50 protein-coding genes (2 of these 50 cut by a window edge) are annotated in these 57671 nt (G+C 60.5%); 35 read left to right on the forward strand and 15 right to left on the reverse strand.

Annotated features, from left to right (window positions below; all coding sequences use genetic code 11):
* Positions 1–341, forward strand: partial view of a hypothetical protein gene (locus V6S97_RS18705; RefSeq protein ID WP_334427622.1) — the 3' portion only. The gene continues 307 nt to the left of window position 1, outside the view; only the last 341 of its 648 coding nucleotides appear in the window; the start codon falls outside the window, past its left edge; the stop codon is at positions 339–341.
* Positions 342–799: 458 nt separating this feature from the next.
* Here V6S97_RS18705 and V6S97_RS18710 read toward each other — a convergent pair whose 3' ends face one another.
* A complete protein-coding gene (locus V6S97_RS18710) occupies positions 800–2863 on the reverse strand; it encodes an ATP-dependent helicase (protein WP_334427623.1) in 2064 nt (687 codons plus the stop codon).
* A 424-nt stretch (positions 2864–3287) separates the two neighbouring features.
* Between V6S97_RS18710 and V6S97_RS18715 the strand changes: the two genes are divergently transcribed.
* The 7 genes from V6S97_RS18715 (at position 3288) to V6S97_RS18745 (ending at position 11069) form a co-directional block, all read left to right on the forward strand.
* Complete coding sequence (locus V6S97_RS18715; RefSeq protein WP_107676827.1) at positions 3288–4025, forward strand: PHB depolymerase family esterase; 738 nt, start codon at positions 3288–3290, stop codon at positions 4023–4025.
* A gap of 200 nt (positions 4026–4225) precedes the next feature.
* Entirely contained in the window at positions 4226–5296 is a 1071-nt protein-coding gene (locus V6S97_RS18720; protein ID WP_174070977.1) for a LacI family DNA-binding transcriptional regulator, read from the forward strand.
* 5 nt (positions 5297–5301) lie between these two features.
* Entirely contained in the window at positions 5302–6903 is a 1602-nt protein-coding gene (locus V6S97_RS18725) for an FAD-dependent oxidoreductase (protein WP_112950964.1), read from the forward strand.
* Positions 6904–6952: 49 nt separating this feature from the next.
* Positions 6953–8224 carry an ABC transporter substrate-binding protein gene (locus V6S97_RS18730; RefSeq protein ID WP_111781573.1) on the forward strand — a complete coding sequence of 424 codons (1272 nt, stop codon included), beginning with the start codon at positions 6953–6955 and terminating at the stop codon, positions 8222–8224.
* Between the two features lie 10 nt (positions 8225–8234).
* On the forward strand, positions 8235–9167 hold the full coding sequence (locus tag V6S97_RS18735; protein WP_112950965.1) for a carbohydrate ABC transporter permease: 933 nt from the start codon (positions 8235–8237) through the stop codon (positions 9165–9167).
* The gene (locus V6S97_RS18740) at positions 9157–9999 is read left to right on the forward strand and encodes a carbohydrate ABC transporter permease (protein ID WP_087746935.1); all 843 of its coding nucleotides are present in this window, start codon (positions 9157–9159) and stop codon (positions 9997–9999) included. Before V6S97_RS18735 ends, V6S97_RS18740 begins: the two co-directional genes overlap by 11 nt.
* Before the next feature lie 17 nt (positions 10000–10016).
* On the forward strand, positions 10017–11069 hold the full coding sequence (locus V6S97_RS18745; RefSeq protein WP_111793338.1) for an ABC transporter ATP-binding protein: 1053 nt from the start codon (positions 10017–10019) through the stop codon (positions 11067–11069).
* A gap of 101 nt (positions 11070–11170) precedes the next feature.
* On the opposite strand, the gene V6S97_RS18750 is transcribed toward V6S97_RS18745, so the two are convergent.
* From V6S97_RS18750 to V6S97_RS18765, 4 genes are read right to left on the reverse strand one after another with little or no spacing between them, the layout of a single operon-like run.
* Complete coding sequence (locus V6S97_RS18750; RefSeq protein WP_112950966.1) at positions 11171–11908, reverse strand: ABC transporter ATP-binding protein; 738 nt, start codon at positions 11906–11908, stop codon at positions 11171–11173.
* On the reverse strand, positions 11905–12750 hold the full coding sequence (locus V6S97_RS18755; RefSeq protein ID WP_003505590.1) for an ABC transporter ATP-binding protein: 846 nt from the start codon (positions 12748–12750) through the stop codon (positions 11905–11907). The genes V6S97_RS18750 and V6S97_RS18755 overlap by 4 nt, the downstream gene beginning before the upstream one ends.
* Positions 12737–13636 (reverse strand): ABC transporter permease, encoded by a 900-nt coding sequence (locus V6S97_RS18760; protein WP_334427624.1) that lies wholly within the window; start codon positions 13634–13636, stop codon positions 12737–12739. Before V6S97_RS18760 ends, V6S97_RS18755 begins: the two co-directional genes overlap by 14 nt.
* Positions 13633–14661, reverse strand: coding sequence for an ABC transporter permease (locus V6S97_RS18765; protein ID WP_003505592.1), 1029 nt, complete (start codon positions 14659–14661; stop codon positions 13633–13635). The genes V6S97_RS18760 and V6S97_RS18765 overlap by 4 nt, the downstream gene beginning before the upstream one ends.
* Positions 14662–14867: 206 nt before the next feature.
* Between V6S97_RS18765 and V6S97_RS18770 the strand changes: the two genes are divergently transcribed.
* From V6S97_RS18770 to ligD, 9 genes are all read left to right on the forward strand, one after another.
* Entirely contained in the window at positions 14868–15584 is a 717-nt protein-coding gene (locus V6S97_RS18770; RefSeq protein WP_334427625.1) for a FadR/GntR family transcriptional regulator, read from the forward strand.
* 67 nt (positions 15585–15651) lie between these two features.
* Positions 15652–16632, forward strand: a complete 981-nt coding sequence (locus V6S97_RS18775; RefSeq protein WP_060725552.1) for a mannonate dehydratase — start codon at positions 15652–15654, stop codon at positions 16630–16632.
* Positions 16633–16709: 77 nt separating this feature from the next.
* Complete coding sequence (locus V6S97_RS18780; RefSeq protein WP_003505595.1) at positions 16710–18296, forward strand: ABC transporter substrate-binding protein; 1587 nt, start codon at positions 16710–16712, stop codon at positions 18294–18296.
* A gap of 230 nt (positions 18297–18526) precedes the next feature.
* Positions 18527–19630, forward strand: coding sequence for a hypothetical protein (locus tag V6S97_RS18785; protein WP_111791462.1), 1104 nt, complete (start codon positions 18527–18529; stop codon positions 19628–19630).
* A gap of 189 nt (positions 19631–19819) precedes the next feature.
* Complete coding sequence (locus V6S97_RS18790) at positions 19820–22159, forward strand: bifunctional diguanylate cyclase/phosphodiesterase (protein ID WP_003505597.1); 2340 nt, start codon at positions 19820–19822, stop codon at positions 22157–22159.
* Positions 22160–22363: 204 nt separating this feature from the next.
* A complete protein-coding gene (locus tag V6S97_RS18795) occupies positions 22364–23257 on the forward strand; it encodes an SDR family oxidoreductase (RefSeq protein WP_003505598.1) in 894 nt (297 codons plus the stop codon).
* Between the two features lie 43 nt (positions 23258–23300).
* Entirely contained in the window at positions 23301–23588 is a 288-nt protein-coding gene (locus V6S97_RS18800; RefSeq protein WP_080864459.1) for a hypothetical protein, read from the forward strand.
* Positions 23585–24418 carry a non-homologous end joining protein Ku gene (gene ku / locus V6S97_RS18805; RefSeq protein ID WP_111791814.1) on the forward strand — a complete coding sequence of 278 codons (834 nt, stop codon included), beginning with the start codon at positions 23585–23587 and terminating at the stop codon, positions 24416–24418. The genes V6S97_RS18800 and ku (V6S97_RS18805) overlap by 4 nt, the downstream gene beginning before the upstream one ends.
* A gap of 3 nt (positions 24419–24421) precedes the next feature.
* Entirely contained in the window at positions 24422–26914 is a 2493-nt protein-coding gene (gene ligD, locus V6S97_RS18810; protein ID WP_334427626.1) for a DNA ligase D, read from the forward strand.
* 12 nt (positions 26915–26926) lie between these two features.
* On the opposite strand, the gene ku (V6S97_RS18815) is transcribed toward ligD, so the two are convergent.
* The 3 genes from ku (V6S97_RS18815) to V6S97_RS18825 form a co-directional block, all read right to left on the reverse strand.
* A complete protein-coding gene (gene ku, locus V6S97_RS18815; protein WP_165000624.1) occupies positions 26927–27718 on the reverse strand; it encodes a non-homologous end joining protein Ku in 792 nt (263 codons plus the stop codon).
* Positions 27719–27808: 90 nt separating this feature from the next.
* Positions 27809–28810: an inorganic phosphate transporter gene (locus V6S97_RS18820; RefSeq protein ID WP_003505604.1), complete on the reverse strand. Its 1002-nt coding sequence runs from the start codon at positions 28808–28810 to the stop codon at positions 27809–27811.
* Complete coding sequence (locus V6S97_RS18825; protein WP_111791817.1) at positions 28810–29454, reverse strand: DUF47 domain-containing protein; 645 nt, start codon at positions 29452–29454, stop codon at positions 28810–28812. The genes V6S97_RS18820 and V6S97_RS18825 overlap by 1 nt, the downstream gene beginning before the upstream one ends.
* A 113-nt stretch (positions 29455–29567) precedes the next feature.
* On the opposite strand from V6S97_RS18825, the gene V6S97_RS18830 reads away from it, so the two are divergent.
* Entirely contained in the window at positions 29568–30110 is a 543-nt protein-coding gene (locus V6S97_RS18830) for an NUDIX hydrolase (protein WP_111833947.1), read from the forward strand.
* A gap of 288 nt (positions 30111–30398) precedes the next feature.
* On the opposite strand, the gene V6S97_RS18835 is transcribed toward V6S97_RS18830, so the two are convergent.
* Positions 30399–33551, reverse strand: coding sequence for an efflux RND transporter permease subunit (locus tag V6S97_RS18835; RefSeq protein ID WP_334427627.1), 3153 nt, complete (start codon positions 33549–33551; stop codon positions 30399–30401).
* 1 nt (position 33552) lies between these two features.
* The gene (locus tag V6S97_RS18840; protein ID WP_080864452.1) at positions 33553–34713 is read right to left on the reverse strand and encodes an efflux RND transporter periplasmic adaptor subunit; all 1161 of its coding nucleotides are present in this window, start codon (positions 34711–34713) and stop codon (positions 33553–33555) included.
* A gap of 278 nt (positions 34714–34991) precedes the next feature.
* Between V6S97_RS18840 and V6S97_RS18845 the strand changes: the two genes are divergently transcribed.
* The 3 genes from V6S97_RS18845 to V6S97_RS18855 all read left to right on the forward strand — a co-directional run bounded on the left by V6S97_RS18845 (position 34992) and on the right by V6S97_RS18855 (position 37987).
* Positions 34992–35666, forward strand: a complete 675-nt coding sequence (locus tag V6S97_RS18845; RefSeq protein WP_020009793.1) for a response regulator transcription factor — start codon at positions 34992–34994, stop codon at positions 35664–35666.
* Positions 35663–36997 carry a sensor histidine kinase gene (locus V6S97_RS18850; protein WP_111796947.1) on the forward strand — a complete coding sequence of 445 codons (1335 nt, stop codon included), beginning with the start codon at positions 35663–35665 and terminating at the stop codon, positions 36995–36997. Before V6S97_RS18845 ends, V6S97_RS18850 begins: the two co-directional genes overlap by 4 nt.
* A gap of 108 nt (positions 36998–37105) precedes the next feature.
* Positions 37106–37987: a DUF3313 domain-containing protein gene (locus V6S97_RS18855; protein WP_334427628.1), complete on the forward strand. Its 882-nt coding sequence runs from the start codon at positions 37106–37108 to the stop codon at positions 37985–37987.
* A 62-nt stretch (positions 37988–38049) separates the two neighbouring features.
* Here the strand turns inward: V6S97_RS18855 and V6S97_RS18860 are convergent, their stop codons facing one another.
* Positions 38050–38958: a hydrogen peroxide-inducible genes activator gene (locus V6S97_RS18860; RefSeq protein ID WP_003505612.1), complete on the reverse strand. Its 909-nt coding sequence runs from the start codon at positions 38956–38958 to the stop codon at positions 38050–38052.
* Positions 38959–39168: 210 nt separating this feature from the next.
* Here V6S97_RS18860 and katG point away from each other — a divergent pair, with 210 nt between their 5' ends.
* Positions 39169–41340 (forward strand): catalase/peroxidase HPI, encoded by a 2172-nt coding sequence (gene katG / locus V6S97_RS18865; protein ID WP_149622176.1) that lies wholly within the window; start codon positions 39169–39171, stop codon positions 41338–41340.
* Positions 41341–41496: 156 nt separating this feature from the next.
* Here katG and V6S97_RS18870 read toward each other — a convergent pair whose 3' ends face one another.
* Positions 41497–41673, reverse strand: coding sequence for a hypothetical protein (locus tag V6S97_RS18870; RefSeq protein ID WP_077998798.1), 177 nt, complete (start codon positions 41671–41673; stop codon positions 41497–41499).
* Positions 41674–41888: 215 nt separating this feature from the next.
* Between V6S97_RS18870 and V6S97_RS18875 the strand changes: the two genes are divergently transcribed.
* Positions 41889–42782, forward strand: a complete 894-nt coding sequence (locus V6S97_RS18875; RefSeq protein ID WP_202907379.1) for a helix-turn-helix domain-containing protein — start codon at positions 41889–41891, stop codon at positions 42780–42782.
* Between the two features lie 81 nt (positions 42783–42863).
* Here V6S97_RS18875 and V6S97_RS18880 read toward each other — a convergent pair whose 3' ends face one another.
* On the reverse strand, positions 42864–44987 hold the full coding sequence (locus V6S97_RS18880; protein WP_149622175.1) for a TonB-dependent siderophore receptor: 2124 nt from the start codon (positions 44985–44987) through the stop codon (positions 42864–42866).
* Between the two features lie 221 nt (positions 44988–45208).
* On the opposite strand from V6S97_RS18880, the gene V6S97_RS18885 reads away from it, so the two are divergent.
* The 6 genes from V6S97_RS18885 to V6S97_RS18910 are packed head-to-tail and all read left to right on the forward strand — an operon-like array spanning position 45209 to position 49788.
* Positions 45209–46219, forward strand: a complete 1011-nt coding sequence (locus V6S97_RS18885) for an iron-siderophore ABC transporter substrate-binding protein (protein ID WP_334427629.1) — start codon at positions 45209–45211, stop codon at positions 46217–46219.
* On the forward strand, positions 46216–47259 hold the full coding sequence (locus tag V6S97_RS18890) for a FecCD family ABC transporter permease (RefSeq protein ID WP_111833954.1): 1044 nt from the start codon (positions 46216–46218) through the stop codon (positions 47257–47259). Before V6S97_RS18885 ends, V6S97_RS18890 begins: the two co-directional genes overlap by 4 nt.
* A 2-nt stretch (positions 47260–47261) precedes the next feature.
* Entirely contained in the window at positions 47262–48296 is a 1035-nt protein-coding gene (locus V6S97_RS18895; RefSeq protein WP_334427658.1) for a FecCD family ABC transporter permease, read from the forward strand.
* Positions 48293–49099 (forward strand): ABC transporter ATP-binding protein, encoded by an 807-nt coding sequence (locus V6S97_RS18900; RefSeq protein WP_111833956.1) that lies wholly within the window; start codon positions 48293–48295, stop codon positions 49097–49099. Before V6S97_RS18895 ends, V6S97_RS18900 begins: the two co-directional genes overlap by 4 nt.
* A gap of 52 nt (positions 49100–49151) precedes the next feature.
* Entirely contained in the window at positions 49152–49433 is a 282-nt protein-coding gene (locus V6S97_RS18905; RefSeq protein WP_334427630.1) for a type II toxin-antitoxin system RelE/ParE family toxin, read from the forward strand.
* 55 nt (positions 49434–49488) lie between these two features.
* Complete coding sequence (locus V6S97_RS18910) at positions 49489–49788, forward strand: HigA family addiction module antitoxin (RefSeq protein ID WP_111833958.1); 300 nt, start codon at positions 49489–49491, stop codon at positions 49786–49788.
* A gap of 19 nt (positions 49789–49807) precedes the next feature.
* On the opposite strand, the gene V6S97_RS18915 is transcribed toward V6S97_RS18910, so the two are convergent.
* The gene (locus tag V6S97_RS18915; RefSeq protein WP_334427631.1) at positions 49808–50680 is read right to left on the reverse strand and encodes a helix-turn-helix transcriptional regulator; all 873 of its coding nucleotides are present in this window, start codon (positions 50678–50680) and stop codon (positions 49808–49810) included.
* Between the two features lie 135 nt (positions 50681–50815).
* On the opposite strand from V6S97_RS18915, the gene V6S97_RS18920 reads away from it, so the two are divergent.
* From V6S97_RS18920 to V6S97_RS18945, 6 genes are all read left to right on the forward strand, one after another.
* Positions 50816–52030, forward strand: coding sequence for an amino acid ABC transporter substrate-binding protein (locus V6S97_RS18920; protein ID WP_020009809.1), 1215 nt, complete (start codon positions 50816–50818; stop codon positions 52028–52030).
* Positions 52031–52100: 70 nt separating this feature from the next.
* Complete coding sequence (locus tag V6S97_RS18925) at positions 52101–52973, forward strand: branched-chain amino acid ABC transporter permease (protein WP_020811628.1); 873 nt, start codon at positions 52101–52103, stop codon at positions 52971–52973.
* Positions 52970–53878 (forward strand): branched-chain amino acid ABC transporter permease, encoded by a 909-nt coding sequence (locus tag V6S97_RS18930; RefSeq protein WP_020009811.1) that lies wholly within the window; start codon positions 52970–52972, stop codon positions 53876–53878. Before V6S97_RS18925 ends, V6S97_RS18930 begins: the two co-directional genes overlap by 4 nt.
* Positions 53875–54603, forward strand: a complete 729-nt coding sequence (locus V6S97_RS18935) for an ABC transporter ATP-binding protein (RefSeq protein ID WP_080864439.1) — start codon at positions 53875–53877, stop codon at positions 54601–54603. Before V6S97_RS18930 ends, V6S97_RS18935 begins: the two co-directional genes overlap by 4 nt.
* Entirely contained in the window at positions 54596–55318 is a 723-nt protein-coding gene (locus V6S97_RS18940) for an ABC transporter ATP-binding protein (protein ID WP_112356703.1), read from the forward strand. The genes V6S97_RS18935 and V6S97_RS18940 overlap by 8 nt, the downstream gene beginning before the upstream one ends.
* A gap of 16 nt (positions 55319–55334) precedes the next feature.
* Positions 55335–56786: an aldehyde dehydrogenase gene (locus tag V6S97_RS18945; protein WP_334427632.1), complete on the forward strand. Its 1452-nt coding sequence runs from the start codon at positions 55335–55337 to the stop codon at positions 56784–56786.
* A gap of 30 nt (positions 56787–56816) precedes the next feature.
* Here V6S97_RS18945 and V6S97_RS18950 read toward each other — a convergent pair whose 3' ends face one another.
* Positions 56817–57671, reverse strand: the 3' portion of a protein-coding gene (locus V6S97_RS18950) for a choline sulfate utilization transcriptional regulator (protein ID WP_112356705.1). The gene runs 42 nt beyond the window's last position; 855 of the gene's 897 nt are visible here — the last part of the coding sequence; the start codon falls outside the window, past its right edge — the gene reads right to left on this strand; it ends in the stop codon at positions 56817–56819.

The following is a 57671-nucleotide window of genomic DNA, read 5'->3' on the forward strand; positions in this document are numbered from 1 at the left end:
GTCAGGAGGAAATTGATCGGATATACGGCGACGCTCCTGAGAATCAAACCATTAGAGCTCAGGCACTAACTGCCCTTCGCGAGCGGGAGGAGGCTTGGGATCGTTTGGATGAGGCTTGGGGTTACAGTCGCGCTCAGAAGGCCGAGATACGGTCTGACCGCCTTGAAATGGAGCTGGCGAAAGCATTGTGGGCTGAGCCTGCGATATCGATTGCCGGAGCTATTGCAAAACTGCATTCCATTCTCCTCACCGGAGAGCAGCAGGGCCTGCCGGATGAATTCCCATGGTTGGAACTCCGTATGGTTCTTGATAACCTGTCAAAAAATGCGTTGTCTGAGTGAAGGTGGCTAGCCTGCCTGAGTTTCTATTACCATGCCTCTCGGCACGTAGATTTAGAAAAGCCGTAGGTGCTTCCCTAAACAAAGTCGGGCTTGACCTACGGACAACAAGTGAAAACAAGATCGACGGTCAGGTCATTTATATTTTTGATTGGGGCCTCGGCGTTATAGCTTATGCGGATGAGCTTTGCAGGTACTTCTTTCAAAGTCATGCCATCGCTGCGGGTATCTCAGTCCATTCGCAAGCGCGCCGCTGCAAAACGAGAAGCGACTCGCCAAGAGGCTGCTGCGGTCACTGAGGCGTTCTCGATATACGAACTTATTTTGTGCCGAAGCAAGTCGTGCAGACGTTCAGACCGAACGCATAAAAATATTCGTCAGTCCTGAATGTCACTGGCCACTCGTTGCGCTTAAGGTCTGCCGTCGAAGTCTTTGACGCATAGGGCTCTATGCATCACTAACTATTTCCACATCGCCCGCATCCGTGCACCGACATCGATGCGGATTTGCTGCGCGCTACGCTCCGAAGCTGCGGCTGAAACCTGTGGCCAGGTCATCGTTTCGAAGAATTGCAGCAGGGTTGCCGGTATGAAGCGGGTTCTTGCGGCGTAAACATGCCGGTCACCCTGCTGGTTCTGCCCGCCGGTGAAGAAGCGTTGTGGCGTGATCAGTGACAGGCTGTCCTTTGCGCGCGTCATGGCGACATAAAGCAGCCGGCGTTCCTCCTCCAGTTCCTGGGTGGTGCCGACCCCGAGGTCGGAGGGAATGCAGCCATCGACCACATTCAGGATGAAGACGGAACGCCATTCCTGGCCTTTTGCCGAATGGATGGTCGACAGGCTGAGATAGTCCTCGTCGAGCAGCGGCATGCCGGCCTGATCGCTGGTGGCGTCGGGTGGATCGAGTGTCAGCTCGGTCAGAAAACGTTCGCGTGAGGGGTAGCCGCCGGCAATCTGCTCGAGTTGCAGCAGATCTGCCTTGCGGGTGTCGGCGTCCTCATGGATGCGTTCGAGATGGGGTTCGTACCACAGCCGTGCCTGCCCGATTTCGCCCGGCCAGCCATTCGGGACCTGCCGCAGGCCCACCAGCATCTGCGTGAAGGTCGTCCAGTCATCGCCGGTCTTCGGCGGCGGAATTTCGGCAAGGGCAAGCAGCGGCTCGGGGTCTGTCGCGATCGCATCGAGAATATTGCCGGCCTTCTTTGGTCCGATGCCGGGCAGCATCTGCAGCAGCCGGAAACCGGCGACGCGGTCGCGCGGGTTCTGCGCGAAGCGCAGCACGGCCAGCATGTCCTTCACATGGGCGCTGTCGAGGAATTTCAGGCCGCCAAATTTGACGAAGGGGATGTTGCGGCGGGTCAGTTCCACCTCGAGCGGCCCGCTATGGCTGGAGGTGCGAAACAGCACGGCCTGCTGTTTCAGCGTCATGCCGGTTTCGCGGTTGGCGAGAATCTGGTCGATGATGAAGTTTGCCTGTTCGGTTTCGTCCTTCACCGTCACGAGCTTCGGGCGCTCCAGTGACTCCCGCTCGGTCCAGAGGTTCTTGGTGAACCGCTCCCGCGCCAGATCGATCACGCCGTTGGCGGCCGCAAGGATCGGCTGCGTCGAGCGATAGTTGCGATCGAGCGTGATGATGTCGGCCGCCGGGCTGAAGGAAGCCGGAAAATCAAGGATGTTTCGCACTGTCGCCGCCCGGAACGAATAGATCGACTGCGCGTCGTCGCCCACCACGGTCAAACCGCGGCCGCCGGGTTTGAGCGCCATCAGCACCGAAGCCTGCAGCCGGTTGGTATCCTGATATTCGTCGACCATGACATGGTCGAAGCGGTTGCCGATATCATCAGCCAGAATGGGGTCGCTGACCATCTGGGCCCAATAGAGCAGAAGATCGTCGTAATCGAGCACGTTCTGGACCTGTTTTGCCTCCACATAGGCTGCAAACAGTGCCTTAAGTTCGCTCTCCCAATTGGCGACCCAGGGATAATGCTGGCGCAATATCTCCTTGAGCGGCGTCTGGGAATTCACCGCACGCGAATAGATGGCAAGACACGTGCCTTTTGTCGGAAAGCGGCTTTCGGTCTTGGAAAAACCCAGCTCGTGCCGGGCGAGGTTCATCAGGTCGGCGCTGTCTTCGCGGTCGTGGATGGTGAAATCGATGTTGAGCCCGATTTGCTCGGCATAGATGCGCAACAGGCGGGCGCCGATGCCGTGAAAGGTGCCTGACCACGCGAGCGCGTCGGTGAGAGCCCCCGAATTGCCGCCGAGGACGTGTTTGCAGATACGCTCCACGCGGCGCGACATTTCCGTGGCGGCACGCCGCGAAAACGTCATCAGCAGAATACGGCGGGGATCGGCGCCATTCACGATCAGATGTGCGACACGGTGGGCCAGCGTGTTGGTCTTGCCCGAACCGGCCCCGGCGATGATCAGCAGAGGCCCGGCCGTGTGGCCGTCTGTCAGCCCAACGCCATGCTCCACTGCCTTGCGCTGCTGTTCGTTGAGCTTTTCCAGATAGGCAACCGCCATGCGAACAATCCTTGATACCTGCCTGTCCCCATGGTGAGGACATCTTCAGAGATGGCAGTCGTCGGAATCGCCGGCCATTGTCTGCCCTGTTGTCGCAATGATTAGCAAAGACTCAAACACCAATCCAGAACAAATGCTGAACGCGTTTTTCCCGTCGTTTAAACACGGTCGGTGGTGAGATTTATCGTTCCGAAAGGTCGCTTGCAGTTCGTCGGTGGCTGCTGGTTGCCGGGCGTGCCCGATCCCGCAATCGCAAATCAGATTACGCATGAGGAAATAACGGTATTATTATGAAATATATGAATATTCTCAATTTGTTTCAGTGCATTTTCGCATTCTGCAGCGAAACCTTTGAACCAACCCGGTGATCCGCGAGTTCAATGATCGCGCCTCGGGAGGAGGCGCGTTTTGGGAGGGCCAGACCATGAAGCATCTGAAACTTTGCCTGATCGCTGTCGCCGCAATCGCTGCCTCGACTTTTGCCCAGGCCGAACAGAAGGCGATGAAATCCGATGTCACCATCGCCTCTGATATCAACTATCTGCTCTACACGCCCAAGGACTACGCCAGTTCGGATAAGACCTATCCTCTTGTCGTCTGGCTGCATGGCGGCGATCAGGGCGGCGGCGACATCGAAAAGCTGCGCCGCAGCGGCCTGCCGAAACTGATTGAAGAAGGCCGCGATTTTCCTTTTCTGGTGTTCTCGCCGCAAAATCCGAGTGAGGAATTGCTCTATCCGATCGAGCGCGTGGCGAGTGTTCTTCAGGCGGTGGTGGCCGATCATCGGGTGGATCGCGAGCGCATCTATCTGATTGGTTATAGCCGGGGAGGGTTCGGTGCATGGTCGATGGCCGCGCAGTTTCCTGAAACTTTTGCCGCGGTTGTTCCGATCGCCGGCGGCGGTATCCGGCATTACCTCAATCGAACGAATGAAAGGGTAGCCTTCTGGGCCTTTCATGGCGCAAATGACGCTGTGATTCCGCTGTCCGACACGGTGCTCCTTGTGCAACGCCTTCAGGAACTGAAACGAAATGTCCGGCTCACCGTATTCGAAGATACGGACCATGAAGCGGTCGAAGGGAAAGTGCTGAAGGACGAGGCGATGTGGACCTGGTTGCTTGAACAGAAGCTCACCGGTGAGAAAGCACCTGCGGGTCCGTGAATCCGGGCTGATCGCTATTTTACGGCTGTTATAGCCGATTCCACCAGTGCCGCCGCCGCGGGGCGGGCTTTTTGTCACAACCCCGTGGCCTCCCTCAGCAAGTGCATCTTTATCGCTTGACTCGGTGCCCACAAATCGTGCTAATGCGCATTAGCAGCTAATACGTATTAGCAACGATCGGATGTCGGGGAGGGCATCGCGTGACCAATCATAAACGTCTCACGCAAAACGACATCGCCAAGCTTGCCGGCGTCAGTCAGGCAACGGTATCGCTTGTTCTGAATGGCGCACCGGCCGCGATTGCGCGCATCCCGGCTGAAACCCGCGAACGGGTACAGGCGGTCATTCGCCAGACAGGTTATGTCGCCGACCCGATCGCACGGCGAATGGCCAAGGGGCTGAACCGCATCCTCGGCGTTTTCACCTACGAGCCGGCTTTCCCGAGCGCGCAGGCCGACTTCTTCACGCCGTTCCTGCTGGGTATCGAGGAAGAGGCGCAGCAGCAGGCCTATGATCTTCTGCTGCTGACCAGCGCCGGCGTCGGCAATAACCGCAAGATTTTTTCGGAAGGCAACAGGCTCAGGATCGCCGATGGCTGTCTGGTTCTCGGTCGCGAATTCGACCGTAAGGAACTCGCCCGGCTGGTCTCGGAAGACTATCCTTTCGTGGCCATTGGCCGACGGGAAGATGCTGGTGGGCCGGTTCCTTATGTGGGCGGCGACTATGCCGCGGGAACACGGCAGCTCGTCGAGGACGCCAGAGCGCTGGGGCACTCGACGCTCGCTTATATCGGCCCCGATGGCCCGGCGGAATCGATCGCTGACCGCTGGCGTGGTTTCAGTGCGGCGCTCGGTGATGCAGCCACGCTTGCCCTTCATATCAAGGCCGTCAACCGGCCGGCCGACAAGATCCTCGATGCCATCCTTGAAAGCGGGGCGACGGCAGCCTTCTTCATAGAGCTGGCCGATGCCGTGCGTGTCGAAACCCTGGCAAGGGCGCGCGGGCTTGCCGTGCCCGAGGCTTTTTCGATGATCGTGCTTGGCAGCCATATCAGGGCCGCACGCAGCCCGGTGCGCTTCACCTCCTATGAAATTCCCCGAGAGGAAATGGGCCGGCAGGCGACTGCCATGCTGGTCAACCGCATCGAGACCGGCAGTCCGGGTAGCCAGATCCTTCTCAAATGTGAACCCGTCAGAGGGGAAACATTGGGCCCGGCCCCGGCAGCCTCCGCAAACAAGTCCCCAGTCAACAAAACGGATGTGACGACGTGAAAGACATGCAAGCAGATATTCTCGTGGTTGGTGGCGGCGTTGGCGGCGTGGCGGCGGCACTGGCTGCCGCACGGGTCGGAAAGCGCGTTATCATGACCGAGGAATATGACTGGATCGGCGGGCAATTGACCAGTCAGGCCGTTCCGTCGGACGAGCATACATGGGTCGAGCAATTCGGCATCACCCGCTCTTACCGGGCGTTGCGCAACGGTGTGCGGCAATATTATCGTGACCATTATCCGCTGACGGATGGCGCACGGGCCTGGGGCGATCTCAATCCGGGTGGCGGATGGGTGAGCCGCATCTGCGCCGAGCCGCGCGTCAGCCTCGCCGTCATGGAAAGCATGCTGATGCCCTATATCGGCGCCGGCCACCTGACGGTGCTCAAGCCCTGGCGCCCGGTCGCGGCCGATGTGGAGGGCGACAGGGTTCGCTCAGTAACCGTCCGTCATCGCGACAGCGGCGCTGAAATCGTCATTTCCGCCGATTACATCCTCGACGCCACCGAACTCGGCGATCTGTTGCCGATGACGGGCACGGAATACGCCAAGGGTTTCGAGGCGCAGTCGGACACGGGTGAACCCAGCGCGCCGGCCGAAGCCCAGCCGGACAATGTGCAGGCCGTATCGATCTGCTTTGCCATCGATCATGTCGACGGTGACCAGACGATCGACAAGCCTGACAATTACGATTACTGGCGCTCGTACCAGCCGCATTTCTGGGGCGGGCCGCTCCTCGGTTTCACCGCGCCGCATCCGCGCACGCTTGAGCACACCACCCGATCCTTCACGCCAAATCCCGATGACGATCCCCTGCTGGTCGATGCCGACCAGCGCAAGGGCGGCGGCGATGAAAACCTCTGGATTTTCCGCCGCATTGCGGCGCGGAAGAACTTTACGCCCGGTTTCTACAAGTCCGACATCTGCCTCGTGAACTGGCCGATGATCGACTATATGGACGGCACGATTATCGATGTGTCGGAAGAGGAAAAGGCGCGGCATCTGAAGGCGGCGGCGGACCTTTCCTATTCGGTCTTCTACTGGCTGCAGACGGAAGCGCCGCGTCTTGATGGCGGGCAGGGTTTCCGCGGGCTGCGGCTGAGAGGCGATATCACCGGCACCGAACATGGCCTCGCCATGGCGCCCTATATTCGTGAAAGCCGCCGCATCAAGCCGGTCACGCGCATCGTCGAGCAGGACCTTTCCCACACGGTTCGCGGTGACAAAGGCGCGGTGCGATATCGCGACAGCATCGGTATCGGCATGTATCGCATCGATCTGCATCCATCGACCGGCGGCGACAATTACATTGACGTGCCTTCCTGCCCCTTCGAGATTCCGCTCGGCGCGCTGATCCCTGAACGCGTGAAGAACCTCATTCCAGCTGGCAAGAATATTGGCACGACGCATATCACCAACGGTTGCTACCGGCTGCATCCGGTCGAATGGAATATCGGCGAAGTGGCTGGAATGCTTGCGGCCCACTGCCTGGAAAAAGGTCTCACACCGCATCAGGTGCAGGAAGACGATGACCATCTTCATGCCTTCCAGACGGCGCTGATCCGCGAAGGCATCGAAATACGCTGGCCGGACATAGCGGCCTATTAGGACGGCGGACTGCCGTTCGATCGAACCCATCTTTGGAGGAGGACTGGGAATGAACAATCATTGGAAAATGCAATCCACCGCCTGCGCGCTGGCCCTCATCGGCTCGTTTGCGCTCGCAGGAGCCGCAGCGGCGCAGGATGCGATCAAGCTGCGCATGACAATCTGGAGCGCCAACGAGGCGCATCTGAAGCTGTTCAACGACATCGCGGTGGGCTTCAAGAAGGATCATCCAAACGTCAGCGTGACCTATGAGTCCCTGCCTTTCGACACCTATACGACTGCGCTCACGACCCAGATTGCGGGCGGCAATGCGCCTGACATGGCCTGGATTTTCGAGACCTCGGCCTATGATTTCGTCAAATCCGGTGCGCTCTACCCGCTCACCGATACGCTGAAGGCCGCGCCGGGCTATAATCTCGAGGAAGTCAGCGCCGGCGCCACGGAACGCTGGTCGCAGGATGGCAAGCTCTTTGCCTATCCGTTCTCGACCTCACCCTTTGCCGTCTTCGTCAATAATGATCTCATCAAGGCCGCAGGCGCCAAGACGCCGGCGGACATGATCGCTGCCGGCGAATGGACATGGGAGAACGCCATCGCCACGGCCTCTGCCGTCGCAAAAGCCGGCAAGGGCGGGCTTGTCGTCCGTGATTTCAATTACCAGAGCTGGCAATATCTCACCTCGGTGTGGAACGGCTGGGGTGCTTCCCCCTGGAGCGCTGACGGTGCAACCTGCACCATGGCGGAAAAGCCGATGGCGGATGCCGTCTCGTTCATCCACGACGCCATCTTCGAGAAGAAGGCCATGCCCGGTCCGGGCGAGACGGTCGATTTCTTTGCCGGTAATGCGGCCATGACCATAACCCAGATCAGCCGTGCCTCGCTTCTGCCGAAGGACAAGCCTTTCGGCTGGGACCTCGTGCCGCTGCCCAAGGGGCCGGCTGGCGAATATGCCTTGATCGGCCAGGCGGGCATCGGCGTCATGCAGTCCGGCAAGAATGCCGAGACTGCAGCCGAGTTCGTCGCCTACATGACCAATCCGGAAAATTCCGCCAAGCTCAGCCAGTTCTTTCCCTCGGCGCGCAAGTCGCTGCTGAATGCGGAGGTGTTGAAAAAGACCAATCCGTTGCTCAGTCAGGAGCAGATCGAAAAGGTCGTCATATCAGGCATCGCCACCGGCAAGGTCATGCCCGGCCATACCGGCTTTGCCCAGATCCAGCAGATCGTGCGCTCGAACCTCGACGCCGTCTGGCGGCCGGAGGCCGATGTCGCGGGCGCGCTTCAAAAAATCTGCGGCCAGATAGGGCCGCTCCTGAAGCGCTGAGGAGAAAGCCATGGCTGTCGCGCAGGAAGTTACCCGTCGTCCAGATCGCCCGGTATCGGCGTTCTGGACCATCGCGCGGCGCGACAGCCTCGCTGGCTTTCTGTTCATCGCCCCGCAACTGATCGGGATCGTCATCTTCGTGCTGATCCCGCTCGGGCTGGTGTTCTGGTATTCGCTGCATGAGTGGAATGTGCTCGCCAATACCTTCACCTATACCGGTACGCAGAACTACCGGATGTTGATGGAGGACGGCAATCTTCGTGAGGTGCTGGGCGCGACCGCGATCTTCTCCGCCGGACTTGTCGTGTTCAACCTGTCGCTGGCGCTGCTGCTTGCCGTACTGCTCAACCAGAAACTTGCCGGTATTGCGATCTTCAGAACCCTGTTTTTCTCGCCGGTGGTCGTTTCGCTGGTAGCCTGGACGATTGTCTGGGGCTTCCTCTTGCAGAAAAATGGCGGCATCAACGGCATGTTGCTGATGATCGGCATCGAGGGGCCCAACTGGCTGCGCGAGGAGACGGCAGCGATGATTTCTGTCATCGTCGTGCAGGTCTTCAAGAATGTCGGGCTCAACATGATCCTGTTTCTGGCGGCGCTCCAGGGCGTGCCGAAGGAACTCTACGAGGCGGCCCGCATCGACGGTGCGCCCGCCTTCAAGCAGTTTCGTCGCATCACCCTGCCGCTGATCAGCCCGACGATCCTGTTGACCTCGATCATCACCATCGTCGGCTCGCTGCAGGTGTTTGCGCAGATTGCGGTTCTCACCCAGGGCGGGCCGGGTCTCTCGACCACGGTGCTGGTTTATTACCTCTATCAGCAGGCCTTCCAGTTCCATTTCTTCGGTTATGGCTCGACGCTTTCCATCCTGCTGTTCCTGATCGTCGCAGTATTGACCTTCGCCCAGTGGCAGATGCGCAAGAGGATCGTCTTTTATGAAAGCTGACCTTTCCCCCCGCATGCAGGTGGCGCTTTACGGGCTGTTGTGTGTGCTGCTGATCCCGTTCGTTTTCCCGACCTGGTGGATGGTGACATCATCGATCAAGCCGATCAGCGACATCTTCGCCTTCCCGCCGCAGTTCTTTCCCCAAAACCAGGATTGGACGACCTACTCGAAGGTATTCGAGTTGCAGCCCTTCGTGCGGCAATACTGGAACTCCGCCTATATTGCTGCTGTCGTGACGATTGGCACGATGATTGTCTCCTCCATGGCAGGATATGCCTTCGCACGGATCCGGTTTCCGGGTGCCAATCTGATCTTCATGATCGTGCTGCTTGGCCTGCTCATCCCCTCGGAAGTGACGATCGTGCCGCTGTTCCAGATGTTCCTGAAGGCCGGCATGGTCAACACCCACTGGCCGTTGATCCTTGTTCCGATCTTCGGCGCGCCAAGTGTCTTCGCCACCTTCGTCATGCGGCAGTTTTTTGTCACACTGCCGGGCGAGCTTGAGGAAGCGGCGCGTGTCGACGGCCTCGGGCGTTTCAAGATTTTCCGCAAGATTGCGCTGCCGCTGGCAAAACCGGCGCTGGCGTCGGTCGCGATCTTCACCTTCCTGCATTCGTGGAACCTGTTCCTCGAACCGATCGTCTTTCTTTCCAGCGCCGAGATGTTCACGCTGCCGCAGGCGCTGACCCAATATACCGACGCCTATGGCGGGCCGATGTGGAACATCCAGCTTGCCGCAGCGACGCTCACCGCGCTGCCCGTGCTCATCGTCTTCGTGATTGCCCAGAAGCAGTTCGTCGAAGGCCTCGCCCATACCGGCCTCAAGGGCTGAAGAACCGGAATCGATCGATGGCTAACGTTACCCTGTCCGACATCCGCAAAAGCTATGGCGCGGTGAAAACCATTCACGGCGTCGATCTCGACATCAGGGATGGCGAGTTTGTCGTCCTTGTCGGTCCCTCCGGCTGCGGCAAGTCCACATTGCTGCGGATGATAGCCGGTCTTGAAACGATTACCGGCGGCGAACTCAGGATCGGCGAGCGGATCGTCAACGATCTCGACCCGAAGGACCGCGATATCGCCATGGTGTTCCAGTCCTATGCGCTTTATCCGCATATGACGGTCGCCAGCAACATGGGCTTTTCGCTGGAGCATCGTGGTTCAAGCAAGCAGGAAATCGCTGAAAAGGTGAACTGGGCAGCGGATATTCTCGGCCTCACACAGCTGCTCGACCGTTATCCGCGCCAGCTTTCCGGCGGCCAGCGCCAGCGTGTTGCGATGGGCCGGGCCATTGTTCGCAACCCGCAGGTGTTCCTGTTCGACGAACCCCTTTCCAATCTCGATGCGAAATTGCGCGTCGTCATGCGCGGCGAGATCAAGGCGCTGCACCAGAAGCTCAAGACCACCACGATCTATGTGACGCATGACCAGGTGGAGGCGATGACGATGGCGGACAGGGTCGTGGTCCTGAATGGCGGCAGGGTCGAGCAGGTCGGCACGCCGCTTGAACTTTACGACCGTCCGGCAAATCAGTTCGTCGCCGGCTTTATCGGATCGCCATCGATGAATTTTCTGTCCGGGACGATATCGGCAGGCGGTTTTGAAACCGGGGGGGTGGTCTTGTCACTGCCGGCTGCTGCGGCCGGTCTGGCGGGAAGAGGGGCCGTCTATGGCATCCGCCCGGAGCACTTCTCACTCGATGCGTCCGGCGTACCGGCAGAGATAATGCTCGTCGAACCGCTGGGATCGGAAACGCAGGTCACCATGAAACTCGGCGGCTCTAGGGTGCTCGGCGTCTTTCGTGAACGCATAGGGCAGGTCGTCGGCGACGAGATAAGGGTCTCGCCAGCGCTCGACTGCATCCATCTGTTTTCGGATGAAAACGGAGATCGGCTGAACTGATTGTCGCGTCCGCGGCTGGCGCGAGCCGCAGACCCTATGTCCATCCGGAGGAAGCTCCGTCGCGGTTCAGGCTATTGCCGACCATGTCGCGACGGAGGATTTCAGAGAAAACTGCTTTCGAACAGCTCGCCTGAATAGGCCGAATGGGTAACGCCCGCTTCAAGATCGGCCTTGGTCAACTCATCGACAAAAACGCCGTTCTGCATGACCAGCACGCGGTCGCACATATGGGCGATGACCGCGAGGTCGTGGCTGACGAGAACAAAGGTCAGGCCGCGTTCTTCGCGCTGGTCGGCAAGCAGGTTCAGGATTTCGGCCTGGATTGAGACGTCGAGTGCGGATGTCGGCTCATCGAGCAGCAGGATCGGCGGCTCGAGGATCAGCGCGCGGGCAATTGCCACGCGCTGACGCTGGCCGCCGGAAAGTTCGTGCGGGAAGCGCTCGGCGAAATGTGCGGGCAGGCCCACCTGCTGCAGGGCGGCGGGAACCTTCGACCAGCCATCGCCAAGGCCCATCGCGCGGATCGGTTCGGCGAGCGCCCGGCCGATGCGGTGGCGTGGATGCAGCGAACCATAGGGGTCCTGAAATACCATCTGCGCCAGCTTCAGTTCGTCGGGGCTGCGGGTCTTGCCAACCGGTTTGCCGTTAAAGCTGATCGAGCCGGTCCAGCCGGCTTCCAGCCCCGCCAGCGACCGCAGCAAGGTCGACTTGCCGCAACCGCTCTCGCCGACGATACCAAGGGTCTCGCCTTTGTTGACCGTGAGGCTGACGCCGCGCACGACGTGATTGCGGTTTTCCTTGGCGCCGTAGACGACGTTGAGCTTGTCCACCGTGATCATCGCATCACCTCCGCATCGATTGCCTGACGGTCCAGCACCTTGAGACGCCGCACCGGATTGCGGGGATCGGGCATCGCCGCAATCAGGCCGCGCGTATAGGGATGCTGCGCATCCTCCAGCTTCGTCAGCGTTTCCACGACGCGCCCGCCATACATGACCAGCACGCGTTCGCAGAAGGCCGCGACCATGCGGATGTCATGGCTGATGAGGATCAGGCCGGAATTATTCTCGCGCACCATCTCGTCCAGAAGCAAAAGCACATCCTTGCGCACGCTGACATCGAGGGCCGAGGTCGGCTCATCGGCAATGACCAGCTTCGGCTTGGCGAGCAGCATCATGGCGATCATCACGCGCTGGCCCATGCCGCCCGATATCTGGTGCGGATAAAGCGCCATCACGCGGTCGGGATCGTTGATGCGCACGCGCAGCAACATGTCGCGGGCAGCACCTCTCGCCGCCTTTCCGGTCAGCGCCAGATGCAGTTCGGCGGCCTCCGCCACCTGCTTTCCGATCGGCAGCACCGGGTTCAGCGAATAACGCGGATCCTGCATGATCAGCGCCATCTCGCTGCCGCGGATCGCGCCCATCTGCCGTTCGGATTTCTCGAGCAGCGGTTCGGAGAGAAAATCCATCCGTTCCGCCGTCACCGTGGCGCTTTTCGGCAGGAGCCGCATGGCGGCGCGGCCGGTGGTGGATTTTCCGGAGCCGGACTCACCGACGATACCGACCCTTTCGCGCCCGACGTCGAAATTGACGTTGGACACGGCCGGAATGGTGTTGCGGCCGAAACGGACATTGAGGTCGCGGACCGAAAGGATGGGGGAGCTATCAGGAACGGGCATGACGCGGATCCAGGAGGTCGCGCAGCGTATCGCCGGCGATGTTGAAGGCAAGGCTCGTCAGCAGGATGGCGATGCCGGGCATGACGGCGACCCACCAGTAATCGAGCATGAACTTGCGGCCGCTGGAGATCATCGCGCCCCATTCCGGCAGCGGCGGCTGAGCCCCGAGACCAAGGAAGCCGAGTGAAGCGGCGGTCAGGATGATGCCGGCCATATTCAATGTCAGGCGAACGATGACCGAGGGAATGCACATCGGCGCAATGTATAAAAACAGGATGCGCATCGGCGAGGCGCCATAGAGACGGGCGGCGGCGACGTAATCGGTATTGCGCACCACAAGGGCTTCCGCACGGGCAAGACGCGCAATCGGCGGCCATGCGGTCAGCGAGATTGCGATGATCGCCGTGCCGAGACCGGCGCCCATGGCGGCCGCAAAGGCAAGCGCCAGCACGAGCGACGGGAAGGACAGGACGATATCGGTCGCGCGCATCAGGATCGCGTCGGTTCGTCCGCCGAAGAAGCCGGCCACCACGCCAATGGCAAGGCCGATCGGACCGACGATGATCGAGACTGACAAAACCGTCTGGATGGTGATGCGGGTGCCGTAGACAAGCCTGCTGAAAATGTCGCGGCCGAATTCGTCGGTTCCGGCCAGATGCGCCCAGCTGGGAGGCTGGAGCGCGTTTTCGAGCGCCTGACGGGCAGGATCGTAAGGCGCGATGAGCGGGGCGAAAATGGCGACCACGACCAGAATGGCCAGAATGGCGAAGCCGAACATGCCAAGCGGTTCGTCAGCAAGCTTTCGAAGCGTCCGCATGGTGGTGGTCGACAGGCGCGACAGGGCGCTGGGTCGATCAACAGTATTGTTGTGCGCGATATCGGTCATCGGGCGGCCTCCCGTGTACGGGGATCAAGCGTGGTATAGGCCAGATCGGCGAAGAAGTTGAGCAACATGAAAATGAAGCCGATGACGATTGTGGCGGCCAGAATCGCATTCATGTCGCCGATAAGCAGCGCATTCGTCATGTATTGGCCGATGCCAGGCCAGGAGAAGACGATCTCCGTGACCACGGCGCCTTCCAGCAGGTTTCCATATGAAATCGCCAGAACGGTGATGAGCTGCACGGCGATGTTGGGCAGCACATGACGGGTTATGGTGCGTGCGGGGCTGACGCCCTTGGCCCGTGCCGCGATGACATAATCCTGGCTGAGCTGTTCGAGGGTGAAGGCCCTCGTCATGCGGGTGATGTAGGCCATGGCCATATAGGCGAGGATGATGGCGGGCAGGATGATGTGTCCAAGCGCGTTCCAGAAGATTTCCGTCTCACCCGCAAGGAGGGTGTCGATGAGCATCAATCCCGTCTTCGGCTCCACGAGGCCTTCGTAAAAGACGTCGACCCGGCCGGGGCCTGCGACAAGGTTGAGGTTCGCGTAGAAAATCACCAGCCCGACGATGCCGAACCAGAAGACCGGTATCGAATGCCCGACAAGCGCAAAAACGCGCGCGAACTTGTCGATGAAGGTATCGCGGAAGAGGGCGGCGGCAAGACCGAGTGGGACACCGACGACCGTCGAGATGATGATCGCCAGCGTGGCGAGTTCGAAGGTCGCGGGAAACGCCTGCGCCAGATCGCGGGTCACCGGGTTGCCGGTCAGGATCGCAATGCCGAAATCACCATGCAGCAGGCCGCGCAGGTAGATGAAGAACTGCTGGTAAAGCGGCAGATCGAGCCCCAGCCGTGCTCGCATGGCCTCATAGGCTTTGGGATCGGCAAGTTCGCCGACGATTGCCCCGACCGGATCGGTCGGCATGACCCGGCCGATGATGAAGGTGATGCAGAGCAGGATGAAGAGGCTGACGATCAGTTGCAGAAAACGATGTCCAAGCCCGCGCAGTGAGATCTCCGTCATTGCTGGCCGTACTTCCCTGTGAGAACGCTGTCAGCGGTGGAGCCTTTGCACGCTGCTCGCCGCAGACGCGCAATTCTCCATTGCAAAAACTCTTGATGGTACTTCATCCCAACTCCTCCCTGAGTTAACATGAAAACATATGACGTGCTGTCATGTCATCATATGAGTAGCGAAGGGATTCGTATTCTGCAAGAGGGAAGAGTGGCATGATGGGCGACAGGGTGAGGCCGCGGGAGAGGCGGGCACAACAGATCATCGATAATCTCAGCGCAGAAATTCGCAGTGGAAAACAACTGAAAAACGGTGATCAGCTTCCCACGGAACCGGAGCTGGAGCGCAGCTATGGCGTGAGTCGGACAGTGGTTCGCGAGGCGATTGCCGATCTGCGCTCTGCTGGCTATGTCGTTCCGATCCAGGGTAAAGGTGTTTTCGTCAGCAATGCCAGTGAATGGGCCGGCGTGAAACTGACGCAATCCGAGGTCGGCACCATCGCGGAAACGCTGGAAATGCTCGAGTTCCGGCTTGCGACGGAAGGGGAGGCGGCGGCAATCGCCGCCTATCGCCGCACGGCCCAGCAGGAAGCCGCAATCTCTGCGGCGCACCGGAAAATGGCCCGCGCCATCGATGCGGGTGAAACCACCGTCGATGCCGATTACGAGTTCCACACGGCCATCGCGATCGCCACCAATAACCGCTTTTATCTGGAGGCGCTGCGTCAGTTCGGTTCGCGCTCCATACCGCGTGGGCAGTTCCCGACGCTGCCGGAAACCGGTGACGCGAATTATCTTCGCAAAGTGCAGGCCGAGCACGGGGCAATCCTGCTCGCCATCGTCGAACAGGATCCCGACGCGGCGCGAAAAGCCATGCGCGAACATATGCTTGCGAGCCAGCGCCGATACAGGTTGCTGTCGGAAGCGCAATAGTATCTCGACACTCATCTTATTTCATGCGATGTCATATGATGACTTGCATGGAGAGAGGAGAGAATCGATGTATGTCGGCACCCAGGTTGCTGCGCGCGATGACGAGGATTTCAGGGTTTGGGCGCAGCTCGGCGTCAAGAATATCAACGCTGATCCGCCCGGAAAACCCGCGAGCTGGACTTTTGAGGACTTTGAACGCCACCGTGACAAGGTCGAAAGCTTTGGCCTTGTCCTGGACATGGTGCAATTGCCGCTGCCGTCCCGGCCCATCGAACAGGCGTCGTATCCCGATATCCTGCTGGCCGGGCCGGATCGTGACCGGCAGATCGATGCGGTCTGCAAGATGATTGAAGATATCGCCAGGGCCGGAATCCCCGCCGCGAAATACAATCTCAACCTCATCGGCATTCCGCGCACGGAAATGGAGCGTGGCCGCGGCGGATCGCTCAATGAAGCCTGGCGCTGGGACAAGGCGGATCATGATGCCGCGCCGGGCCTGGCTGGCGTTCTTTCCGAAGACGAGAACTGGGAACGCATCGATTATTTCCTCGAGCGTGTGGTGCCGGTGGCCGAAAGTAACCGCGTGCGCCTGGCCTGCCATCCGCATGACCCCTATACACCTCCGGGTTACAGGGGCGTCACCCGCGTACTCGGCACGGTCGAAGGGCTGAAGAAATTCGTGCAGATGCGCGAGAGCCCCTATCATGGCCTGAATTTCTGCCAGGGGTCGATCGGTGAGATGCTCGACAATCCGCGCGAGGAGATCGATGACATCATCAGGTGGTTCGGCAGCCGCGACAAGATTTTCAACGTCCATTTCCGCAATATCAGCGGCGGCAAACTCTCCTTCATGGAGACGTTCCCCGATGAGGGCGACATGGACATGGTGCGTTCGCTGAAACTCTATCACGAACTCGGCTATCGCTACATGATCATGCCCGACCACGTGCCGACGATTGCCGGGCGCGATGCCGTCGGTGTCGCTTTCGCCTTCTGCTACGGCTACATCGCCGCCTTGATCGAAGCGCTTGATAACAAACATCTTTGACCATTCCGGCCCGCGACGCCCCGCTGCGTCGCGGCTTTTTCCCAAACATGAATTACCGATCTGTAGGAGGAGCAGGTATGAGAAAATCATTGATCCGTCTCGCATTCACCACCGCCCTTGGGGCCATGCTGGTACAGGCCGCGCCAGCCCTGGCCAAAACACCCAATGACCAGCTTGTCATCGGAACGTCGCTGGCCCAGGTGCTGTCGCTTGACCCGCACCAGGCCACCGAAGCAAAAGCCAATGAAATCATGGCCAACCTCTATGACCGCCTGATTTCGGTGGATGGTTCTGGAAAGGTTTCGCCACAGCTTGCCGAACGCTGGGAGACAGATGACAAGGGCATCACCTTTCATCTGCGCGAGGCCAATTTCGCCTCGGGCAATCCGGTAACTTCGGCGGACGTCGTCTATTCGCTCAGCCGCCTGTTGAAGATGAACCAGGCGGCCGCAGCCAACCTCAAGCGCGTGGGTTACAACGCGGACAATATCGACAAGCTGGTGAGCGCACCGGATGAAAAAACGGTACGCATCGATCTTTCCGGTGAGACGACGTCTGAACTGCTTCTTTATCGTCTGGCCATGGTCATCGCCAGCGTTGTCGACAGCAAGGAACTCAAGTCGCATGAAACCAATGACGATTGGGGCAATGGCTGGCTGAGAACCAATTCCGCCGGTTCCGGTCCCTTTACGCTCAATCGCTGGTCGCCGAATGAGATCATCATTCTCGAGGCCAACAAGGATTATGTGGCCGGCAGCCCGAAAATGCGCCGCGTCATCGTTCGCCATGTGCCGGAAAGCCAGGTGGAACGCCTGATGCTGGAGCGCGGTGATATCGACATCGCCAGCGCGCTGACGGCTGCCGATCTTGCAATCTTCAACAACAAGGAAGGTTTCCAGATTCAGCGTGTGCCGACGGGCGGCTTCTACGTCCTGTCCATGAATGCCGGCAAGGAGCCCTTGTCCAACCCCAAGGTCCGCGAAGCGATTGCCTATGGCATCGACTACAAGGGCATGGAAAAGACCATCATGGGTCCTTATGGCCGGGCGCGCACGGTGCCGGTGCCGGAAAACTTCGAATATGCCATTCCGAGCCCGGACTGGAAGCTCGATGTTCCGAAGGCGAAGGCTCTCCTCAAGGAGGCCGGTTATGAGAACGGCTTCACGCTCAATCTGAAGACGATCGCGCAGACGCCGCGCATCGACCTCGCCACCGCGATCCAGGCCTCGCTCAGCGAGATCGGCATCAAGGTCAATATCCAGCAGGGTAACGGTTCGGACGTGATTGCCGCCCATCGCGCGCGGGATTTCGACCTGCTCATTCCGCAGACCGGCGCCTACATGCCGAATGTGCTGGGCTCGATGGAGCAGTTTTCCAGCAATCCCGACAACTCGCTTGCCGCCAACAACGCCGGCAATTTCGTCTGGCGCTCGGCCTGGGACATTCCTGAACTGACTGCCCTGACGGCAAAGGCTTCGCTGGAGCCCGACGCCAAGAAGCGCGGGGAAATCTACACCCAGATGCAGGAAATGTTCGTCGCCCAGAAGCCGGCGGTGCTGCCGATGTTCGAGAGATTCGAGCCGATCGTGTTGAATGCGCGCGTGAAGGATTATGTGGGACACCCCAGCCAGACGACCCGGCTGGAAAAGGTTACGAAGGACTAAGGGCAACCACAGCCTCCGAAAAACCTGTGACGGGCGGTTTTACCGCCCGTTTTTTATCAGTGGCCAACCGCGGAGCCCGGCCGCGGCAGTGGATTGTCGGTATCATCCCCGCAATTTCAGGGGGTTTTCTCAAGGACTTCATCGGATTAGACCGTCCGATGACTATTCCTTCCGTCGGGCGAGAGTCGCGAACTCCGCTCACCCACCTCCCGAAGAATGCGTTGACGACCATGAACCTTGCACAGATAAAACTTCCGTCGCGGCCGCTGAGCCTCAAACGTGGCGTCATTTCGGTGCCGGCGGCCTATTATTTCTCCATTCCCGTGCTTCTGGTGATCACGGTCGTCATGCTCGTGGCCGAAGGCCCGGGCATATTGCGCGACTATCAGATCAGCAAAGACCCGCTGGAGATTGAAAACGGCGATATCAACGGCAGCTGCAAGACGCGCAAGGCGATCTTCACGACCTGCGAGGCGGATCTTTCCTATGAACAGGCGGGCGTGAGCTACAAGAAGGATGTCGAGGTCATGTTCGTCGATTTCCATTCCGGCGATTATGAAACCGGGCTGGTCATCTCCGCGAAGAACCCGGAACTCGCAACGATTTCGCTGGGCCTCGACATGCTCTGGAACCGTATCATCACGCTCGGCGTGTTCGTCGCCCTGCTCGGTTTCGGCAGTCTTGCGATGCTGTTCACACTTGTCCGTGTCCTGCGGGTTCGTCTGCAGCTGCGCAAGCCCGCGCCTTTGACCGTCATCCCGGTCGCGCTGACGGCCGTTGCCGAAAAACGCAGCCGTCTCTTCGTGACTTATGCCGATACTGTAAGGGACGATAAAACCAAGCGGCAATCCTTTACGCATCTGGAGCGGGGTCGCATTCCCGTTGTCGTGGGCCATACTGGTAAACATGATGTGGCGCTCGCGGTCCTGCATGGTAACAGCGCGTTACCGGTTCTGCTCGACGATCAGCTGGAACGGATCGACCTTACGGAGCAGGAGCGGGCGGAAGCTCTCGCATCGCTTGCCCCGATGGTCGCGAATGAGACACAGGGGGCTGCCGCGGCCCAGGCCGCGGCGATGAAGAAAGGGCCGGGTCTGCTGCGCAGACTGGGCACTTTCGTTGCCATCGTTGCCGTCATCATCGTTGCGGTGTTCGGTTACTGGCTGTGGTATGTCACAAGCGCTCCGTCGCAATTCAACTCGCCCGGAATGGACATCAACAACATGCTGCCGGCAGCACTGAACGAGTGGGGTTGCGCCCGTCTGCAGGAGCGTTTCGCCAATGGCCCGGCGCCTTTCGGATGCACCGCGGCAGATTATCGAAGCTGGAAGTAAAAGCTTCGGTCGATCACTTTTTCGGGTCGGTTTGCCAAAAGTGTTACAGCTTGGCACGCCGGCCCGAACTCTTTTCCTTTGCGCGAGAAAATATTGATACAATTATCAATAGTTGCATTAGAGATTTATAAATAAAGCACTCCCATAGTGCCACCGTGAGCGGTTCTTCAGAGGCTGGGAGAGTGCAGCATGTTCACGGTTTTGGAATGCGTTGCCATACAGCACGACCGGGCGGTCGTTCTTCTTGCAGCTGTTATCTGCCTGCTTGGCATGTTTGCTTTTTTTCACCTTCTGTTGCGTGCGGAGGAAAGTCCGGCCGGCCGTAAGCCCTATTGGGTGCTGGTTGCCGCCTTTGCCGGAGGCCTCAGCGTCTGGGCCACGCATTTCGTCGCCATGCTCGCCTATAAGGGCGCGGTTCCGATCGGTTATGATTTCGCCTTCACGGCTTTGTCGGCGGTTTTCGCCGTTATCGGTTTCTGGCTGGCGCTCACCGCCCGCTCGCAGGCCGCTTACAGCCCTGTCATCGTCGGCACGCTCATTACCCTGTCGGTTGCCGTCATGCATTTCGTCGGAATGGCGGGAATGGATGTCGCCGCCACGATCAGCTACCGGTGGGGGCCGGTGCTGGGCGGTTTTGCGGTTGCCTGGGTGTCTTTCCTGCTGGCCTTTTTTCTTTTCCGTGGCATCGGTTCCTGGAAGCGCATCGCCGCGCCGGCCGCATCGGCGATTTTCGCGATCTGCGCGCTGCATTTCACGACCATGTCGGCCACGGTGCTTTCGCCGGATCCGTCCGTATCCGGGCCTGATCCTGACAATGTCGCCCGGCTGATCATGATCTGCGCCATTTCCGGCGTCACGTTCCTGATCCTGTCTTCCACCGCCGCTGCCGCCCTGGTGGATCGTTATCTTGTCGATCTCAAGGGTCTCGTGGATGCCACGCTTGATGGCCTCGCCGTCGTCCGCGATGGGCGGATCGTGGAGCTGAACACCCGTTTTGCCGGCCTTCTGGGCAGGGATGAAGCATCGCTGGTCGGACAGAACCCCGACGATCTCTTCAAGGCTATCGACGGACAGCCTGCTTATCTGCCGCGCCATACGCCGGTGGAGGCGGTGCGCGAGCGCGCCGGGCAGGCGCAGATATTCGAACTCAGCGTACGCACGATCGAATATCGCGGCCGCCCCTGTGAGGTGATGGCCATCCGTGACCTGACGGAAAAGCGGGAAGCGCAGCGGGAAATCGAATATCTCGCCCGCCATGATGTTCTGACCGGCCTTTCCAACCGCACCATGTTCCAGACCCGTCTTCACCAGCAGATCGAGCATTGCGACGAGGATGACGAATTTGCGCTGCTGGCGCTCGATCTCGACCGGTTCAAGGCGGTCAACGACATATTCGGCCATGCCGAAGGGGATCGCGTCCTGAAAAAGGTCGCCGCCATTCTCGATGAATGTGCAAGGGCAGGCGATGTGGTGGCCCGTCTCGGTGGCGATGAGTTCGTCATCCTGACCGCGCGGCACACCAGGGCGGAAGAGGCGCGCCTGCTGGCAGAGACGATCCTTGGCATGTTCGCACTGAAGATGAATGTCGCCAACGATCCGACCTCCGTTGGCGTCAGCATCGGCATCGCTGTTTTCCCACGGGACGGCCGGGATCATGAAAGCATCATGCATGCCGCAGATCTGGCGCTTTACCGCGCGAAGATGGGCGGACGCGGCATATTGGCTTTCTACGACCCGGTGATGGATCAGGAGGCGCGCGAACGCCGCCAGCTCGAGACGGATCTGCGGCTTGCCATCAATCGCAACGAGCTGCTGCTGAACTATCAGCCGGTGCTGTCAGTCGAATGCGGCCAGGTCGTCGGCTACGAGGCGCTGGTGCGCTGGCAGCACCCGACACGGGGCGTGGTGCCGCCGGATGTCTTCATTCCGATTGCCGAGGAAAGTGGGATCATCATCTCGCTCGGCGAATGGGTACTGCGTGAGGCCTGCCGTCAGGCGGCCGGCTGGGCGCCGCATCTGAAGGTCGCGGTGAATGTCTCACCGTTGCAGTTTTCGCTGGCCAATCTCGGGCATGTCGTCTGCACCGTCCTGATGCAGACCGGGCTTTCGCCGAACCGGCTGGAGCTCGAAATCACGGAAGCTGCCCTTCTGAAAGATCGCAAGACGACGCTGATCATCCTCAACCAGTTGAAGGCGCTCGGTGTCGCCATCGTCATGGATGATTTCGGTACGGGTTATTCCTCGCTCAGCAACCTGCAGAGCTTCCCCTTCGACAAGATAAAGATCGACCGCAGTTTCATCGCCGCCATGAGCGACGATGACAATGCCCGCGCCATCGTGCGCGCGGTGATCGGCCTTGGCCGCAGCCTCGATCTGCCGGTCACGGCGGAGGGGATTGAAACGGATGCGCAATATCGCATGGTGGTCGACGAGGGCTGCGCGCAGGCGCAGGGTTATCTCTTCGGCAAACCGGATGTCGCGCCCGCGCAGGTCGTAAGAACCACCACGCGGAAGAAACATTCCGTTTGATAAAAGAGGCGACGGCGCAGGACGCCGTCGCCCCGCCTTTCCCACATCCGATGGAACGAGAGCGACGGCAGATCGTTAGGGTTGCGTATGGCGCGTCCATGCTGCGGTTGCCCCGGCGGTGCCGACGACCAGCCTGACGGGAGTGGTTTGATCCCCTGTCATGAACGCGCCTCGGATGAACTTCTATTGACGGGAGAGACCGCGATGACAGACCGCCTCGAGCCGCAGGACCCGCGCAGCCAGTATCCGCGCCCGCCCTTTTCGACCCCGACCCAGGAGATGCCGGGTCTGGTGACGAATATGACGCCTTTCCCTGACCATGGAGAAAAAAGCTACAAGGGCACCGGCAAGCTTGCCGGGCGCAAGGCGCTGATTACCGGCGGCGATTCAGGTATCGGCCGCGCGGTCGCCATCGCCTTTGCAAGGGAAGGCGCGGATGTGGCGATCTCCTATTTGCCGGAAGAGGAATCCGACGCCGAGGAGGTCGTGGCGCTCATCGAGGCGGAAGGTCGCGTGGCGGTTGCGCTGCCCGGCGATATCACCGATGAGGCATGGTGCCGCGAACTGGTTGAGAAAGCGGCTGGCGATCTCGACGGGCTGGATATTCTGGTCATCAACGCCGCGAGACAGCAATATCGCGAAGACATAGAAGAACTGTCGACCGACGATTTCGACCGCACCATGAAGACCAATCTTTATGCCCTGCACTGGATTGCGCAGGCGGCTGTTCCCCATCTCAAGCCGGGGTCGTCGGTGATCACCACCGCCTCGATACAGGCTTATGAGCCCTCCGCCATCCTGCTGGACTACGCCACCACCAAAGCCGGTATCGTCGCCTATACGAAAGCGCTTGCCAAACAGCTCATCGAAAAGGGCGTGCGCGCAAATGCCGTTGCGCCGGGGCCGTTCTGGACGGTGCTTCAGCCGAGCGGCGGCCAACCGGACGAGAAGGTGAAGAATTTCGGCAAGGACAGCGATTTCGGCCGTCCGGGACAGCCGGTGGAACTGGCGCCCGTTTACGTGCTGTTGGCGTCGCAGGATGCGAGCTTCATCAATGGCGAGGTTTATGGCGTCACCGGCGGCAGGGGCATTGCCTGAGGCGGTGCCCGCCAATGCCGGATAGACCTTTGAGGATTTCGAGATGAAACGGCAGGCAGAACGTTCAGACAGTAGCTTGAAGAGCTTCGATGTTCGCGACCGGCTGATACTGGCGCTTTATGCGCAGCTGAAAGCGGAGCGGCAGACCCGCGAGGCGATGGAGTGGGTGATCCGCAATGGGGGCCTTTCGCCGGAGGTGCTGGAAGCCATGGCTTCGGACCCGGTGCCGGTTCTGGCGGAGGCGGATGTACCCGCCATCGAGCGCATTCTGGCCGGCGACCGACGCCGGGAAATACCCTCCCGTAGCGATGACGAGGGACGACGGTCATGAACCGGAGAGCCAGTTGGAGAGGCCATCTGACCTTTGCCGATTTCAACTGCGAAATCGGTCTTTATTCCGCACTGACCTCGGCGGAGAAAATCGCGTTCAATATCGTCAACCGCAAGACCGGTCACCGCGTCGAGCGGCAATATGTTGATAGTGATACCGGCGAGGCGGTTCTTCGCGACGATCAGGTCAAGGGATACGAGCTCGACAATGGTGATCATATCGTCATCGAGGGCGACGAGATCGCGAAGCTGATGCCAGAGAGCGACAAGGTCATCCGCGTCAGTCACTTCCTGCCCTGTGACGAGATCGACAAGCTTTATTTCGACAAGTCCTATTATCTCGCGCCGGGCGGGGAGGGTGGTGAAGAGGCGCTGACGCTTCTTGCCAGAGCGATGGACGACGAGAATGTCGCAGCTCTCGGCGAAGCGGTGCTTTTCCGCCGCAACCGTATCCTGCTGATCCGTCCGAGCGGCAAGGCTCTCGTCGCGACGACGCTGAATTTCAGCTACGAGGTCCGTTCGCAGACATCCGTCTTCAAGTCGATCCCCGATATCGAGTTTGATGAAGAAATGCTCGAGCTCGCCGGTCACATCATCGAAAAGCGCGCCGGTACGTTTGATCCCGCAGACTATAGCGACCGTTATAATGATGCCCTGGCCGAACTGGTGAAAGCCAAGATCGAAGGCCGGGAAATCACGAAACAGCCGCCACGCCGGGAGGACAATATCATCGATCTCAAGGAGGCCCTGCGCCGCAGCGCCGGTGCGGGAGCGGACAGCAAGAAAAAGGCGACGGCAGCAGGCCGCAAGGCGTCGCGGAAAGCGAGCTGATCCATGGGATTGCAGGCCTATAACGCCAAGCGCAGTTTCGACAAGACGCCGGAGCCCAAGGGTGCGAAGATCGAACAGCAGGGATCGAGCTTCGTCATCCAGAAACACGATGCCCGCCGTCTTCATTATGATTTTCGGCTGGAAATGGATGGGGTGCTGAAAAGCTGGGCGGTGACGCGCGGCCCGAGTCTCGATCCCGAGGACAAACGCCTTGCCGTGCATGTGGAGGACCATCCCCTCAGTTATGGTGATTTTGAAGGTGTTATCCCCAAGGGACAATATGGCGGCGGCACCGTGATTGTCTGGGATCGCGGCAACTGGCAGCCGATCGGTGACGCCCGGAAAGGTTATCGCAAAGGTCATCTGGAATTTGAACTGGAAGGCGAAAAGCTGAAAGGACGCTGGCATCTGGTGCGCATGCATGGAAAGCCGGGCGAAAGCCGGGAAAACTGGCTGCTGATCAAGGGCGACGACGAGGAAGCCAGACATAAAGGCGGTGCGGATATTCTGGAGGAACGGCCGGAATCGGTGAAAACCGGGCGCAGCGTCGAGGAAGTCGCGGCCAAACCGAAAGATACCTGGAATTCCAAGCCGGTATCGAAAAAGGCTGCCGCTTCGACGTCGGGCAAAAAACAGGCGCATGCGCTGCCCAAAGGCGCGCGCAAACAGGCTATGCCGTCCTTCGTGCCGCCGGCGCTCGCGACGCTCAAGCCGAAACCGCCCGACGGAGATCGCTGGCTGCATGAAATCAAATTTGACGGCTATCGTCTGCAGGCGCGCGTCGATCAGGGCAAGCTCCAGCTCCTGACCCGCAGCGGGCTGGACTGGACGGAGAAATTCGGCGGGGCCGTGACAGGAGCTATCAAGGCGTTGCCGGTGGAAACGGTGTTGATCGACGGCGAAATCGTCGTGGAACGCGATAGCGGGGCTTCCGATTTCTCCGCCTTGCAGCAGGATCTGAGCGAAGGACGCAGCGACCGTTTCGTATTTTACGCCTTCGATCTTCTTTATCTCGATGGCAGCGATCTGCGTGGTGCAGCATTGAGCGAACGAAAGGCGCTGCTCGAAAAGCTGTTGCCGGCGGGCGATCCCTATCTCCGTTACAGCCAGCATTTTGAAGAAAGTGGCGCGCTTGTCCTCGACCATGCCTGTCGGCTCAGTCTTGAGGGTGTCATTTCCAAGGTCAAGAGCAGCAAATATGTTTCCGGGCGTAAGGGAGAATGGGTAAAATCCAAATGCTCGATGCGACAGGAATTCGTTATCGGTGGTTATACTGTCTCCTCGACATCGGACCACGCCATTGGATCGCTGGCGCTCGGTGTTTATGAAAATGGCAAGCTGCGCCATGTTGGACGTGTCGGGACAGGTTATACGGGCGAAGTGGCGGAGATGCTGCTTGGCCAGCTGAAGCCGCTTGAGCGCGAGGAAAGCCCGTTCGGTGAGAAACTCACCGCGCTTGCCCGACGCGATCTTCATTTCGTCAAGCCGGAACTGGTGGCGGAGGTGGAGTTTCGCGCATGGTCTGGAGATGGCAATCTGCGTCATGCCTCTTTCCGGGGGCTGCGCGAAGACAAGCCCGCAGGAGAAATCGAACGCGAGGAGAAGGCCGTGTCCGACACCAAGGCGCCGCAATCGACAATCAAGTTCACCCATCCGGACCGGCTGTACTGGCCGGACGATGGCGTGACGAAGGAGGGGCTTGCCGATTATTATGCGCAGGTCTGGCGGCACATCGCGCCCTTTGTCGTCAACCGGCCGCTGGCACTGCTGCGCTGCCCGGAGGGTATAGAAGGGCAGCGTTTCTTCCAGAAACATGCCTGGCGCGGCATCAACAAGGCGGTCGAGCAGATCAGAGACCCCAAGAACAAGGGCGGTGAACCGCTGATCCGCATCACCGATTTTGATGGCCTGATGGCGCTCGTGCAATCTGCCGCGCTTGAAATCCACCCATGGGGCGTGACCACCGCCAATTGGGAAAAGCCTGACATGATCACCATGGATATCGACCCCGGCGAGGATGTGGCATGGGAAGAGGTGATCGAGGCGGCGCTGCAACTGAAACGGCGTTTCGAAGAGGCCGGGCTTGCCGCTTTCGTCAAGACCTCGGGCGGCAAGGGCCTGCATGTCGTCGCACCGCTGAAGCCGCAGGCGGGCTGGCCCCCGGTAAAAGCCTTCGCCAAGGCCATGGCGGTTGATATGTCGAAGGCCGAACCGGAGAAATATCTCTCCGTCGCCACCAAGGCGAAACGGCAGGGCCGCATTTTCATCGACTATCTGCGCAACGGCAGGGGCAATACCGCGGTTGCGGCCTATTCGACACGCGCCCGGCCGGGAGCCGCCATTTCAGCGCCGCTCGAATGGTCGGAACTGACAGCCGAGATCGGCCCGGCTCATTTCACCGTCAACAATATCGGGGCTCGTCTTTCCGCGTTGAAAAAAGACCCGTGGGACGGCTTTTTTACCGCCGCCGAACCGCTGCCGAAAAAGGCCCGGTGAAGACGCCGATCCTCAGCTTCTCTTTTCGGAAGCGAGGCTTTTCTTCAGCGCATCCATGATGTTGATGACATTGCCGCCGGTGCGGGCCTTCGTGCCGGTTTTCTTTGGCGAGGAGGAGGCCTCCTCGCCTTTGGTCTTCAGCAGGGACTTGATCTTTTTCTGAATGGGATCCTGCACCAGAGTTGGCTTCCAACCCGTGACCTGTTTGCCGATGCGTTTTTCCATGGCGTCCAGCAACGGCCGGTCGATTTTCATCTTCGGCTCCAGCGCGTCGATGCTCTCGCGCACCTCCTCGCCGTAATGGAGGGTCCACAGGATGATGCCCTTGCCTGAAGGTTCCAGCAGGACTGCCCTTTCACGACGGTAGATCACCAGACGCGCAATGCCGAAAACATCGTTCGCTTTCATGGCTTCGCGAATGACGCTGAAGGCTTCGGTGCCGATCTTGTCTTCCGGGCGCAGAAAATGCGGACGGTCGTACCAGATCCAGTCGATCGACCCTTTTGGCACGAAGGTCTTGATATCGATGGTGCGGGTGCTTTCCAGCGCCACCGCGTCGATCTCATCATCCTCCAGCAGCACATAATCGTCTTCGCCGCGCGGAAAACCCTTCACCTGGTTCCTGGCAGCGACCGGCCTGTGGGTGACGCTGTCGACATAGCGGCTTTCGACGCGATTGCCGGTTTTTCGATTGAGGATGTGGAAGCGGTATTTGTTGCCTTCGGTCGTCGCAGGCGTCAACGAGACGGAGGCCGTCACCAGTGACAGCTTCAGATAACCCTTCCAGAAAACCTGCCGTGCCATGTCCGCGATCCGCATTGGTCTCCCGGAACAACAGTCACAGGGTGGCTTTTGTTCCGGGAGGGACGGCAAATCGGGACAGCATTGGAGCTATCAGAACAGCGAGGTCAGCCCGTAAACGGCAGCGGAGATCAGTGCGGCTGCCGGCATGGTCACGATCCAGGCGATGACGATATTGCCGGCAAGTCCCCAGCGCACTGCCGAGACACGGCGTGCAGCGCCGACACCTATGATGGCGCCGGTGATCGTGTGGGTGGTGGAGACCGGAATGCCGAGCCATGTGGCGCCGAACAACGTCAGCGCGCCGCCGGTTTCGGCGCAGAAACCCTGCATCGGGTTCAGCCGGGTGATTTTCGATCCCATCGTATGGACAATACGCCAGCCGCCGAACAGCGTGCCGAGCGCCATGGCCGACTGGCAGGAAATCACCACCCAGAAGGGCACGTAGAAGCTTTCGCCGAGATGCCCCTGGCTGAAAAGCAGCACGGCGATGATGCCCATGGTCTTCTGCGCGTCATTGCCGCCGTGCCCCAGCGAATAAAGCGAGGCGGAGATGAACTGCATGACGCGGAAGGTGCGGTCGACCGCAAAGGGCGTCTGCCGCACGAACAGCCACGACACGGCGAGCACGAGAACGAGCGCCAGGAAAAAGCCGATGGCCGGCGACATGAAGATCGCCCCCACGGTCTTCAGCAGGCCCGACCAGACGATGGAGTTAAAGCCCACCTTGGCGAAACCCGCACCGACGAGGCCGCCGATCAGCGCATGCGAGGAGCTGGAGGGAATGCCGAAAATCCAGGTGACGATGTTCCAGACGATGGCGCCGATCAGCGCCGCGAAAATGACCTGCGGCGATACGATGGCCGGATCGATGATGCCGGTGCCGAGCGTTTCGGCCACATGCAGGCCGAAGAACAGGAAGGCGATGAAATTGAAGAAGGCCGCCCAGGCGACCGCATATTGCGGCCGCAGCACCCGGGTGGAGACGATGGTGGCGATGGAATTGGCGGCGTCATGCAGACCGTTCAGGAAATCGAAGAACAGCGCGATGGCGATAAGGCCGACGAGCAGCGGCAGGGCAAGCGCGACATCCATCAGACGTTCTCGATCACGATGCCGCTGATCTCGTTGGCCACATCCTCGAAGCGGTCGACGACCTTTTCGAGTTCGCCGTAGATTTCGCTGCCGATCATATAGGCCATGGCATCGCCGCTCGCGCCATGCCGGCGGAAGAGGTCCTTCAGACCCAAGTCGTGAAGCTCGTCGGAGCGGCCTTCGACGCGGGTCACTTCTTCGGCGATGGCCGAGAGGCGATGCGCATTCGTGCCGACCTTGTTGAGAAGCGGAATGGCTTCCGCAATCAGGCCCGCCGCGCGCACGATCTCGTGGCCCATCTCCTTCATCAGCGGATCGAATTCGCTCTGCTCGAACAGACGGATGGTCTTGACGGTCTTGTGCATCATGTCGATGGCGTCATCCATGGACTGGATGAGGTCCTTGATGTCGCCACGATCGAATGGCGTGATGAAGCTCCGCCTGACCGCAAGCAGCACCTCGCGGGTGATCTCGTCCGCCTGATGCTCGAGGGCGACGATGAGGTCGCAGTTCTTCTCGACGTCGATGCCGCTTAAAAGTTGGTCAAGGGCTTCAGCCGCTTTGATGACGGTTTCGGAATGTTTGCTGAACATGTCGAAGAAACGGTCCTCGCGCGGCATCAGCTTGCGAAAAATACTCATCATGCGAATTGGCCCTCAATGGCGCTTTATCAGTTGTGGGGGGTGATTGTCATAAAACTGTCATAAATGCACGCGGGGCATTGATGCAACCCGGAAAATCAGCACTATCAACGGATATGAAATCTTCCAAGAAACGCCGGAAAACCCGTCCGGCCCGTCCACTCACATTGCTCCAGCAGCTGGCTGCGGTTCCCGAAAAGCTCTTCACCGGTGCTTTCCGGCAGCAATATGCCGCGCTCTGTTTCCGTTATGCCGCCAACGGCGTGGATGTCGAAATCCTCCTCGTCACGTCCCGTACCAGTCAGCGCTGGATCATTCCGCGCGGCTGGCCGATGAAGCGCAAGAAACCGCATCAGGCGGCGGCGATAGAAGCGTGGGAGGAGGCGGGTGTGCGCGGCCGGGTGAAGAAGGATGCGGTGGGCCGCTATACCTATCTCAAGATGCTCGACAATGGCGATGTCGTTCCCTGCATGGTCGACGTCTTCCAGATAGAGGTGACGGAAACGGACGCGACCTTCAAGGAGCACGGTGAACGCCTGCTGGAATGGGTGCGCCCTGACGAAGCGGCAAGACGCGTTCGTGATATCGAACTGAAATCGCTGCTGGTCGATTTCCGGCCAAAGGGCAAAAAGAAACGCCGGAGCGCTGAGACATCGTAACCGCATCTGCCCGGCATTCCTTCCTTCCGTCAGGACTGTAATGCCGCCGCAATAGGGCATGCCCAACCTTGCCTGATGATTGTCGTCAGGAGCCCGTTGCATGAATTTACGCCGCCCCGTTCTCCGCTTCCTATTGCGTTATCTCCACCCGATTATCGCCATCGCTTTGCTTCTGGCGGGCCCGGCCGCGATTCTCTTGCTGAGATGACGACAGGCGCGCCATCCGGAATGACGGGAAGGCGGTGGCGCCTTCCCGTTGTCAGCCGGATTGGTGTCCAGCCGACCTTGTCAGGCCGGCTGCTTTTGGGAAGATTGTGTCTCATGGTTCGAATGCCCCGTTTCATCCGGCCCTTTCGGTAACAGGCGGGCGAAACGCCTGATGATGCTGTCCAGATAAGACAGGATGGTCGGCACCACGATCAGGGTCAGCAGCGTGGAACTGATGAGGCCGCCAACCACCGCATGGGCCATCGGCGCACGCTGCGCGCCGCCGCCGCCAACGGCCAGACCGAGCGGGATCATGCCGAAGATCATTGCAAGCGTCGTCATGATGATCGGACGGAAGCGGATGACTCCCGCATTCTCCAGCGCCTCGTTCAGCGAAAGCCCCCGCCGCCGCTCGCGATTGGCGAAATCCACCAGCAGGATGCCGTTTTTGGTCACGAGGCCCATCAGCATGATGAAGCCGATCAGTGAGAACATGTTGATGGTGCTGCCGGCGACCATCAGCCCGATGAGGACGCCGATGAGCGACAGCGGCAGCGACGCCATGATGGCGAGCGGTTGCAAGAAGCTGCCGAATTGCGAGGCGAGCACGATGTAGATGAAGATGACGGCCATGCTGAGCGCCGTGACCATGTGGCCGACGGTTTCCTGCATGGTTTCGGCGTCACCGCCGAAGCGGATGCGATAGCCGTTCGGCAGGTCAAGACCGGCGGTCAGGCCCTGAAGCGTCTCCGTCACGTCGCCGAGCGTGCGGCCGGCAATATTGGCCGAAACCAGTATCTCGCGGCGATTGTCGATGCGGCGGATTTCGGCGGGGGCCGGCATGATGCCGATATCGGCAACCTGATCGAGACGCACCATCAGCGGTGCACCGTTCGCCGCCGTGCGGCCGGTCGCAATCATCAATTCACCGAGACTTGCCAGGTCGGACCGCCGCTCGGCGGGCAGGCGGGTGACGATATCGTACGTATTGCCGTCACTATCCGTCCATTTCGACACATCCTCGCCGCCGATAAGGGGGGAAAGTGCTGCGGCAAGATCGGCGTGGGCAATGCCGAGATCGCTCGCCGCCGCAGGCTTCAGGCGTACCGACAGGACAGAGGTCACATCCTTGGCGCTGGAGGTCACGTCCACGAGGCCCGGAATTTTTTTCATGTCTTCGACGAGGCCGGCGGCGATTTTTTCAAGAACAGCCCGGTCGTCGCCGAGGATGCTCAGCTGCACCGGGCTTTCGCCGCCGCCAAGGCCATTCTGCAGGATCGTGACCTCAATGCCAGGTATGGCCGACAGGCGCTTGCGAACCGGCTCGGCAAGGGAGAGCGGGGTTCGGCTTCGCATATCGAGCGGCACCAGGCCCACCAATATGGCGGCGCGATGTTTGCCGGCGGCGCCGCCTGTGTTGATGGTGGAATAAAGCATCTCGACCTCCGGAAATTCCCTCAGCGCCTTCTCGACCTGCCGCACCTTGGTCGTCGTATAGTCCAGAGAGGAGCCGACCGGCGCGGTGATGTTGACCTGGAAGCGGCCCTCATCGGCATTCGGAACGAATTCCGTGCCGACCAGCGGCACCATGAACAAGCTGGCGATAAATATGCCCGATATGACAAGCAGGGTGACGAGCCGGTGCCGCAGGGTCCAGCCGATGGCGCGGCGATACTGGCCGGCCATCCATTCGAAGCCGCGGTCGAAACGTGCGATCAGTCGGCCTATCGGGCCACGTTTTGCATCGGGTTGGGCGTCCGGATCGTACCAGACGCTTGATAACATCGGATCGAGCGTGAAGGCGACGAAAAGCGAGATCAGCACCGCGGCGGAGACGGTGACGCCGAATTCATAGAAAAACCGGCCGACGATGCCATCCATGAAGGCAACCGGCAGGAAAACCGCCACGATCGTCGCCGTTGTCGCAATGACCGCAAGCCCGATTTCATTGGTGCCGTCGAGGGCTGCGCGCAGGTGGGATTTGCCCATATGCAGATGGCGGGTGATGTTTTCGCGCACCACGATGGCGTCATCCACGAGAATGCCGATGGAAAGCGTCAGCGCCAGCAGGCTGAGCGTATTGAGCGTGAAACCGAGGAAATCGATCACCGTGAGCGTGCCGATGATGGCGATCGGCAATGTCAGCCCGGTAATCACCGTGCTGCGCCAGGAATTGAGAAACAGGAAGACGATGGCGACCGCGAGCGCCGCACCTTCGATCAGCGTCGTCTGTACCTGACCGACGGATTCGCGGATGGGTATCGATGAATCCGTGACGATACGCAGCTGCACGTTCTGCGGGGCAAGCTCGGCGTTGAGCGCATCGAGGCGCTTTCTCACATCCGTCGCCACCTGAACGGTATTGGCGTCCTGAACCTTGACGATGTCGATCGCCAGCGCCGTCTGGCCGTTATAGAGGGCGCGGCTTTCGGCATCGGCTGCCCCTTCGGAAAGTTTGGCGACATCGCGAAGCTCGATGGCCGCGCCGCCGCGCCTTGCCACCACCATATCCAGCAGCGCCTGCGGCTCCTCGATACGGCCCTGCACCTGGATCGTCCGTTCGGAGACGGGATCGACGACGCTTCCGGCCGGGCTGTTGGTATTGCCGGCGCGCAGCGCATTCACAACCTCGTTGATGCCGATTCCAAGGGCGCGCATGCGCGTCTCGTCGATCGTCACATCGATCTGCCGTTTGCGGGCGCCAACCAGCGTTGCCTGGCCGACGCCGGCAACGGTCGTCAGCTGCCGCACCACCCTCTGGTCGGCAAGCGTGGTGAGGGCGGGCACATCGAGCGACGTCGAACTGATCGCAACCGACAGGACCGGCTCGGCGGCGGGGTCGAACCTCGATATGACGGGCTTTTGGGCGTCTTTCGGAAAATTCGCCTCGATGGCGGCGATCTTGTCGCGGACCTCCTGCGCGGCGGCCGAGCTCTGCACTTCGAGCTTGAATTTCGCGACCACGACGGAGCGCCCCTCATAGGAGGTGGACGTGACCTCGTCGAGGCCGCCAATGGCGTTCAGCGCGTCCTCGACCGGGCGCGTCACCTCGGTCTCCACCGTCTCCGGCGTCGCGCCCGGATAAGAGGTGACGACGACTACCACGGGAACGTCAACATTGGGATATTGGTCCAGCCCAAGCCGCTGCAGCGAGAAGGCGCCCATGACCAGAAGCGCCACCATCATCATGGTGGCGAAAACGGGATGGGTAACGGATATGCGGGTCAAAAACATTTCAGCCTGCCTTGTCGATGGTGACGGCCATGTCAGGCCCCAGTTCGGGAAGCGGTGCGGTGAGGATGGTCTCGCCATCCTTCAGGCCGGCGGCGATCTCGACCAGGTCGCCATCGTTCCAGCGCGCTCCGACTGCGACCGTCTGGCGGCGAAGATGGCCATCCTCCACCTTCAGCACATGGTAACCCGTCTCGTCCTTGCGCAGCGCGATTGCGGGAACGACAAGCGCATCGTTCTTTTCACGCAGGAGGATCGATCCGCTGGCGAACATTCCGCCCCACAGCCGGCCGTCCCGATTGGCAAGCCGCAGATAGACGGCGACGAAACGGGTGCCGTCTTCGGCAACCGGGCTGATGCGGTCGACCGTGCCTTTGACGATCTGGCCGCCAAGGCCGTCGATCGCCAGTTCCGCCGTCTGGCTGAGCGCCACGCGCGGTATGTCGCGGGTGGCGACAAGAACCTTCGCTTCCAGCACGCTGGTATCGACCAGTGTGAGAAGCTCGCCATCCGCACCGACTCGCGATCCCGCCTCGGCCAGCCGACGGGTGACGGTGCCGCTGAAGGGTGCGCGGATTTCGGCATTGCGAAGGGCGAGGCGGGCGATATCCGCCTGCGCCGCAAGGCTCTGGAGCCTTGCCGTCTTCACCGCGACATCGCTTTTCGCCTTGTCGAGCTGTTCTGCCGACGCGATGTTTTTCAGGGCAAGCTGTTCGGTTCTCGTCAGGGCCTGCATCGCCAGCATCAGCTCGGCCTCAGCCGCATCCCGGTCGCTCTGCCGCAGCAAAAGCGTCGATTGCAACTCATCGGTTTCGAAACGCACGAGCAGCTTGCCCGCCTGCACCGTATCTCCGTCGCGGACATTCATTTCCACGATCTTGCCGGCCTCACGGGCGCGGATCACCACACGGGTGATCGGTTGAAGCTCGCCGCTGATGCCAAGCCGCTCCACCATCGGGCGCGTGCCGATCTTTGCCGTTTCCGCGGCCGTCAGCTCGAATGGCGTGCCTGCGGGGCTCATCGAAGCGGTTTCGACGAGCCCGTTCACGATGCCTTTGACACGCTCATTCGCATCGACGCCGCCGCGCGCCGGATCGAGAGCGGTGACAACGAGAACGCAACCTGCAAGCGCGATCCCCGCCTTGATGGTTCTCTTCATCCACATACTGAAATCCTTTCCATCCCGGGACCGCCGCTCAGGCGGTCGCATTGCCTCTGTCGAGGCGGATGGTTTCTGGATAGGCATCCATAATTGCAGCAGCATTACCCTCCGGGGCGCGCCTGCCTAAACGGAACCGCCTAGTGCTCCAAAGTTCTGTTTTTATGAATTTTCCAGAGGTGAAACCATTATGGATCCTGGTTGTAAATGCTCCAGCGTCGTCTTCGCCGCAATACTGCCGCAACCTTTCTGGCAGAAAACGGAAGGCGAAGGGACGGTGACGCATGAGACTTCTGTTGATCGAAGACGAAAAGGAAATGGCGGATGCGCTGACGGCGACGCTCGGCAAGCAGGGGATCGTCATCGACCATACCATGTGGCTCGGCGATGCGATGGAGCTGACGCGTCAGCACGTCTATGACGCCATTCTGCTCGACCGTCGCCTGCCTGACGGGGAAGGGCTCTCCTTCATTCCGCAGCTGCGCCGCGCAGGTATCGACACGCCGATCATTCTGTTGACGGCGATGAACGAGCCGGAAGAGCGGATCGCGGGGCTGGACGGCGGCGCAGATGATTATCTTGGCAAGCCGTTTCTCGTCGGCGAGTTGCTGGCCCGGGTGCGCGCGGTTCTAAGGAGGCCGGCAAACCTTGCGCCGGCCCAGATCACCGCTGGCCGCATCGTCATTGATCCGCTCCATCTCAGCGTCACGATCAATTCGGTTCCCTTCGATCTGCCAAGACGTGAGCTTGCGGTTCTCATTGCGCTGGCGAAACGCAAGGGCAAATCCGTGCTGCGCTCCACGCTCGAGGCAGCGGTCTATAATTACGAGGAAGAGATCCAGTCCAATGCGCTCGACGCGCATATATCGCGGCTGCGAAAACGCCTGCTCGATGCATCCGCAGGCGTCGGCGTCCATAATATTCGTGGTATCGGTTATCTGTTGAAGGAAGAAGCATGAAAGCGCAGGGCACGTCCAACCCGTCCTTGTGGTGGAAACTGAGCTGGCAGCTCAGCGTCGTCGTCTCTGCCATGATTGCCGTGGTCATCATCGGGCTCTGTTTTTACGGCGTGATGATGCTTTCCCCCAATATTGCGCTCTGGGACGACCTCTCGGCCACGCTTGATGGTTCACTTTCGCTCGATCCGCAAAAGGGATTGATCATTACCGAGAGCCCGGCATTGCGGGCCCTGAAGGCGGAGAACTCAACACTCTGGTTCGTTGCCTCCACGCTGGACGGGCGGGTGGCGACCTACGGCGCCGTGCCTGCCGTTTATGAGGAATTGTCGCGGTATCTGCATCTGATGACGGATGCCGATATTCGTGGAGGAAACGGCATCGTCGAGGTCGCCCTGGTTGAAAGCATGGAAACGAAATGGGGTGCGGTAAGGGTCATGTTCGGCGGAACGACGCATGTCGGCGGGCAGTTCCTGACGCTTCTTGCCGGAACCTACAAGATTTACGTTCCCCTGCTGGCTGTCATCCTGCCCGCCGTGTTCTTCTCGGTTCCCCGCATCGTGCGCCAGGCGCTTTCCGGCCTCAGTTCCGTCGTCAAAAGGGCCCCCGAGATCGATCCGCGCCGGCCGGGCTCAAAGCTTCCCGTCGAGGATGTGCCTCGCGAGGTGGTTCCGCTGATCCTTGCCTTCAACAGCATCCTCGAACGGCTGGAAGAGCAGTTTCGGGCGCGCCAGCGTTTTCTCATCGATGCGGCGCATGAGCTGAGAACACCAATTGCGATCATGCAGACCCGGATAGAGGGCTTGCCGGGGCCGGAACAGCAACGCCTGATGGAGGATGTCGCGCGGCTTGGCGAAACCACCGAACAGCTTCTCGCTTTCGAAAGAAACGATCAGGTGAACGACCGGCGCGAGACGGTGGAGCTCGTCGAGATGACCCGCACCGTCGTCGCCGATCTTGCGCCGCTTGCGCTTTCGGCGGGTTATGACATCTCCTTCGATACGCAGATCGCGCGATATGAGGTGATGGGCAACCCCTTCACCCTGCCGCGCGCCATCAGCAACATCGTACGCAATGCCATCGATTATGGTGGCAACAGGGGGATGATCCATATCTCGGTTCTCGCCAATGGTGAGATCGCGATTTCCGATGAAGGACAGGGGATAGCCGAAGACCAGCGGGAACGGATTTTCGAGCCCTTTTACCGCATCACACCGCGCAGCACCGGGGCAGGGCTTGGCCTCAGCCTTGTCAAGCAGATTGTCGCCAACCATAACGGGCGAATCTTTCTGGATAGCAGCGCTTTCGGAAGCACCTTCCGGTTACGTTTCTGATCGTCGCGTTGCGCGCTGTCCAGAGGCCGGTGATTGTAATGTTGCCGCAATTTTAGCTGTCGTACCGTGCGGGGCACAGGATCAATCATCCCAACCGGAGTACGTGCAGTGAAACAACAGTGGAATCTGTTTGCCCGGGGTTCCGGCGACAAGGCGTCCCGCAGCCGCGGTGTCGCCTTCGCCACCTTGCCCTTCGCCATCATCATGTCCGGCTGCACCTCTGTGCCGCTGAAAGAAGGTGGCACGCTTACCTCCTATGCGCAGCTCAGCCCGGCCAAGGGAAAGTTCACCAAATCGCGAACCTTCGTGGACGCCACCGGGCTGGCCGGGGTCAAGACCGTCGCCATCGTGCCGACCACCTTCTCCTTCGCCGCCTCGTCGCGGATCACATCGGAAAAGGATCGTGCCCTTGTTTCGAATGCGCTGGATCGCGCCATCTGCGTGGCGCTCAGCGATAAATACCGGATCGCCGCTCTTGGACAGCCGGCGGATATGACGGTGCGCACGGTCATCACCGATCTGGTGCCGACCGACAAGACCATGGCCGGGGTATCGACGGCCGTGACGCTCGGCAGCGGCTTCGTCCTGCCGGTCAGCGTGCCGCGTCTCCCATTCGGGCTTGGCGGGCTGGCCGTTGAGGCCGAGGCGGTGGATAGTGGCGGCGTTCAGCGCGCGGCGGCCGTCTGGTCCAAGGGCGCGAACTCCATTACCGGTAAGGCCCGAGTGTCGGAGATCGGCGATGCCTACGGGCTCGCCGACGATTTCTCCAATTATTTCGCGCGTATTCTGGTGTCAGGCAAGGTCTCCGACGGTCTGAACCTGTCTATTCCCTCTGGCCATCGAATCCGGTCGGCTCTGGGCGGAAAACCGAAATATGTCGAGTGCGATGCCTATGGCCGGTCACGTGGCTTGAAGGGCATGGTGGCTGACAAGTTCGGCGCGCCGCCGCAATGGACCGACGACGGGCACGCGAAAGTCGCAGCGCGATAGGCCAGCCGCTTTATGTGTAGATCGCGTGCGTTACGGCGCGCGCGATCGTCCGAACCAAGTGCCTATGCCGCGAGACCGAGCTTCTGAAGGCCGCATTCGCGGACGATCTCCGCGATATGGGCGAACTGCGCCGAGAGCGGGTTGCTCTTGCGCCAGACCATGCCGATGGTGCGCGACGGGCGCGGTTCCGCAAGCCGGAATACCGAAACGGTGGATTGCCGCGTCTCCATATCGACGGCCATCTGCGGAATGAGCGTGACGCCGATGCCGGCGCCGACCATCTGTACGAGGGTGGAGAGCGAAGAGCCCTCCATCAGCACGCGCGGCGGCGCATTGGTCGTGCTGCAGAAGGAAAGCGCCTGGTTGCGGAAACAATGGCCTTCCTCCAGCAATAGCAGGCGCATTTCACCCAGCTTGTCGGCGCTCGGCACCGGCATGCCCGCATCCTCCATCGGCCGCACCAGAATGAATTCCTCCGAAAACAGCGGCACTTCTTCCAGCGCGGGTTCCGAAACGGGCAGCGCGACGATTGCCATGTCTAGCCGGGCTTCCAGCAGGTCTTCGATGAGTTTCTGCGTTACCGCTTCGCGCGGGCGCGCCTCCAGTCCGGGATAATGCCGGGTTAGCGTCTTGATCACTTGCGGCAAGAGATAGGGCGCAACGGTGGGAATAACACCGATGCGCAGGCGACCGCTGAGAGGGCCATGCCCCGCGCGCGCCAGATCCTGCAACTCGTCCACCGAACGCAGGATGGCCCGGGTGCGTTCGGCAAATTCCTCACCAAGCGCCGTCAGCCTGATCTGGCGGCTGCCGCGTTCGACAAGCGGCGCGCCGATCAGTTCCTCCAGTTCGCGGATTTGCAGCGACAGTGCGGGCTGGGAAATCGCACATGCCTCGGCCGCCCGCCCGAAATGACCAATCTTGGCAAGGGCGTCGAAATAACGAAGATGTTTCATGGAGAGCGCAATCATAAGCTCAGCATATCGCAGCCTTTAGAATATACAATTGGAAATTATGGAACCCGGCTGTTAGTCATCTTCATGACAGAAAGAAGCTGTAGCTGTGAAAGATCACCAGCGTCGCTGCACGGTTTCCCATGACCTGCCGCGGGCTCTGGCTCCAACAGGCTGCACATGTCGAATTGACTATTCGTTTAATTGCTAAACCCATCGGAGGGCGAAATGGACGCAACTTCAAAACCGGCTGGCAAGTGTCCCGTCATGCATGGAGGCAACACGGCCTCCGGTAAATCGGTGACCGAATGGTGGCCGAATGCGCTGAACCTCGATATCCTGCATCAGCACGATACCAAGACCAATCCGCTCGGCACCTCCTTCAACTATCGCGAAGCCCTGAAGACGCTCGATGTCGAGGCCCTGAAGGCCGATCTGCGCGCCCTGATGACCGACAGCCAGGAATGGTGGCCGGCCGACTGGGGCAGCTACGTCGGCATGATGGCCCGTGTTACCTGGCATGCGGCGGGTTCCTACCGCGTAACGGACGGTCGTGGTGGCGCCAACACCGGCAACCAGCGCTTTGCCCCGCTCAATTCCTGGCCTGATAACGTCAACACCGACAAGGGCCGCCGCCTGCTTTGGCCGATCAAGAAGAAATACGGCAACAAGATTTCCTGGGCAGACCTGATCGCGCTCGCCGGCACCATTGCCTACGACGTCGCCGGTCTGAAGACCTTCGGTTTCGCCTTCGGCCGTGAAGACATCTGGGCTCCGGAAAAGGACACCTATTGGGGTGACGAAAAGGAATGGCTGGCGCCGAGCGATGGCCGTTACGGCGACGTGACCAAGCCCGAGACGCTGGAAAACCCGCTTGCCGCCGTGCAGATGGGCCTCATCTACGTCAACCCGGAAGGTGTGAACGGCAAGTCCGATCCGCTGGCAACGGCGGCGCAGATGCGCGAGACCTTCGCCCGCATGGGTATGGATGACGAGGAAACCGTGGCTCTCACCGCCGGCGGCCATACCATCGGCAAGTCGCACGGCAATGGCAGCGCCGCCAACCTCAGCCCCGACCCGGAAGCCGCAGGCCCGGAATTTCAGGGTCTTGGCTGGATCAACACCAAGGGCCGCGGCATTGGTCGCGACACGGTTGTTTCCGGTATCGAAGGTGCCTGGACGAGCGAGCCGACCAAGTGGGACAACGGCTTCTTCGACATGCTGTTCAAGCATGAGTGGACCTTGACCCACAGCCCTGCCGGTGCATCACAATGGGCGCCGATCACCATCGCCGAAGAAGACAAGCCCGTGGACGTTGAGGATGCCTCGATCCGCACCATTCCGATGATGACCGATGCCGACATGGCTCTGAAGGTCGACCCGATCTACCGCGAGATTTCGCTGAAGTTCAAGGACGACCAGGATCATTTCTCGGACGTCTTCGCCCGCGCATGGTTCAAGCTGACGCACCGCGACATGGGGCCGAAGTCCCGTTACATCGGCCCTGACGTTCCGGCGGAAGACCTGATCTGGCAGGATCCCATCCCGGCAGGCTCCACCAGCTACGATGTCGCTGCCGTCAAGGCGAAGATCGCGGCGTCTGGCCTTTCCGTTGCCGATCTGGTCTCGACCGCCTGGGATAGCGCCCGCACCTTCCGAGGTTCGGACAAGCGCGGCGGCGCCAATGGCGCACGCATCCGCCTCGCACCGCAGAAGGACTGGGAAGGCAACGAGCCCGCCCGTCTTTCCCGCGTGCTTTCGGTTCTGGAGCAGATTGCCCGTGAAAGCGGCGCGAGTATTGCGGACGTGATCGTTCTCGCCGGCAATTACGGTGTGGAACAGGCGGCCAAGGCGGCCGGCTTCGACATTGCCGTGCCTTTTGCGGCCGGCCGTGGTGACGCTTCCGCCGAGCAGACGGATGCCGACAGCTTTGCTCCGCTTGAGCCGCTGGCGGATGGTTTCCGCAACTGGGTCAAGAAGGACTATGTTGTCAGCCCCGAAGAACTGCTGCTGGATCGCGCGCAGCTTCTGGGCCTGACCGCGCCGGAACTGACCGTGCTCATCGGCGGCCTGCGCGTCATCGGCACCAATTATGCCGGTACGGCGCATGGCGTGTTCACCGACACGCCCGGCGCGCTGACGACGGACTTTTTCACGACGTTGACGGACATGGCCTATTCCTGGGTTCCGACCGGCAACAATCTCTATGAGATTCGTGACCGCAAGACTGGGGCAACCAGGTACACCGCCACCCGCGTCGACCTCGTCATCGGTTCGAACTCCATCCTGCGCGCCTATGCGGAAGTTTATGCACAGGACGACAGCAGGGAGAAATTCGTGCGTGATTTCGTCGCCGCCTGGACGAAGGTGATGAACGCTGACCGTTTCGACCTTCTGTAAGGGAGGCCGACCGTTAAATGGTGATGCACCTCCCTGAGCGATCGGGGAGGTGTTTTTGCGGCCGGTGGGTTGGCGAGATTGAATCAGTCACTACGCGATCCGGCATGAGGGGAGGTTATTCGCCTCTGCATTCCGCTCGTAGTGGGATGTGCTGCCCTATCGCCTGTCCGAAGACGAAACCGGTTTGCCGGGAGAGGATTTTTCGGCCTTTTCCGAGGGCGCTATGCCGCTTTTTTCATTCTCATGCGCATCCGGCCCGGCAACGATGACGCCGCGGCCCTTCTCTTCGCGCTTCTTGTCCGCGAAGTTGCCCGGTTCCTTCTTGCTGTCCATGATAGTCTCCATTGTTGCGTTCCTGTCAGGAGTTCAACGGGTGTCCTGGGCAGAGGTTCCAGAATAGTCGCGTCAGTGAATGTTTCTCTTCATAACGATCTTTGCTATTAACATGAATTCATAAGTCATGTTATTGGGGCGGAGCGCGATGACTGGCGCCGCGCGCCTGTCTTCCAAGCCCTCAACCCAAACCCGACAACCGGACGGTACCCGCATTGAGTTTCTGGCATTCCATGACCTGGCACACGGAAGGGATCAGCGTCACTGCGCCGGTGAAGTGGCGCCAGTTGGACGGGCTCGTCAGTGCTTTCTGGGAGGCGGAAAGCCAGATGGGGGCGAAGGGTTATTATCTTGCCGCCGATCCGCGCATCATGATTTTTTTCAACGATGTGTCTTCGCGCATCAGCATGTCCAACCGGAACGGCGAGTTCAGCAACCATTCGCGGCCGATGACACGCGCTGTTTATGTGCCGGCTGGCGTGCCGATGTGGACGAGCAGCAACGCCACGCACCGGTTCTCGCATCTCAACCTGCATATTCACAAGGACCGGCTGTTGCGCTTCCTGTCACCTTCGGTCGGCAGTTCGGCGGCGATGACGGCGCTGCGCCGCCCGGTCGAGATACAGGATATCGGCTCGGTGGAAACCCTTGCCGGGCTACTTGTCGATGAGCTGGCGGAGCCCTCGAAACATGCGGTCTATGCGGAAAGTCTCGTCGGCAGCATCGTTGCCGGCCTGTTGGATATTCCCGGCCCTTCACCGGAGCAGGTGAATGGCCGGTTGACGCAGGCGCAGTTGAACAAGCTTCTTGCCCAGGTCGAAAAGCGTGGCGACGACCGTATGACGGTTGCCGAGATGGCCGATATTGTCGGGCTTTCGGAAAGCTGGTTCGCGACCGTGTTTCGCCAGAGCACCGGCAAGACGCCGCTGCAATGGCAATTGGAACGTCGCATCAACGCGGCCCAGAAACTTCTGCTGGAAGGCGATCTGACTGTGGCCGATATCGCCGCCCAGCTCGGCTTTTCCGATCAGGCGCATCTGACCAAGGCTTTCCGCCAGTCCGTGGGCAACACGCCCGCCGCCTGGCGGCGTCTGCACAGGCTGCTTTGAATTGGATCCTCGGGACAAGCCCGAGGATGACGTTAAACATTAGGATTGTCGTATAGTAGTTTGAAACCAGATATTTTTTTTCTACCACGTCTTTCGCAAAGTCACGGAAAACGCCCGGCCGGGATTGTAGAAGTCAGCGCCGAACCCGCCATACGAAACGTGTTTTTCGTTGAAGAGGTTGGAGACATTGACATCCAGTGAGGCGGTTTCCTGAATCTTGTAGCTGAATGCCGCATCCACGGTCACGCTGCTTCCGGTTTCGATCTTGTTCGAATTGTCGAAATAATAGGCGCCGGTATAGCGGCCGCCGAGACCGAAGGTCATGTCGCCGAAATGGTCGTTACCTTCGAGCGTATAATTGACCCACAGTGAAGCCTGATGCTCGGGGACGAATTGCGGCCGGTTGCCAACATTGCCGCCGGTGCCGTTTTCGGTGATCTCCGCATCGAGATAGGAATAGGCCGCCGTCAGGCTGAGATTGTCTGTTACCTCTGCCTTCGCTTCAAGATCGAGGCCGCGCACGCGCACCTCGCCGATGGTGGTCGGCAGGCTGGTGATCGGGCTGGTGACGGTGATGTTGTTCTTCTTCAGATCGTAGATCGAGGCGGTGAACAGGGCCGGGAAAGCGTCCGGCCGGTATTTCACGCCGAGCTCGATCTGTTCGCCGCGTTCCGGTTCAACGGTGAGACCGGATGCAGGCACCACCGATTCGGCATAGCTGATATAGGGCGCGATTTCGTTGGTGACCTTGTAGGACACGCCGATGCGCTTGGTCAGCTCGCTGATGTCGCCGCTTGCCGTCGTGCCATTCAGCCGGTTGGTCTGGTCGGTGTCGATCCAGTCATTGCGAAGGCCGGCGCTGACGGTGAGCCTGTCGAAGAAGGTCAGGTCCTGCTGCAGGTAGATGGCTTTGGTTTTCTGGTCCGTCAGCGAGTTGGAGAAGAGCGGCACCGAGGAGGGTGCGCCGGTATAGACCGGGTTCATCCAGTTTATGTTCGGCGCAGCGCCGAAGTAGTTTTTGCTGCCGGATGTGTAGTCGTTGTAGAAGACGCCGACGAGGCTGCGGCTTTCGACATTTTCAAACCGCGTGTCATATTGCAGGCGCGTATCGATCAGGAAGTTTTCGGTCTCGGTGTCGTTGCCGAAATAGGAACGGTTGGCGATGGTCGAACCGTTGGTCGGCGTCGACGAGATATAGGCATAACCGAAGTCCGTATTCGCCTTGCTGTAACGGGCGTTGGAACTCAGGGTCAGACCCGAGCCGAAATCGTGGTCGAACATCACGTTCAGCGAATTGCGGTTTGTGCCGCGATAATTGTAGTCCGGTTCGCCGAAGAAGCGGCTCCGGTCGAAATGCGAGCCGACGGGATGGCCGCCGCCGCCGGGAACGCCATCCTTGTTGAGATGATCGTAAACGACGGTGAGGCTGGTGACGTCGGTCGGACGCCAGGTCAGGCCGCCCATGAAGAATTTCTCGTCATCGCGGGAATAGTCATATTCCGCATCGGCATTTCTGAGCTTGCCGGTCAGACGATAGGACAGCGTGTCGTCGCTGGTGATGTTGTCCCCGAAATCGAAGCCGGTTTCGGCGCGGCCGTAGGAGCCGCCGGTCACATAGGCTTCACCAAAACGGGTGCGTTTCGGCACCTTGGTGGAATAGTTCACCGAGCCGCCGGGATCCGAGACGCCGAAGGTGGTGGAATTGCCGCCCTTCAGCACTTCCACCCGCTCATAGGCATAGGTTTCTTCGCGCAGGGCACCGAAGGGACGGCCGAGGGTGAGGCCATCGCGATAGGTATAGGCATCGAAACCGCGAATCTTGAAATAGTCGAAACGGTCGTCGGAGCCGTAAAAATCCGTGGTCACGCCAGCGGTATATTGCAGCGCCTCCTCCACGGTCTGCACACCGCGCTGCTGCATTTCCTTGGCGGTGATGACGGAAACGGCGGCAGGTGTGTCGAGAATATCGGACGCCATCTTGCTGCCGCTCGTGGTGCGGGTGGCAACGATCGATTTCTGGTCGTCATTGTCGCCGCTGTCGATGGTGATGCGTTCCAGAACCGTGCTGCCGCCCGTATTGGCAGATTCCTGCGCCAGCAGGGAGCCGGGCAGGGTGGCGACAAGCGCCGTGCAGGCAAGCAGGGCCGCCTCCTGGTAACGACGTCGCGCGGTTTTGCGGTGTCTGCCTTCGGTTTCGATATTCATTGGTATGTCCCAGACCTTGATGCCCCGATCGCCGTTTTCACGGCCCACTCTCGAAGCGCCCAATAACTTGAGAAAGTTTGTCCGGTATTGTAACTTTTTGCGGTTTTGTACAAAACCCCGGAAATTTCACCGCTGTTGCGGCGGCATTTCTTGCCTGGGCTTGACGGGGGCATTTGAAGCTGAGAGTTCAAGTCCACTTTTGAACCTTTGAGAGCTTCGCCATGCTTCGCCCGTTTCGCTGCCTCGTGCCGGTATTTGTGCTTTTCCTGTCGATGATCGCGCCTGATATGGCCTCGGCGGAGGACACGGCCAGCTATCCCATCGTCATCAAACATGCGTTCGGTACGACCACGATTGCGAAGAAACCGCAGCGGGTCGCAACTGTCGCCTGGGCGAACCATGAGGTGCCGCTGGCGCTCGGCATCGTGCCCGTCGGTTTTGCGGCGGCCAATTTCGGCGATGATGATGGCGACGGCCTGCTGCCATGGGTGGCAAAGCGGCTCACCGAACTCGACGCGGCAAAGCCTGTTCTGTTCGACGAGGGTGACGGCATCGATTTCGAGGCCGTGGCGGCAACGCAGCCGGATGTCATCCTTGCCGCCTATTCCGGCCTCAGCCAGTCCGATTACGATACGCTGAGCCAGATCGCCCCTGTTGTCGCCTATCCCGTCTCCCCCTGGGCGACGGAGTGGCGCGAGATGATCCGGCTCAACAGCGCCGGGCTCGGCATGGCGGTGGAAGGTGAGGCGCTCATCAAACGCACCGAGGGCGAAATCGCGCAGGTCGCCGCCGGCTACCCGCAGCTGAAGGGCAAGTCGGCCATGTTCGTCACCCATCTCGACGCCACCAATCTCAGCGTCGTCAATTTCTATACGGCCAATGACACCCGGGTGAAGTTCTTCGCCGATCTGGGGCTCGCCTCGCCGAAAAGCGTCCTGGAGGCGACGAAGCCGGGGCAATTCGCCGCCGGCGTCAGCGCCGAGCGTGTGGATGCCTTTGACGATGTCGATATCGTCGTGACCTATGGCAGCCAGCCGCTGCTGAACGCCATGCGCGCCGATCCGCTTCTCGCCCGCATGCCGGCCGTCGCCAATGATGCGATCGTCATGCTCGGCCGCGATCCGCTTGGCACGGCCTCCAACCCCACACCGCTGTCGATTTCATGGGTATTGAAGGACTATGCCGATCTCCTGGCGAAGGCCGCCGACAAATCCTCCGGGAAATCACAGTGACGATGTCGGGACCCGGCAAAGCGACGGCGGTGCTGCTCGCCGGCCGCTCCAGCCGCGCGAGAACCGCATGGCTCGGCGCGGTACTGGCGCTTCTCGCGCTGCTCTGTGCGCTCTCCGTCGCCATCGGCACGCGTGAGGTCTCTTTTGCGGATATTCTTGGCGGGCTGAGTGGCCGCGTCGAGACGGTTGCCGAAGCGGCGGTTGCGGTGCGCCTGCCGCGCACGCTGCTTGCCCTGCTTTCCGGGGCCGCACTCGGGCTGGCTGGGGCCATCATGCAGGGTGTTACCCGCAACCCGCTTGCCGATCCCGGCATTCTCGGTGTCAACATGGGGGCGTCGCTTGCCGTCGTCATCGGCATTGTCTGGTTCGGCATCGCCTCGGCTCATGCCTTCATCACGGTCGCAATTGCCGGAGCGGGGGTATCAGCGGTTTTCGTTTATGTTGTCGGTTCGCTCGGGCGAGGGGGGGCGACACCCCTAAAACTCGCACTTGCGGGCGCCGCCACCTCCGTCGCCTTTTCGTCGCTCGTCATCGCCGTCGTGCTGCCGCGCAGCGATATTGCCGGCGGCATCCGCTCCTGGCAGATCGGCGGCGTCGGCGGAGCGACCTTCGAGCGCATCGAGACCGTGCTGCCCTTTCTCGCCGCCGGCTTCATCGTCAGCCTGCTTTCGGCGCGCAAGCTGAATTCTCTGGCGCTCGGCGATGAACTCGCCGCCGGGCTTGGCGAGAATGTCATGGCAGCCAGAGCCGTGGCGTCCTTCGGCGCCATTCTGCTCTGCGGCGCGGCCACCGCCATTTGCGGGCCGATCGGTTTTGTCGGGCTGGTGGTGCCGCATCTCTGCCGCCTGCTGGTTGGCGTGGACAATCGCTGGCTTTTGCCGTTCTCGGCGTTAGGCGGGGCGTGTCTGCTGCTTGCCGCCGATATTGTCGGGCGCATTGTGGCGCGGCCGTCCGAACTTGATGTCGGCATCGTCACCGCCCTTGTCGGCGCGCCTTTCTTCATCTGGATCGTCAGACGCCAGAGGGTGCGCGAATTGTGACCATGCACGCTCCCGTCATCGAAAATCTCGTCTTCAACCGCCATACACGTCAGCGCCGACGTCGCCTTGTCATCGCTGTCCTGTCGGTGATCCTGATCTTTGCTTTCGCAATCACGCTGATGCTCGGGCAATCCTTCACGCCGCCCCGTGATGTCATCCGCGTTCTGCTGGGGGAGGATATTGCCGGCGTCACCTTCACCGTCGGGCAGTTGCGCCTGCCGCGCGCGCTGCTTTCGATTCTCGCAGGCCTGAGCTTCGGGCTCGGCGGCGTCGCCTTCCAGATCATGCTGCGCAATCCGCTCGCCAGCCCCGATATTATCGGCATCAGTTCCGGCGCAAGTGCGGCGGCCGTTTTCGCCATCGTCGTTTTGCAGATGAGCGGGCCGCTGGTCTCGGTCTTCGCCGTCACCGCCGGTCTCGGCGTCGCCCTTCTGGTCTATCTCCTGTCCTTCCGAAACGGCGTGGCCGGCACGCGGCTGATCCTCGTCGGCATCGGCGTGTCGGCGATGCTTGAAAGCTTCATTGCCTATATTCTCTCCGTCGCGCCGGCCTGGACGCTGCAGGAGGCGATGCGCTGGCTGACAGGCAGCGTCAACGGCGCGAAGGTCGCCCAGTTGCTGCCGCTTTCCATCGCGCTCATCCTGTTCGGCGGCCTGCTCCTCAGCCGTGCGCGTGATCTGGAAGCTCTAAGACTGGGTGATGATGCCGCAGCAGCGCTCGGCGTGCGGGTGGGACGAACCCGCATCATCGTCATCATCGCCGCCGTGGGCATGATCGCCTTTGCAACGGCGGTCTCTGGGCCGATCGCCTTTGTCGCTTTTCTCTCCGGGCCGATTGCGGCGCGCATCGTCGGCAGCAACGGCTCGCTGCTCATTCCTGCGGCTCTGGTCGGGGCGGTGCTGGTGCTGGTGGGCGATTATTGCGGCCAGTTTCTGTTGCCGGGCCGTTATCCGGTCGGCGTCGTCACGGGGGCGCTCGGCGCACCCTATCTGATTTACCTTATCGTGCGGGTCAACCGCAGCGGAGGCTCGTTATGACCGGCCACTCCCTTTCCGTAAGCCGCCTCTCGGCCGGATATGGCGAAAACCTTATTATCGACGGGCTGGACCTCACTGTCCCGCGCGGGAAGATCACCGTCATCGTCGGCGCCAATGCCTGCGGCAAGTCCACCCTGCTGCGCAGCATGTCGCGGCTGATCACGCCGCGCGCCGGCCAGGTTCTGCTCGATGGAAAGTCGATCCATCATCTTCCCTCGCGTGAGCTTGCACGGCGCATGGGCCTCCTGCCGCAATCGCCGATAGCGCCGGAGGGCATTGTGGTCGCCGATCTCGTCAGCCGTGGCCGGCACCCGCATCATGGCCTGTTCGCCCGCTGGTCGCGGCAGGATGACGAGGCCGTCGCCGCAGCCCTTGTCGCCACCGATACGGTGGAACTGGCCGAGCGGCCGGTGGACGAGCTTTCCGGCGGCCAGCGGCAACGTGTCTGGATCGCCATGGCGCTCGCCCAGCAGACCGACATATTGCTGCTGGATGAGCCCACCACTTTCCTCGATATCAGTCATCAGGTCGAGGTGCTGGATCTTCTGACCGACCTCAATCAGACCCGTGAGACGACCATCGTCATGGTGCTGCACGATCTCAATCTTGCGGCGCGTTATGCCGATTATCTTGTCGCCATGAGGGACGGGAAACTGCATGTCTTCGGCACACCGGAGGAAGTATTGACGGAGGAGAATGTCCTTCGCGTCTTCGGCATCGAAAGCCGGGTCATCAAGGATCCGACCTCGGGCAAGCCGATGATGCTGCCGATCGGGCGGCATCGAACGGTGGCGGGGTGGTAATAGCCGTTCTCTTTGAGATACGGTTCTGTTGACTTCCGTACGTAGGCCAGCAATGATCCGCTCTTTCAAAAACAAGCTGGCTGCATCGATTGACGACGGATCTGTGAAGAAGGGCTTTCCCGCCGATCTGGTACGCGGCACCCAGCAGTTGCTCACGATCCTGGATGCGGCGACCACTTCAGAAGACCTTCGGTCACCGCCCGGTAACCCTTTGGAAAAGCTGTCCTGCGACCGTGAAGGCCAACATTCGATCCGGATCAACAAGGAGTGGCGCATCTGCTTCGTCTGGACGGAAGCAGGGCCGGAAAACGTGGAAATAACCGACTATCACTAGTCTGGCATTCTCGTGGAGAGGCTCATGACAAATCGGCCAAGGAGGGCCAGCGAGCATGACAATCAGTAAATCGCCTCCGATCCCTCCGGGAGAAATCCTGCGGGAACTCTATCTTGAGCCGCTGGGGATGTCGGCTTACGCTCTTGCAAGGCACCTCAATATTCCGCGTACCCGTATAGAACGGATTGCGGGAGAGAAACTCGGTATCACCGCCGACATTGCCTTGCGCCTGGCAAAATTTTTCAAGACCACACCGGAATATTGGCTGAACTTGCAGAACGCCTTTGACATTAAGGCGGCGGCCGCGAGGCTGGAAGCGGACCTTGCCAATATCAAAGAACTGGAAGCGGCCTAATTCTCAGCCGCCTGTCAGGTCATGGCCAGGCCGCGTAAGATGGTGGCGGCACGTTCTGCATTCGCGTTGCCGTTCTCCTGAAACGGCCGGGAGAGCTACCCTCGTTGCGGGTGAAGAAGCGATTGAAATAACCGGGGTCCTGAAATCCCAATCGGAACGCAATTTCAGCCACTTGCAGCGATGAGTTCAGAAGAAGGTCCCGCGCTTCGGACAGCAGTTCCCGGTGAATATAGGCCTGCGGCGAAAGCCCCGTCGCCTTGCGCACCGCAAATCCAAGGCGTTCGCGGTTGACGCCGAGGCGCCTTGCATAGTCTTCCACACCCCATTGGTCGCGTTTGTGCTGGTTGACCAGCAGCACAAAACGCTCGGTGAGGCTGCCGGGGGTTGAGACGGCTGCGGCAATATCGGCGATAGCGTGCTGGCAGATGCGGATAAGAGTGACGGAGAGCAGGCTTTCGATGATCGTGTCTGAACCGGTTGTCGCGCGGACATTTTCGCTGGCGATGGTCTCGAGATAACCCGCCAGCTCCAGCCGGTCCTTCTCTGCCGGCGTCTGCGTCAGAACACGTTGCAATATATTGCGAACAGCGCTTGCGCTCGTGCCGGTGGGCATCGCATGGGCAAGCCCGATCTCCGTCGTCTTAAGCAGCGATCCACGGCTTCCGGCATTCAGCCGCAGGCGGCCGGTGGGGCCGATGGGCAGCCAGATAAGCCCCGGCGCCGGGACAGGCAGCGTCTTTTCGCCCTGTATGATTTCCGCCTCCCCGGCGGACAGGAGAAGCAGATGGGCGCTGTCCGATTCCAGCCGGAACTCGGAGATGCGCAGCGTCGAGGCGAGGGTGCGCGCCGTGATCTCCACGCGATTGCCGGCAATCTGGCTATGCAGCGGCATTCCGGCCTCCAAAAGTACAATAATGCACTACATTAGTGCATTTTATATGCGGCTGTCATTGCTAAACTTTGATCAGCGCAGGGGAAAGCCTTGAGGAGAACGGCAACCCCGACAACGCGCTTTGGGAGGAACATCATGAATAATCTGAAGCGCAGAACGCTGTTCTGCCTGCTCTCCGGTGCTGCCTTGTCGGCGGTATCTTTCGGTCACGCCATTGCGCAGGATCGTACCTCGGTGAAGATCGGTTATGCCGTTTCAAAAAGCGGCGCCAATGCCACGGGTGCTGGCATCACCACCATTCCGAACTACAAATTATGGGTGAAAGAGGTCAACGATGCCGGTGGCCTGACCCTGCCGGATGGCAAGCGCCTGCCGGTGGAAGTGGTCGAGTATGACGACCGCTCCTCGGCCGAGGATGCGGTGCGGTTCACCGAGCGTCTGGCGAGCCAGGACAAGGTCGATTTCATCCTGCCGCCCTGGGGCACGGGCTTCAATCTGGCCGTCGCACCGCTTTACGACCGTTTCGGTTATCCACAGCTGGCCGTGACCGGCGTTACCGACAAGGCGCCCGATTTCGCGGCGCGCTGGAAAAAGAGCTTCTGGATGCTGGGCGGTGGTCATGACTATGCCAATGCGCTCGCCGATGTCTTGAAAGCTGCGCGCGATGCCGGCCAGATCAACGACAAGGTCGCGGTGATTTCCGTGGCTGACGGTTTCGGCATCGATCTCATCAAGGCCGCGCGGCCGGCGCTGAAGGAAGCGGGTTTCACACTTGCCTATGACAAGACCTATCCGGTCGGCACCTCCGATTTCGCAGCACTTGTGAACGAGGCGGCGGCGAGCGGTGCGGACAGCTTCATCGCCTTTTCCTATCCGCCCGATAGTTTTGCGGTGACGAAACAGGCGCAGACGGCGAAGTTCAACCCGAAGGTCCTTTATGTCGGCGTCGGCGGTGCTTTCCCGATCTTCCCGAAGGTCTCCGATGGCAAGCAGGAGGGCGTGATCAGCATCGGCGGCGTCGATGGCAGCAGCGACAAGATCGAGGATTATTTCAAACGCCACGAAGCCTTCATCGGCACCAAGCCGGACAGCTGGGCAAGCGCCATCACCTATGCAAGCCTCGAAATGCTGGCCCAGTCCATCCAGCGCGTCGGCCTCGACAAGGTGGCGGTGGCAAATGAACTTTCGACGGGAAGCTTCGACACCGTCATCGGCCCGGTCAAGCTTGAAGACAACCAGCTTCGCCAGCTCTGGTGGGCGGGGCAATGGCAGGGTGAGCGTTTTGTGGCGATTGCGCCCGCAGACCGCCCGGGTGCGGCCAAGCCGGTCGTTCCGAAGCCGCAATGGTGAGCCTTTGCCGGCCGGGGCCGCGAACCCCGGCCGGAAGGCTTCGGCCATCTTCCATACTGGAGACATTCCCTTGTTCTTATCCACCCTCATCTTCGGCTTGATGCTGGGAGGGACCTATGCGCTGATCGCGCTTGGACTTTCGCTGCAATATGGCATTGCCCGCATCATGAACCTTGCTTATGGCGAGGTGCTGATTGCGGCTGCCTTCATCACCTTCGTGTTGTTTTCCAGCTATGGCCTGTCGCCGCTCTGGTCGCTGTTCATCATCGTGCCGCTCGGTTACGCCCTGTCTTTCGTGATCTACCGGGTCATGATGCGGCCGCTGGTGCGCCGTTCGGGCGGCTCCGGCCGCCTGGAAGTCGATTCCATTCTGGCGACCTTCGGGCTGCTCTTCGTTATCCAGGGGATCATGCTCGTGGTGTTCGGCGGCAACTACCATTCCTATTCCTATCTCTCCGATGGCGTCGACATCTTCGGCACGACGGTAGCGCTGAACCGGCTCCTGTCGTTCATCCTGTCGGTCGCGATTGGCGGCGGGCTTTATCTGGCGCTCACCCACAGCCGCTGGGGCCTCAACCTGCGGGCGGTGGCGCTTGCGCCCAAATCCGCGCCGCTGGTCGGCATTGATGTGAACCGTGTGGCCTCGATCGGCTTTGCGCTTGGCGGAGCACTCGCCGTGGCCGGCGGGGTGATGATTTCGATGTACCAGACCTTTTCCGCCTCCTATGGCGTGGTCTTCACCATGAAGGCGCTTGTCGTCGTCATCATGGGCGGTGTCGGCAATCTGCTTGGCGCGCTGGTGGCCGGCCTGCTGCTCGGTCTCGTGGAAACCTTCGTGCTCGTTTATGTCGATCCCGGCCTCACGCTTGCCGCCACCTATCTGCTCTTTCTCGTGGTGCTGCTCTGGCGTCCGGAAGGCATCTTCGCAAGGAGGGGCAAATGATCCCGCTTCTCATCGGCCTTGCCGCAGCTGCACTGCTGGCGCTTTCCCCCTTCTTTTTCGATGCCTATGGCGTCGGCGTCATTATCGGCCTTCTCGGTTATGCGACGCTTGCCTCCGCCTGGGCGATGTTCTCCGGCCCGACGCGCTATATTTCGCTCGCCACCGTCGCCTTTTTCGGTGTCGGGGCCTATACGGTCGCGGTGCTGAGCGAGGTTCTGCCATGGCCGCTGGTGCTCCTGTGTGCGGCCCTTGTCGGCGCGGCGCTGGCGCTTGTCGTCGGGCTTTCCACACTGCGCGTCGCCGGCATTTATTTCGTGATCTTTTCCTTTGGTCTTGCCGAGCTCATCCGCCAGCTCATCACCTGGTATGAGGTGAATGTGACCGGCACGCTCGGGCGTTACATCTTCTTGCCGCTGGAGCCGCAACACGTACTCTGGCAATTGCTGGCGCTGGCTGTCGTCACACTTTTGCTGGCGATCCTCATCGACCGCAGCAAGCTCGGACTGGCGCTGAAGGCAATCGGTGACGACGAGGTCGTGGCCGCCCATGCGGGTATCAACTTGGCCCGCACCAAGCTGACGCTCTTCGTGCTGTCCGCCACGATCATCACGCTGGTCGGCGCCATTCAGGCCCCGCGCTGGGTCTATATCGAGCCGGCCATCGTCTTTAATCCGCAGGTATCGTTCCTCACCGTCATCATGGCGTTGCTCGGCGGAGCCACACGCCGCTGGGGACCCATTCTCGGTGCGGTGCCGCTGTTCCTGCTGTTCGAGTGGCTGGGCGCGAACTTCCCCAATCATTTTTCCATCATTCTCGGCGCTCTCTTCATCCTCATCGTTTTTGTTCTGCCGGATGGGGTGCTGGCGGCGCTGGAGAAGCTGCGCAAAAAGGAGAAAGCCGCATGAGCGCCGTTCTCGAAATCACTGATATCCGCAAGACCTTTGGCGGGCTGAAGGCGGTGGATGGCCTTGGCCTCACCATCGAGGCCGGCGAGGTCGTCGGGCTGCTAGGGCCAAACGGTTCCGGCAAGACGACGCTGATGAACCTCGTCTCCGGGGCGCTGAAGCCCACTGAAGGGTCTATCCGGCTCAAAGGGCAGGAGATTGCAGGCCGGCGGCCGGATGTGATTGCGCGCGCCGGCGTGGCGCGCACCTTCCAGCTCGTGCGGCTTTTGCCGTCGCTTTCCCTGCTTGAAAACGTTGCCGTATCGGCCATGTTCGGGCCACAACGCCTGTCCCGTATCGAGGCGGAGAAGGTCGCGCGCGCCTGCCTCGAAAGAATAGGCCTTGCCGGGCGGGAAACCATGCCGGCCGGCGACCTCACCTATATCGATCAGAAACGCCTTGAACTGGCGCGTGCGCTGGCGGGCGAACCGAAGCTTCTGTTGCTGGATGAATGGCTTGCAGGTCTCAATCCCACCGAACTGCAGGAAGGGATAGCGCTGATCCGGCGGTTGGCATCCGAGGGTACGACGATCCTGCTGGTGGAACATATCATGGCTGCTGTGCACGCACTCTGCCCGCGCTCCGTGGTCATGGCGGCCGGTCGCAAGATCGCCGATGGGCCGACGGCAACGGTGCTTGACGATCCGCAGGTCATTTCCGCCTATCTGGGAGCGGCGCATGCTTGAAATAGACGCACTGACAATCCGCTACGGCAAACATCTCGCGGTTGACGGCATATCGCTCAATGTTGCCAAGGGCGAAACGGTGGTGCTGCTTGGTGCCAATGGTGCGGGCAAGTCGTCTTTGCTGAAGGCGGTCGGCGGCATGGTGGCTCCGGTCTCCGGCGAAGTGCGCGTCAATGGCGCGTCGCTTGCCGCTGTCCCCGCCCATCAGATTGTGGAACGGGGCGTAGCGCTGGTGCCGGAGGGACGCGGAATTTTCGCGGCGTTGACGGTGGAGGACAATCTCCGACTTGGGGCCAATCCTCGCCATGCCCGTTCAGCGGAAAAGGCGACAAGAGAACAGATTTTCTCGCTGTTTCCGCGTCTTGCCGAGCGACGGCAGCAGCTTGCCGGCACCATGTCCGGCGGCGAGCAGCAGATGGTCGCCATCGGGCGGGCGCTGATGTCAGCGCCGGATTATCTTCTGCTGGACGAACCGAGCCTTGGCCTTGCGCCCATCGTTACGCAGGAACTTTTTGCCGCCTTGGCGGAGATCAAGAAGAGCGGCCTTTCCATTTTGCTCGTGGAGCAGAATGTACGGGAAAGCCTTGCGCTTGCCGATCGCGGTTATTTGCTGGAGGCAGGGAGGATTGTGGGGGCGGGAACGGCACAAGCCCTGTCCGCCGATCCCGCCGTGCAACGGGCGTTTCTTGGCGGAACGACCGCCGCTATTGTCTGAATTCAGGAGGAAGATCATGCAGACTGTCAATCTTTTCATCGGGGGCGACCATTGCCCGGCCACAAGCGGCAAGCGCTTCGAACGCAGCAACCCCATTACCGGCGACGTGGCGACGAGTGCTGCGGCGGCAACGGTGGCGGACGCTACCCGTGCGGCCGATGCCGCGGCTGCCGCTTTCCCCGTCTGGTCGGCGACGCCGCCCGGTGAACGCCGTCGCCTGCTCCTGGCCGCCGCGCAGGCGCTTCTGGCCGCCGGGCCTGATATTACCCAGGCGATGAAGGAAGAAATCGGCGCAACCGACGCCTGGGCCGGTTTCAACGTCAAACTGGCAAGCGACATGCTGGTGGAGGCCGCAAGCCTGACCACCCAGATCAAGGGCGAGATCATTCCGTCCAACCGTCCGGGAACCATGGCCTTGGCGCTGCGCCAGCCGGCGGGCGTTGTGCTGTCCATCGCGCCGTGGAACGCGCCGGTTATTCTCGGCGTGCGCTCCATCGCCACGCCGCTTGCCTGCGGCAATACGGTCGTGATGAAGACCTCGGAACTCTGCCCACGCACCCATGCGCTGATCATCGAGGCTGTCGCTTCGGCGGGTCTGCCCAAGGGCGTGCTCAATGCCGTCTCCAATGCGCCGGAAGATGCCGCAAAGATCGTCGATACGCTGATCGCACACCCCGCCGTCAGACGCGTAAATTTCACCGGCTCGACTCGTGTCGGCCGCGTGATTGCCGAAACGGCCGGCCGTTACCTGAAACCCGCTCTGCTGGAGCTTGGCGGCAAGGCGCCGTTCATTGTGCTTGACGATGCCGATATCGACGCGGCTGTCGCGGCTGCCGCTTTCGGCGCATACATGAACCAGGGCCAGATCTGCATGTCGACGGAACGCATCATCGTGCTCGACAGCGTCGCCGATGCATTTGTGGAGGCCTTCGCGAAAAAAGCGTCGAGCCTCACGGCCGGCGATCCGCGTGAGGGCAAAACACCGCTCGGCTCGCTGGTCAGCGCTGAAGCGGCCTCGCGCATTCGGGCGCTGGTGGATGACGCCATCTCCAAGGGCGCACGGCAGGTTGCCGGTGGCGGTGGCAACGGCACGATGCTGGATGCGATTGCCGTCGATGGCGTCACCCCCGCCATGCGGCTCTATGCGGAGGAAAGCTTCGGTCCTGTCGTTTCTATCATCAGGGCGGGCAGCATCGATGAGGCGGTGAGCATTGCCAATGAAACCGAGTTCGGCCTCTCAGCTGCGATTTTCGGCAGGGATCAGGCACGGGCGCTGTCCATTGCCGCCCGTATCGAAAGCGGCATATGCCACATCAACGGTCCAACCGTTCACGATGAGGCGCAGATGCCCTTCGGCGGCGTCAAAGCTTCCGGCTACGGCCGCTTCGGCGGCACGGCGGGCATTGCGGAATTCACCGAGTTGCGCTGGATCACGTTGCAGGACGGACCGCTGCATTATCCCATCTGAACAGGAAACGGTACAAGCTTGCGGGCGGCGTTACCGCCGCTCGTCGATCAACCAGCCGGTGAGCTTTCTCACCGCGCTGTCGCTGCTTTTCGGCCGCATCAGCCAGTAGCCGCGCCCCGGCGCATCGAGGCTTGGGCCTGCGGTCACAAGCACGCCGGCCTGAAGCAACGGATCGACCAGCCCGGCCCAGCCGAGCGCAAATCCCTGCTCGCCAATGGTTGCCTGCACCACCATGCTGTAATTGTTGAAGCTGATGTCGCCGCCATCATGGTCGGCCGTTCTCTGCACGCCGAAATGCTTGAAGTAGGAAGACCAGTCGAACCAGTGCGCCTGCGAGGTGTTTTCGAGGTGAATGAGCTTCCGCCGCGAAAAATCCGCAACGGTCTCGGGGGCTGGCGCCCCGGCCAGCAGGGCAGGCGAGCAGACTGGCGTGACCTTTTCCGAAAGCAGCAGCACCGCTCCGTCGCCGGCCTCCTGCCGCGTGCCGAAAATGATCATCACGTCGCTATCGTGCTTGCCCTGGCCCAGCGGATCCTGCGTGGCGACGATCTGGATATTGATATCCGGATTGAGCGTTCGAAATCCATGCATGCGAGGGATGAGCCATAAGGAAGAAAAGGCATAGTCCGTATGCAGGCGGATAGTCTGCCGATCCTCTGTCCGGCGAAGCTGCTGCGCGAGAAGATCGATGGCGTCGACATTACGCGAGACGATGTCGAACAGTTTGTGTCCTTCGGCCGTCAGTTCGATGCCGCGATGCTTGCGCCGGATAAGAGCCACGCCCAGCTCATCCTCGAGTTTGCGCATCTGATAGCTGACGGCCGGCTGGGTCAGTCGTAGCGATGCCGCCGCAGCCGTGAGGCTGCCGCGGCGGGCGACATCGGT

It is taken from the genome of Agrobacterium sp. CCNWLW155 (genome assembly GCF_036888815.1).
GTDB lineage: Bacteria > Pseudomonadota > Alphaproteobacteria > Rhizobiales > Rhizobiaceae > Agrobacterium > Agrobacterium radiobacter.

Excerpts from the sequence above, each read along its gene's own strand:
- V6S97_RS18710 (WP_334427623.1), bottom strand. The coding sequence starts at position 2,863 with ATGGCGGTTGCCTATCTGGAAAAGCTCAACGAACAGCAGCGCAAGGCA.
- V6S97_RS18715 (WP_107676827.1), top strand. The coding sequence starts at position 3,288 with ATGAAGCATCTGAAACTTTGCCTGATCGCTGTCGCCGCAATCGCTGCC.
- V6S97_RS18725 (WP_112950964.1), top strand. The coding sequence starts at position 5,302 with ATGCAAGCAGATATTCTCGTGGTTGGTGGCGGCGTTGGCGGCGTGGCG.
- V6S97_RS18730 (WP_111781573.1), top strand. The coding sequence starts at position 6,953 with ATGAACAATCATTGGAAAATGCAATCCACCGCCTGCGCGCTGGCCCTC.
- V6S97_RS18735 (WP_112950965.1), top strand. The coding sequence starts at position 8,235 with ATGGCTGTCGCGCAGGAAGTTACCCGTCGTCCAGATCGCCCGGTATCG.
- V6S97_RS18740 (WP_087746935.1), top strand. The coding sequence starts at position 9,157 with ATGAAAGCTGACCTTTCCCCCCGCATGCAGGTGGCGCTTTACGGGCTG.
- V6S97_RS18745 (WP_111793338.1), top strand. The coding sequence starts at position 10,017 with ATGGCTAACGTTACCCTGTCCGACATCCGCAAAAGCTATGGCGCGGTG.
- V6S97_RS18750 (WP_112950966.1), bottom strand. The coding sequence starts at position 11,908 with ATGATCACGGTGGACAAGCTCAACGTCGTCTACGGCGCCAAGGAAAAC.
- V6S97_RS18755 (WP_003505590.1), bottom strand. The coding sequence starts at position 12,750 with ATGCCCGTTCCTGATAGCTCCCCCATCCTTTCGGTCCGCGACCTCAAT.
- V6S97_RS18760 (WP_334427624.1), bottom strand. The coding sequence starts at position 13,636 with ATGACCGATATCGCGCACAACAATACTGTTGATCGACCCAGCGCCCTG.
- V6S97_RS18765 (WP_003505592.1), bottom strand. The coding sequence starts at position 14,661 with ATGACGGAGATCTCACTGCGCGGGCTTGGACATCGTTTTCTGCAACTG.
- V6S97_RS18770 (WP_334427625.1), top strand. The coding sequence starts at position 14,868 with ATGATGGGCGACAGGGTGAGGCCGCGGGAGAGGCGGGCACAACAGATC.
- V6S97_RS18775 (WP_060725552.1), top strand. The coding sequence starts at position 15,652 with ATGTATGTCGGCACCCAGGTTGCTGCGCGCGATGACGAGGATTTCAGG.
- V6S97_RS18780 (WP_003505595.1), top strand. The coding sequence starts at position 16,710 with ATGAGAAAATCATTGATCCGTCTCGCATTCACCACCGCCCTTGGGGCC.
- V6S97_RS18785 (WP_111791462.1), top strand. The coding sequence starts at position 18,527 with ATGAACCTTGCACAGATAAAACTTCCGTCGCGGCCGCTGAGCCTCAAA.
- V6S97_RS18790 (WP_003505597.1), top strand. The coding sequence starts at position 19,820 with ATGTTCACGGTTTTGGAATGCGTTGCCATACAGCACGACCGGGCGGTC.
- V6S97_RS18795 (WP_003505598.1), top strand. The coding sequence starts at position 22,364 with ATGACAGACCGCCTCGAGCCGCAGGACCCGCGCAGCCAGTATCCGCGC.
- V6S97_RS18800 (WP_080864459.1), top strand. The coding sequence starts at position 23,301 with ATGAAACGGCAGGCAGAACGTTCAGACAGTAGCTTGAAGAGCTTCGAT.
- ku (WP_111791814.1), top strand. The coding sequence starts at position 23,585 with ATGAACCGGAGAGCCAGTTGGAGAGGCCATCTGACCTTTGCCGATTTC.
- ligD (WP_334427626.1), top strand. The coding sequence starts at position 24,422 with ATGGGATTGCAGGCCTATAACGCCAAGCGCAGTTTCGACAAGACGCCG.
- ku (WP_165000624.1), bottom strand. The coding sequence starts at position 27,718 with ATGGCACGGCAGGTTTTCTGGAAGGGTTATCTGAAGCTGTCACTGGTG.
- V6S97_RS18820 (WP_003505604.1), bottom strand. The coding sequence starts at position 28,810 with ATGGATGTCGCGCTTGCCCTGCCGCTGCTCGTCGGCCTTATCGCCATC.
- V6S97_RS18825 (WP_111791817.1), bottom strand. The coding sequence starts at position 29,454 with ATGATGAGTATTTTTCGCAAGCTGATGCCGCGCGAGGACCGTTTCTTC.
- V6S97_RS18830 (WP_111833947.1), top strand. The coding sequence starts at position 29,568 with ATGAAATCTTCCAAGAAACGCCGGAAAACCCGTCCGGCCCGTCCACTC.
- V6S97_RS18835 (WP_334427627.1), bottom strand. The coding sequence starts at position 33,551 with ATGTTTTTGACCCGCATATCCGTTACCCATCCCGTTTTCGCCACCATG.
- V6S97_RS18840 (WP_080864452.1), bottom strand. The coding sequence starts at position 34,713 with ATGTGGATGAAGAGAACCATCAAGGCGGGGATCGCGCTTGCAGGTTGC.
- V6S97_RS18845 (WP_020009793.1), top strand. The coding sequence starts at position 34,992 with ATGAGACTTCTGTTGATCGAAGACGAAAAGGAAATGGCGGATGCGCTG.
- V6S97_RS18850 (WP_111796947.1), top strand. The coding sequence starts at position 35,663 with ATGAAAGCGCAGGGCACGTCCAACCCGTCCTTGTGGTGGAAACTGAGC.
- V6S97_RS18860 (WP_003505612.1), bottom strand. The coding sequence starts at position 38,958 with ATGATTGCGCTCTCCATGAAACATCTTCGTTATTTCGACGCCCTTGCC.
- katG (WP_149622176.1), top strand. The coding sequence starts at position 39,169 with ATGGACGCAACTTCAAAACCGGCTGGCAAGTGTCCCGTCATGCATGGA.
- V6S97_RS18870 (WP_077998798.1), bottom strand. The coding sequence starts at position 41,673 with ATGGACAGCAAGAAGGAACCGGGCAACTTCGCGGACAAGAAGCGCGAA.
- V6S97_RS18880 (WP_149622175.1), bottom strand. The coding sequence starts at position 44,987 with ATGAATATCGAAACCGAAGGCAGACACCGCAAAACCGCGCGACGTCGT.
- V6S97_RS18885 (WP_334427629.1), top strand. The coding sequence starts at position 45,209 with ATGCTTCGCCCGTTTCGCTGCCTCGTGCCGGTATTTGTGCTTTTCCTG.
- V6S97_RS18895 (WP_334427658.1), top strand. The coding sequence starts at position 47,262 with ATGCACGCTCCCGTCATCGAAAATCTCGTCTTCAACCGCCATACACGT.
- V6S97_RS18900 (WP_111833956.1), top strand. The coding sequence starts at position 48,293 with ATGACCGGCCACTCCCTTTCCGTAAGCCGCCTCTCGGCCGGATATGGC.
- V6S97_RS18905 (WP_334427630.1), top strand. The coding sequence starts at position 49,152 with ATGATCCGCTCTTTCAAAAACAAGCTGGCTGCATCGATTGACGACGGA.
- V6S97_RS18910 (WP_111833958.1), top strand. The coding sequence starts at position 49,489 with ATGACAATCAGTAAATCGCCTCCGATCCCTCCGGGAGAAATCCTGCGG.
- V6S97_RS18915 (WP_334427631.1), bottom strand. The coding sequence starts at position 50,680 with ATGCCGCTGCATAGCCAGATTGCCGGCAATCGCGTGGAGATCACGGCG.
- V6S97_RS18920 (WP_020009809.1), top strand. The coding sequence starts at position 50,816 with ATGAATAATCTGAAGCGCAGAACGCTGTTCTGCCTGCTCTCCGGTGCT.
- V6S97_RS18930 (WP_020009811.1), top strand. The coding sequence starts at position 52,970 with ATGATCCCGCTTCTCATCGGCCTTGCCGCAGCTGCACTGCTGGCGCTT.
- V6S97_RS18935 (WP_080864439.1), top strand. The coding sequence starts at position 53,875 with ATGAGCGCCGTTCTCGAAATCACTGATATCCGCAAGACCTTTGGCGGG.
- V6S97_RS18940 (WP_112356703.1), top strand. The coding sequence starts at position 54,596 with ATGCTTGAAATAGACGCACTGACAATCCGCTACGGCAAACATCTCGCG.
- V6S97_RS18945 (WP_334427632.1), top strand. The coding sequence starts at position 55,335 with ATGCAGACTGTCAATCTTTTCATCGGGGGCGACCATTGCCCGGCCACA.